Consider the following 56,200-nt stretch of genomic DNA (forward strand, 5'->3'; position numbering starts at 1 on the left):
TGATCGCCGTCGGTGCCGTCTGGCCGAGGCGTTCCTCGTAGAGGAAGGCCTTCTCGCCGGCGACGGGCTTGCTCATGTCGACCGGCGGCGGCGTGGTCGCCGCACCGGCGGCGGTGCCGCCGGCCGTCGCCCCTGCCTGACCGGAGGGCTGACTGCCGCCTACGTTCTGTTCGGAGATCGAGCGTCCTTCGGTGCCGGCGTTTGCGGCGGCCGTGCCGGCGCCTTCATCGACTTCGCTTCCGTCCGCCAGCAGGCGCTGGGTGAATTTCTGCCCCTTGACCGCGCCCTCTTCGGCAGGCGCCGGTGCCTTGGCGTCGGGAGCCTTTGTCTCGGCCCCCGCCTCGGGCGGAGTTACCGCCGCATCCGGCGTCTCCGTCTTGGCGGTCTCTGCGGGCGGCGGTGTCGTTTCCGTCCCCTCGCCCGCGACCATCGCCGTCAGCGAATTGACGGAATCGTCGACGAACGTCGTCACCGCGTCACGGTTTGCCCAGAGCCCGTAGCCGCCGCCGGCAAGTGCGGCCACGACGAGCACGCCGACCGCGATCGGTACATAGTTGCGCCGCTTGGTCTGTTCGATACGGTATGGCTTTCCCGGAACTTTCTCCGCCGGAGGAACCGTCCCGCCGGCCTTCGTCTCGGAAGCCGCGCCAGCCGCCTTCTGGCCCTCCGCGGCACCGCCCGCTTCGAGCGCTGCACCCGCGGCCGGTGTCGCCACCGCCGCATACCAGTCGGCGAAATCGTCGAAGTTCTGCGCCTCGCCGCCCTTGCTACCGTCGACGCCGGCTGGCGGCTGGTAAGCCGTGGTGTCCCAGTCGAGCAGATCGATGTCGCGCGCGGCTGCCTTGCCGGTGGGCGCGGCGGCAGCCGGCGTCTCCTGCGGCTGCGGCTCCTCCGTCGTCTCCCAAGGCTCGAACGCCGCCTCGGGCATGGCCCGAGCCGGCGCAGCAGCCGTTTCCGGCGCTTCGGCTTCGTGAGGCTTTTCTTCCTCGCGCGCGGTCTCCGCCCAGTCGCTGTAGGTACGGCCGTAGTCCGGAACGCTCTCCGGCCAGGCCGTGGGTGCGGCGGCTGCCGGCTCTTCGGCTACGGCTTCCTCGACCTCGGGCTCCGCAGAAACGACAGGCAACTCGCTTTCCGGCTCGACGGCCCGCTCTTCCTCTGCCGCCTCTGCCGGCTGTTCCTCGGCCGCATGCGGCCAGGGCTCGCCGGGATAAGCTTCCTCGGCCGGCGCCTCGGCGGCGGCGTATTCGCCCTCCGCGCCCCAGGCGACATGCTCGGGTTCGGCTTCCTCGTAGTGGTAGGCGGGCTCGGCACGTTCCTCTGCCGGAGGCTCTGCGTGCTCTTCCTCTGCGGGCTCCGGCGCATACGCCGGAGAGACCGGCGCGGCAGGCTCTTCATGAAGCGGGGTCTCTGCTTCGGCTTCTTCCTCTGGCTGTTCCTCCGCCGGCTCTGCGTAGGCCTCGTGAGGTGCGTGGTCCTCTTCGGCGACAGGCTCCTGATAGGCTTCCGGTTCAGGCTCCGGCTCCGCATGGGCGGCGGCGGCCGGGGCTATCCCCAGCTCTTCCTCCAGCAGGGCGGCTTCCGGTTCTTCAGGCAGTGCTTCGATATGCTCGGCTTCGACCTCCTGGATGGCAGCTTCGAGCTTGTCCATCTGGCGGCGCAGCATCTCCTCCGGCGGACGCGGCGACATGTTCTCCAGCTGCCGCGCCACCGCGCTCCGGGCCTTTTCGTAGACCTTCGCACGCATCTCCGGTGTGTTGTTCGACAGCCCGTCGACGGCACGCCGGATAACCGAAATGAAATCAGCCATGAGCACTTTCTCTTGATCGCCGGCCGGCGGACAATTCGTTAAAGAATTCCGACATTAATCCTCAAACGGGTCGGTCACAAGTATGGTGTCGTCACGTTCGGGACTAGTCGAAAGCAGCGCCACCGGCGCTCCAATGAGTTCCTCGACCTGGCGCACGTACTTGATCGCCTGCGCCGGCAGATCGGCCCATCTGCGGGCACCGACGGTGGAATCCTTCCAGCCTTCGAGCGTGATGTAGACCGGTTCCACACGGGCCTGGTCACCCTGGCTTGCCGGCAGGTGATCGATTTCCTTGCCGTCGAGCATGTAGCCGACGCAGATCTTGATCTCGTCGAGACCGTCGAGGACGTCGAGCTTCGTCAGCGCGATGCCGGAAATGCCGTTGGTGGCGACCGACTGGCGCACGAGCGCCGCATCGAACCAGCCGCAGCGACGCTTGCGGCCCGTCACGGTGCCGAATTCATGGCCGCGCTCTCCGAGGAACTGGCCGATCTCGTCGGTGAGCTCGGTCGGGAACGGACCCTCGCCGACGCGGGTCGTGTAGGCCTTGGTGATGCCGAGAATGTAGCCGAGCGCCCCCGGTCCCATGCCGGACCCTGCGGCTGCCTGGCCGGCGACGGTGTTCGACGAGGTCACGAAGGGATAGGTGCCGTGGTCGATGTCGAGCAGCGAACCCTGCGCACCTTCGAAGAGGATGCGCGAACCCTTGCGGCGTTCCTTGTCGAGATAGCTCCAGACGGTGTCCATGAAGGGCAGGATGCGGTCGGCCACATCCGTCAGCTCCTTCATGATCGCTTCGTGGCTGACTTCCGGAACACCGAAGCCGCGGCGCAGCGCATTGTGGTGGGTCAGGATACGGTCGACCTTGCCCGCCAGCGCCTCGGTGTTGGCGAGGTCCATGACGCGAATCGCACGACGGCCGACCTTGTCTTCGTAGGCCGGGCCGATGCCGCGTCGGGTCGTGCCGATCTTGGTGCCGGAATTGGAGGCCGCGTCCTCGCGCATGCCGTCCAGCTCCCGGTGCAGCGAGAGAATCAGCGTCGCGTTGTCGGCGAGCTTCAGGTTTTCCGGCGTGACCTTGACGCCCTGCGCCGCGAGCCGGCCGATTTCGGCGACGAGCGCATGCGGGTCGACGACGACGCCGTTGCCGATGACGGCCATCTTGCCCGGCCGCACGACACCGGAGGGAAGAAGCGAAAGCTTGTAGCTGACGCCGTCGATCACCAGCGTATGGCCGGCATTGTGTCCGCCCTGGTAACGTACCACGACATCGGCGCGCTCGGAGAGCCAGTCGACAATCTTGCCCTTGCCCTCGTCACCCCATTGCGACCCGACCACCACGACGTTCGTCATCTCGAAATCCTGCCTATCTGCGCTGGCTGCGCCCTATTCAAACCCGCGCATCTATACTGTGTTGCTTTTTTAAAATCGACCTGTTTGTGAAAGGCGATTTGGCTTTTTGCGTGACAACGCTCCCTCCCTCGCCTATCCCGAAGGCCAAATCGACGTATAGCACCATCCATCCCCGTCCAAAGCTGAAGGTAAGCCGCTTGCCTTTTCGATCCTATATTCTGCTCACCGTCTGCACGCTTTTCTGGGGCGGCAACACCATCGTCGGCAAGCTGGCGATCGGCCATATAAGCCCGATGGCGCTCAACCTGTCCCGCTGGGCGATCGCCACGATCCTGATCTCGGCCATTTCAGTACCGCAGCTCAAGGCCGACTGGCCGGTGCTCCGGCGCAACTGGCTGCTGCTGCTTGCCTACGGCGCCATCGGCTACACGGCCTTCAACGGCTTTCTCTACACCGCCCTGCAATATACCAGTGCGGTCAACGGCGCGATCGAACAGGGCGGCATCCCGGTCCTGATCTTCGTCCTGAACTTCGCCTTCTTCCGCATCCCCGTGTCCCTCGTCCAGATCGTCGGCTTCCTCATCAGCTTCGTCGGCGTCGCGCTGACGGCCGGCCACGGCGATCTCGCGGCCCTGCTCGCGCTCACCCTCAACTACGGTGACGCCCTGTTGCTGCTGGCGGTGGTCGCCTATGCGATCTACACGGTCGGCCTTCGCTGGAAGCCGCCCGTGCACTGGAAGAGCCTTATGGCCGGCGCCTCCCTCGGCGCGACCCTGACCGCCCTGCCGCTCGTCTTCTGGGAAGCATCCACCGGAAACCTGGTCGTGCCGGACCTCACCGGCTGGGTGCTCATCGCCTATGCGGCGCTCTTCCCGTCGCTCATCTCGCAGATCTTCTACATCAAGGGTGTCGAGGGCATCGGTGCCAACCGCGCCGGCCTCTTCATCAACCTCGTGCCGGTTTTCGGCACGCTGCTCTCCGTCACCCTCATTTCCGAACCGGTGCAGCTCTTCCACGTCATCGCACTCGTTCTCGTGCTCGGAGGGATCGCGATCGCCGAGTGGGGCAAGCCGGCAACGACGGGCAAATAAGGCACAAAAGACGAAGAAGGGAGCCCTCACGGCTCCCTTCGACAAGATCGGATCTTGCTGGATCGGGTCTTACTGGACCACGCTCACGACCACATGGGTCTGCGGGTCCACGATCACCCGTTGCTGGTTGACCACCGCATAGGCATAGGTCGGGTTGTCCGGGACGGGAACCAGGACCACCTCCTGCGGCAGCGTCGTGCCGACGGCGATCGGCTGGTCGACGACCACGGCCGCGGCCGGCGCCGGCTGCTTCTCGACATAGGTGACGACTTCAGGTGGTGGCGGAGCGACGGCCGTCCCGGCGATTGCGCCGACGACACCACCGACTGCGGCACCGACCGGACCACCGACGATGGCGCCCGTCACGGCACCCCCCGCAGCACCGGTCACGGTGCCTTCCTGCGCCGCACCGGTCCCGGCGAGTGCACCGAAAACAAGGGCGGAAATAGCTAGCAGTTTCGTCTTCATGGCTTCATCCTTTCTGGGCTGTTTGCCATGGCCGGGAAACCGTAGATCTTGATTTTTTGTTCCGGGAAATACCCGCGAGACGCGGTCCGGACGAGCCCTCCGCAGGCCGGCGAAAGGCAAAAATCCCTTTAAAATCCGGGAGAAGAAAGAAGCAGAATCGAAGACCGGAGACCGCATATTTTTTTCACCGCCCCCGCCCTCCGGCCGAACAATTCAGGCGACCGAACGGCGAAAAGACGGCGATCTCCGGACGGATACGCCAACACTCATTCGCCGTAGCCGATGACCGCCTTGACCTCGAGGAAGTCGTGCAGGCCCCACTCGCCGTATTCGCGGCCGTTGCCGGACTGCTTGTAGCCGCCGAACGGCGCATAAGGGTCCCACGCCGGATAGTTGATATGGACGCACCCGGCCCGGAGCCGTGCCGCCACCTTGCGGGCATGGCCGATATCTCCCGACTGGACATAGGCGGCAAGCCCGTAGACCGTGTCGTTGGCGATCGCGATTGCCTCTTCCTCGTCCCGGTAGGGCATGATCGAGAGGACCGGCCCGAAGATTTCCTCCCGCGCGATGGTCATGTCGTTGGTGACGTTGCCGAAGACCGTCGGGCGCACATAATAGCCGCGGTTGAGATGCTCCGGCCGTCCCGGCCCGCCGGCGACCAGCGTCGCCCCCTCGCGGATGCCGGCCTCGATCAGCGTCTGGATCTTGTCGAACTGCGTGCGGCTGACCACGGGACCGAGCCGGGTATCCGGCGATCGGGGATCGCCGACGACGCAGGTTTCGGCGACGGTCTTCGCGATCGCCAGCGCCTCGTCGTGCCGGTCGGCCGGCACCAGCATCCGAGTCGGGGCATTGCAGGACTGCCCGGAATTGTCGAAGCAGTCGGCCACCCCTTCGCTCACCGCGGCCCTGAGATCGGCATCCGGCAGGATGATGTTGGCGGACTTGCCCCCGAGTTCCTGCGCCACCCGCTTCACCGTATCCGCCGCAGCCTTGGCGACGGCCACACCGGCGCGGGTCGATCCGGTGAAGGAGACCATGTCGACGTCCGGATGGCTCGCCATCGGCTGGCCGACCTCGGGCCCGGTTCCGTGCACGAGGTTGAAGACGCCCTTCGGCGTGCCCGCCGCCTCCATGATCTCGGCGAAGATGACGCCGGTGATCGGTGCGATCTCGGAAGGCTTCAGCACCATGGTGCAGCCGGCGGCGATCGCCGGCGCCACCTTGCAGGCGATCTGGTTGAGCGGCCAGTTCCACGGCGTTATCAGCGCGCAGACACCGATCGGCTCGCGCACGATCATCGTCGTGCCGCGCTTCTCGCTGAAGGCGAAGGTCTTCAGCGCCTTGATGGTCGTTTCGAGATGCGCCGAGCCGGACGTCGCCTGCGAATCGCGGGCGAAAGGAAGCGACGCTCCCATCTCGCGGCTCACCGCGTCGGCGATGTCGTCGATACGCTCGTTGTAGGCGGCGAGAATGCGCTCGAGAAGCGAAAGCCTTTCCTCCCGCGACGTCACGGAAAAGGCCGGGAATGCCGCCTTTGCCGCGGCCACCGCCCGGTCGACGTCGGCGGCCGACCCGACGGCAATTTGCGTGAACGCCTCTTCCGTCGAAGGATCGACGACGTCGAGCAATGCCGGACGGACGGGATCGACCCACTGGCCATCGATGAAGAATTTGAGGCGATTGCTCATGCACGGGCTCCCGATCTTGACGACAGGGCGGCACTATCCGACAGGCGGGCGGCAGCCGCAAGCGCCGCGAAGGACAACCGGCAGCAGTTTATTGCGAAAGCACGGGATCGGCCGGCAGCTGCCAGTCGATCGGCTCCAGCCCGCGCGAGCGCAGGAACTCGTTTGCCTTGGAGAAATGCCGGCAGCCGAAGAAGCCGTTATGCGCCGAGAGCGGCGAGGGATGTGGCGCCCTCAGCACCAGGTGGCGCTCGCGGTCGACGAAGGCCGCCTTCTTCTGCGCATAGGAGCCCCAGAGCATGAAGACGACCGAGGAACACTCGTCGTTGACGGCGCGGATCACCGCATCGGTGAAGCGCTCCCAGCCGCGGCCCTGATGTGAGGCGGCGCGAGCTTCCTCGACGGTGAGCACGCTGTTCAGGAGCAGCACGCCCTGTTTCGCCCAGTTCTCCAGGAAGCCATGGCGGACCGGCCGTATGCCGAGGTCGGTTTCCAGTTCCTTGTAGATGTTGACGAGCGACGGCGGGATGCGCACGCCCGGCTGCACGCTGAAGCAGAGCCCGTGCGCCTGGCCGGCGCCGTGATAGGGGTCCTGCCCCAGGATCACCACCCGCACCTTGCCGAGCGGCGTCAGGTCGAGCGCCCGGAAATATTCGGCGCCCTTCGGGAAGATGCGCTTGCCGTTCGCCTTCTCGGCGACGAGGAATTCCCGCAATTGCTGCATGTAGGGACTGGAAAACTCGGGCCCGAGGACCCGCTTCCAGCTCTCCTCCAGTCTGACGTCTGTTGCGCTCATTGTCGGCCGTCGCCTTTTGCGGTTAACTCGCCCTTGAATGAAAGAGGACGGCGGACCGAGTCAAGTCCGGCGGACCCTTCGCCGACGGACGAGGCATCAACCGACATGAAGAGAGTGGCAACCCTCTGGCGCGAGCATCGCTTGCTGCTTCTCGCCTTCCTCGCCGCCGCCGCATTGACGCTCTTCTTCGCCGCCCGCTTCGCCTTCTACGTCGTCTACTGGAGCGCGCCGGAGCACCGCAACCAGCCGATCGAGGACTGGATGACGATCGGCTATATCGCCCGCTCCTACGATTTGCCGCGCGAGGCCCTGGCGGATGCGCTGGGGGTTGGGCCGCTCGGCACCGGCCGGCGCCCGACGGTGGAACAGCTCGCCCGCGACCGCGGCGTGACCCCGGAGGAATTCCGCGCCGAGATCGAACGGGCCATCGCGAGGCTCCGGGAAGGCAGCCCCGGCCGATGAGCGAGGCCCTGCTTGCGCTCGTCCCGGTGTACGGACTGCCGCTGCTTGCGGCAGTGGCGGGTCTGAGCTGCCTCGGATTGCCGCTTCCCGCCTCGCTGGTGATGATGCTGATGGGCTCCTTCGCCGCCGCCGGCGATTTCGGCCTGCCTTCCGTCTTCGTCACCGCCTTTGCCGCGGCCGTCGGCGGCGACCAGATCGGCTATCTCGTCGGGCGCTTCGCCGGCCGGGCGGTGACCGCCCGCATCGCGAGGAAACCGGCCGGCAAGGCCGCACTCGACCGCGCGACGCAGGAAATCGCCCGCCATGCGACGATCGGCATTTTTCTCACCCGGTGGCTTTTCAGTCCGCTCGGCCCCTACATGAACCTGGTGACCGGCGCGACGGGCTTTTCGTGGGCACATTTCACTGCGGCCGGCGTCGCCGGCGAGGCGGTGTGGGTCACCCTGCATGTCGGGCTCGGAATCCTCTTCAGCGACAATATCCTCGCCATCGCCGAGATCGTCGGCGACGCGAGCGGCTTCCTTGCCGCCGGGATCGTGGCGCTTCTCCTCGGCTGGCGCCTCGTCACCGTTCTCCGCCGCGGCAAATCCGGCCACATCTGACCGGTAGCGGACGCGAATCCGCCTTCATCGCCCGCGTCCCCATCTTTCGTCGCGGGAGGGCAATTCCCTTTTGCAGAATTGTCATGAGGCGATAGTATCAGGCAGCGGATGGTACAAGGATCGTGACCATGCTGATCATGACGTTCTGCGCGACTGCCCTGCTTATCCACCTCGTCAGCCTCGGCTGGATCTACCGGCGAAAGACAAGAACCCGCAAGGCGACCCACCCGGCGCAGACCGCCCGGCCCGCGGTCAGCATCCTGCGGCCGTTCTGCGGCATCGAGAACAATCTCGAAACGACGCTGCGATCGACCTTCCTTCTCGACTGGCCTGCCTATGAAGTCGTCTTCTGCGTCGAGGACGCCGACGACCCGGCCGTTCCACTGGTGAAACAGCTGATGGCGGAGTACCCGGACGTTGCCTCCTCGCTCCTCGTCGGAAACAGCCAGGTCGGCATCAATCCGAAGCTGAACAATCTGGTGAAGGGCTGGGATGCGGCGCGCTACCCGTGGATCGTGATCGCCGACAGCAACGTACTCGCGCCGAAGGACTATCTCACGCAGCTCTTCGCCCGCTGGGAGCCCGGCACCGGCATGGTCTGCTCGCCGCCGGCCGGAACGGAACCCGTCGGTTTTGCAGCCGAAGTCGAAGCCGCCTGGCTCGACAGCTTCCAGGCGCGCTGGCAGATGCTCGCCGACGAAATCGGCGTCGGCTTCGCACAGGGCAAGACCATGCTCCTCCACCGCGGCCTGATCGACCGCGCCGGCGGGTTTATCCGTCTCGCCGACGAGGTCGCGGAAGATGCCGCCTCCACCAAGATCGTGCGCGAGGCCGGGCTTTCGGTCCGCCTCGTCGACATTCCCTTCCCGCAGCCGCTCGGGCGCCGCACGTGGAAGGGCATCTGGCGGCGCCAGCTTCGCTGGGCACGCCTGCGGCGGGTGTCTTTCCCGCTGTTCTTCCTGCCGGAAATCCTGGTCGGCAGCGCCTTCCCGCTCACCGCCGCGATTGCCGGCGGTTTCGCCGGTCTCTGGTCGCCCGCGGCGGTGCTCGCCTATGCCGCCGTCTGGTACGGCTGCGAGCTTCTCGTCATCCGTGCCTTCGGCTGGCCGCTCGGCCGCAAGACGCCGTTCGCCCTCGTGCTGCGCGATCTTGCACTGCCGGTCCTCTGGCTGTCCGCGTGGTTCGGAAACGGCTTCGTCTGGCGCGGCCACCCGATGGCCGTTCAGCAGCAACTCGCCCCGCGCAATGCCTACCGCCTGCGCCACGCGATCGACCGGACAAAGGCGAAGGCGCGGGCATTCCGGTCGGCCTGGCACTGAGGCGAGGGAACAAAGACCGGGACGCATTGCCCCGGTCTCGTTTGCCGCATCTTACTTGAAACGCCCATGACGCTGCAGGACCTCGATCTTGTAGCCGTCCGGATCGGTCACGAAGAAGAACCGGGCGAAGAGAACCCCGTCGCGGTTGAACTCGACGAGTTTGCCGGGGTTCAGCCCGAGTTCGGTGAAGCGTGCGTGCTCCACATCGAGATCGTCGACCGACACGGCGAGGTGACCGTAACCATCCCCGAGGGCATAGCCCTCCTCGCGCCCCTTGTTGACCGTCAATTCGAGCTCGAATTCGCTCTCCGGATTGCTGAGGTAGATGAGCGTGAAGCTGTCGAAATCGAGCCTTTCGGCGACTTCGAGCCCGAACGCCTTGCGATAGAAATCCGTCGCGCGCGCCTCGTCGAGCACGCGGACCATCGAATGTATCATCTTTGCCAAGACCAACTCCTGTGCGGCTGAAAATTGTCGTGCGGGGCCCCTGGGCATGAGCAGACGGCACCGCTCACGTCTCTTCGCCCTCGCCGCTCTTCTCGTCCGGAATTCCGCGAGCATCAAGACCGTTCGCCACCGCCTCCAAATCCTCGAGCAGTCTTTGCAACTCGCGCGTCCGCTCGGTACCGAAGGCACGGGTGATCTCGCCGTATATCTCTTCGGATTGCGGCGCGACCTTTTCGATGAGCGCCAGACCAGCCTGGCTGATCGCGATGCGGGAGCGCCGGAGATCGTTCTCGTCCTGGTGACGCTCGATGAGCTGTCGCGTTTCGAGGTCCTTGAGGATACGCGAGAGGCTCGGTCCGAGCAGGAACGTCGCGCGCGCAAGTTCCGTCACCTCGATTTCCGGCACAGTCATCAGCGCGCGAAGGATGCGCCACTGCTGTTCGGTGATGTCGTGCACGCGCAGCGAATTGCGGAAATGCCGCATTATCGCTTCCCGGGCTCTGAGCAGCAGCATCGGCAGCGAGCGGGAGAAATGCCGCAGGCGGACGCGCGGCTGCCCGCCCTCCTTCGCCCTCTCCTGCTCGACCGTTTCGTCCGCCATTCCGTTACCGTCCCGAACCTTTCGAATCCGCCGCACCGCGTCACTTCAGGCTGCGGGCAACCCCGATGATCGTCGCGAAAGCCACGTCCATGTCGTCGCGCGCCCGCCGTTCAGCCCCAGAGCGCCGGATCGGGCGCCTGCATCAGCGAGCCCTCGTAGCGGATCGGGTCGTCGCGGTCGGCGGCGAGCAGCAGCGGCCCGTCGAGGTCGACGTAAGGCGCGCCCTGTGCCACGAGGAAGGCCGGCGCCATGGCGAGCGAAGTGCCGAGCATGCAGCCGACCATGATGTCGAACCCCTGCCGGATCGCTTCGTCGCGGAGCATCAGCGCCTCGGTGAGCCCGCCGGTCTTGTCGAGCTTGATGTTCACCGCGTCGTACTTGCCGGCAAGATGCGCAAGCGAGGCCCGGTCGTGGCAGCTCTCGTCGGCGCAGACCGGCAGCACGCGTTCGATCTCCGCAAGCGCACCGTCGTTTCCGGCGGCAAGCGGCTGCTCGACCAGCGCGACGCCGAGCCGCACGAGCGTCGGCGCGAGTGCCAGATACTGCTCGACCGTCCAGCCCTCATTGGCGTCGACGATGATCTTCGACCGCGGCGCACCCTGCCGGACCGCCTCGATGCGTTCGAGATCGCCCTCGCCCCCGAGCTTTACTTTCAGCAGCGGCCGGCCGGCATTGCGGGCGGCGGCCTCGGCCATCTTCTCCGGCGTGTCGAGCGAGAGCGTATAGGCCGTCTCGACGGGCAGAGGTGCTGGAAGCCCCGCGCACTGCCAGGCCGCCCGGCCCGCGCGCTTGGCTTCGAGATCCCAGAAGGCGCAGTCGAGCCCGTTTCGCGCCGCACCCGCCGGCAGTCGCGATTGCAGGTCGGCGCGGTCGAGACCCCGGCGGAGATCGGCCTCGAGCGACCGGATCGTCTCGATGACGCCTTCCACCGTCTCGCCGTAGCGCGCATAGGGCACGCATTCGCCGCGTCCGCGAAACGTCCCGTCAGAAACTTCGACGGTGACGACGCGGATCTCGGTGCGCGAGCCGCGCGAAATGGTGAAGGCGCCGGCGACAGGGAAACGCTCCTCCGTCACGGCGAGGGAAAGGGCCGGGTTCATCGCGTCGCGGGTCTCCGAACAGCTGTCGCGGAAAGCCCGCGAATCACCGCCCCCTTGCGTGCGGGGGCATTCCTTTCTATATCCCTCGGACGATCGGGGTAAGATCCCGGACTTGCCGAACGAGCGCGATTGCGCGCCCCGGCAGCAGGCGACAAGCGCCTGCCATAGACACCCGTTACCGATTTCAAGACTGGCGGAACGCCGTGAACACACTGGATTTTGACAAGAGGCCCGAAGATACGCGCGTCGTCGTCGCCATGTCGGGCGGGGTCGACAGCTCCGTCGTCGCCGGTATCCTGAAGCGCGAGGGTTACGACGTCCTCGGCATCACGCTGCAGCTCTACGACCACGGCGCCGCCGTCCACCGCGCCGGCTCATGCTGCGCCGGACAGGATATCGACGATGCGCGCCGCGTCTGCGAAACGCTCGGCATCCCGCATTACGTGCTCGACTACGAACAGCGCTTCCGCGACACGGTGATCAACCCCTTCATGGAAAGCTATGTCGCCGGCGAGACGCCTATCCCCTGTGTCGCCTGCAACCAGACGGTCAAGTTCGCCGATCTGCTCGCGACCGCCAAGGAACTCGGCGCCGATGCGCTGGCGACCGGCCACTACATCCGCTCGCGGGCGATGCCGTTGGCGAACGATCCCGGCCACCGCGCACTCTTCCGCCCGGTCGACAGCGAGCGCGACCAGAGCTATTTCCTGTTCGCGACGACGCAGGAACAGATCGACTACCTGCGCTTTCCGCTCGGCGGCCTCTCAAAGGCCGAAACCCGCGCGCTCGCCGAGGAAATGGGGCTCGTCGTTGCACAGAAGGCCGACAGCCAGGACATCTGCTTCGTGCCGCAGGGCAAGTATGCCGACATCATCACCAAGCTCCGGCCGGATTCGGCGCTCGGCGGCGACATCGTGCACATGGATGGCCGCGTGCTCGGCCATCACGAGGGCATCCTCCACTACACGATCGGCCAGCGGAAGGGTCTGGGCGTCGCGACCGGCGAGCCGCTTTACGTCGTCTATCTCGACGCCCGCTCGCGGCGCGTGATCGTCGGCCCGAAGGAGGCGCTCGACACCCGCCGGGTGTATCTGCGCGACATCAACTGGCTCGGTGACCGCACGCTTCGCGAAGAAGCCGCCGACGGCTTCGCCTGCTTCGCCAAGGTCCGCTCGACCCGCCCGCCAGCACCGGCGGTCCTGCATGCCGATGACAAGGGCGTCTATGTCGACCTCGAAATCGGCGAGGCTGGCGTCGCCCCGGGACAGGCCTGCGTGCTCTATTCGGCCCCCGGCCCCGATGCCCGCGTCTATGGCGGCGGCTTCATCGAACGCTCCGAACGCTCGGCCCCGGCCGAGGCTTCGCTGAAGGCGCTGCTCTCGGCGCCTGCCGCCGCCTGAGCGCGGAAGCGCCGAAAAAAGCCGCGCCGGACGGCCGCAAAAGGGCGCCGGCGGACGAGATTACAAAAGCGCCTCAAAAAGATGATCGGGCGCTTGACACCAACGGGAGCGGCACCTTATAAGCCGCTCATCCTGACGCCGGGGTGGTCAAAACGACCTCTTCACGGTGCCTGTGGCGGGGTAGCTCAGGTGGTTAGAGCAGCGGAATCATAATCCGCGTGTCGGGGGTTCAAGTCCCTCTCCCGCTACCATCATTACAGTTGTCCAGTCCGGATACATAGGCAACAATTTGCCCCCTGAGACATGGGTGACAACCTCGTGCCGAACGGTTGTCGATGGCTTGCACGGTTCTCTGTTCCAGGTCGATATATCAGAAATCATAGTGCATGAGGCTGACGAGCCAAATGCCGTCGTCGACTTGCCTGTACTTCGAAATCAATGCCTTCAGCATCCCGACCCGAAGCCATAGCCGCCTCGGCGGCCAATCTCGTGCGCACACCGGGTGTCGCGCGGATGGTTTCCGTCGGCGCGACACCCCTGTGCTGGAAGATTTGTGCTGGAAGACACCGCGCTGCGATGTCTTCTCGTTGGTCAAACGAGGGCTGCGGAGGCTGCCGCAATCCGCGAGAGTGCCTCGGTCAGTTCCGCCTCCGAAGTCGCATAGGAAATGCGGAAATACGGAGAAAGACCGAAAGCGGAACCCGGAACGACAGCGACGTCCACCGTTTCGAGAAGGTAGTCGGTGAAGTCGGTATCGCTCTCGATCCGCTTCCCGTCGGGCGTCGTGCGGCCGATCATGCCCTTACAGCTCGCAAACGTGTAGAACGCGCCTTCGGGCACACGGCACTCGATGCCGTCGATCTTGTTGAGGGCGGACACGACGAGATCGCGCCGCCGCCTGAAGCTCGCCTTACGGTCCGCGAGGAAGTCCTGAGGCCCGTTCAGCGCTTCGATCGCCGCCGCCTGGCTGACGGAACTCGGGCATGAGGTCGCCTGGCTCTGGATGACGGCCATCGCCTTGATCAGCGCCTTCGGACCACCCGCATAACCGATGCGCCACCCCGTCATGGCATAGGCCTTGGAGACGCCGTTGATGGTCAGCGCGCGGGACTTCAACGCGGGCTCCAGCGCGACCGGGGTCACGAAGTCGAAGTCGTCGTAGACGATGTGCTCGTACATGTCGTCGACCATGAGCCAGACATGCGGATGGCGCAGGAGCACGTCGAGCAGCGGACGATAATCCGCCTCGCCATAGGCCGCTCCGGAGGGATTGGAAGGCGAGTTCAGCAGGACCCACTTCGTCTTCGGGGTGATCGCCTTTTCGAGGCGGTCAGCCGTCAGCCGGAACCCGGATGCCGCATCACAGGGAATGAGCACCGGCACGCCGCCGCAAATCTCGATGATGTCCGAATAGGAGGTCCAGTAGGGCGTCGGAATGATCACCTCGTCGCCGGGGTCGATACTGGCCATGAAGGCGTTGAACAGGATCTGCTTGGCGCCCGTGGCGACCGTGATCTCGTCGACGGCGTAGTCCACGCCGTTTTCGCGGCGGAATTTCTCCGCCACGGCCTTCTTGAGCTCGGGCGACCCGTCAAGCGCGGTATATTTCGTCTCACCGCGGTCGATCGCCGCCTTCGCGGCTTCCTTGATGTTCTCGGGCGTGTCGAAATCCGGCTCACCCGCCCCGAGGACGATGACGGGCCGTCCTTCGCGCTTGCGGGCGACGGCCCGCGCGCCGATCATGAGGATCTTCGAGACGCCGATCGAGGCGATGCGCGACGCCGACCGGAACTCGGCTACAGGGGGTACTGCGATATCGGCCATGGCGCTCACTCGATCTCGAACGACACGCCCTGGGCGAGCGGAAGAGCCTTGGAATAGTTCACCGTGTTGGTCGCCCTGCGCATGTAGGCTTTCCAGGCATCCGATCCGGACTCGCGACCGCCGCCGGTCTCCTTCTCGCCGCCGAACGCGCCGCCGATCTCGGCACCGGACGTGCCGATGTTGACGTTGGCGATGCCGCAATCGGAGCCGTCGGCAGACAGGAAGCGCTCGGCCGCCCGCATGTCGAGCGTGAAGATCGAGGAGGAAAGGCCCGCAGACACCGCGTTGTGCTCCCGAAGGACCTCGTCGAAGTCCGAATACTTCATCACGTAGAGGATCGGGGCGAAGGTTTCTTCGAGCACCGGTCCGGCCTGCCGCGGCATCTCCACGAGCGCGGGCTTGACATAATAGGCGGTATCCTTGCCGGCCTCCGCGACGCGTTCGCCGCCGGTGATCGAGCCGCCTTCGGCGCTCGCCGCCGCGAGCGCCTTCTGCATGCCGTCGAATGCCGGCTTGTCGATGAGCGGACCGACAAGCGCCGAGGTCTCCAGCGGGTTTCCGACGGAGACGCTCTGATAGGCCTTCTTCAGGCGCGGCACGAGCTGGTCGTAGACGCTCTCGTGGACGAAGAGCCGGCGCAAGGTCGTGCAACGTTGGCCGGCGGTGCCCATGGCGCCGAACGCGATCGCCCGGAGCGCCATGTCGAGATCGGCCGAGGGGCAGACGATGCCGGCATTGTTGCCGCCGAGTTCGAGGACCGAGCGGGCAAAGCGCCGGGCGAGGCGTGGACCGACCTCCCGGCCCATGCGGGTCGAGCCCGTCGCGGAGACGAGCGCCACCCTGGGATGATCGACGAGGACCTCGCCGATCGCGCGGTCACCGACGAGAACCTGGGAGAGGTTTGCCGGAGCATCGCCGAAACGCTTGATCGCCCGTTGCAGGATGGCATCGGCGGCAAGGGCGGTCAGCGTCGTCTTTTCGGACGGCTTCCAGACCACGGGATTGCCGCAGACCAGAGCAAGCGCGGCATTCCACGCCCAGACGGCGACCGGGAAGTTGAACGCGGAAATGATGCCGACCACGCCGAGCGGATGCCAGGTCTCCATCATGCGGTGTCCGGGGCGCTCCGTCGCGATCGTGAGACCGTAGAGCTGGCGCGACAGGCCGACCGCGAAGTCGCAGATGTCGATCATCTCCTGGACCTCGCCGAGGCCCTCCGACGTGATCTTGCCTGCTTCGATCGAGACGAGCCGGCCGAGATCCGCCTTGGAGGCGCGCAGCTCCTCGCCGAGCAGGCGGACGAGCTCGCCGCGCTTCGGCGCCGGAACGAGCCGCCACTGCCGGAACGCCTCATGGGCGTCGTCGATCATCTTGCCGGCATCCGCGGCGGAGACGGTCCTCAGACGGCCGATCTCCTCACCGGATACGGGACTGTAGGCCGGCATGTCGCCCCCGGTCCACGCGTCGCGGCTCACGCCCAGTTTGTCGAGCAGGCTTGCGGCTTCTTTTTTTACATCGACGGCATTTGTCATTGGCATTCCTCGTTGATTCCCTGTTTTGCGGCTGACGCCGACCATTTTTCAAAAGCGCGCGGCGCCGATCCGGCCGGGCGACAGGACCGCCTTCAGTCCGGTCGCCAGCCTGCGTATTTCCGCGGGTGTGTATCGATCGTAATAGGCCTGGTTCTTTCTGCCGATCGCGTGCTCGGCGCTGAAACTCCCGCCGAAATCCCGAACGACGATGCCGAACACCCAGGTCCTCAGGGCGTCTTCGAAGCCGTCGTCCTGCAGCCGGGCATCGTCCCTTGCGACGACGAGGTTGAAATGCACGCCCCCGTCACCGACGTGGCCGAAGTCGCAGATGGCGACATCGGGGAAGCTCGACGGCAGCTCCCTCCTCATCCGGGCGAGGAAGGCCATGACGTCGCCGCGGCGAAACGAAAGGTCGAACGCGATCAGCCGGCCACGATGCTTGACGCCTTCGGACAGCGCGTGACGCATGGCCCAGATTTCCTGCGGCGGACCGACGAGCGCATCCGCGAGCAGGCCTTCGTGCGTCTCCCAGACCTCTTCCAGCACGGTCTCCAGCACCTCGTCGAGGCTCTGTTCACCCTTCCGCGGAGCATTCGATCTCGAAATCTCCGCAAGGATCACGAATTCGGGGACGATGCCGCCCTGGAACGGGTTGCGGAGCGAGGGGACGTGGTCGAGCGCGGCGCTGATCGCATTGCCCGACATGCCCTCAAAGGCCGAGAGATAGCCGCCGAGCGCAGCTTCCATATGGGAGAGAAGCTCAGGCACGCGATCGATCGAGGCCGGCATCAGCAAGGCGGTCGCGACCTGACGCGGCAGAGCCTCGAGGTTCAGCACGCATTCGGTGATCACGCCGTAGGCGCCGGACGTTCCGATGAATATCTGCTTGAAGTCGACACCGGTATTGTTCTTCCGCAACTCCGCCGAAAGATCGAGCACCGTCCCCTCTTCATCGGCGAGGACGACTTTCAGTCCGAGCGTGTTGCGACGCACGTCCCCGTATCGCAGGAACCTGGACCCGCCGGTGTTCGTGGCGAGCATCCCGCCCAGACGCGGGTCGGCGCCGAGATCGATCGGGAAGAACAGGCCTGCGTCTTCGAGCCGCGCGTTGAGGTCCGAGAGGCGAAGTCCTGCGCCCGCCCGCACCGAGCGGTTGGCGACGTCGAGATCGAAAACGCCGGTGAGGCGATCGAGGCTCAGCACGCCCTGTGTTCCGGTCGCATCGGGCGTGGAGCCGGAAACGAGACCCGTGTTCCCCGACTGGGGCACGAGGGGGATATCGTTGCGGACGCAGTAGGAGACGACGGCGGATACCTGTTCGGTCGACGAGGGTCGCGCGACGAAGGCCGCGCGACCCTCGTCGTAGCGCGCACCCGTCGCATAGGCCGCCATGTCAGCCTGATCGTCGAGCACGGCGGCTTCCCCGATCAGGCTGCGGAGCGCCGCGATATGCGCGGACAGATCCATCGAAGCCGTCACTCTGCAGCCGCCGCCAGCCGGCCGTCGCCGAGACAACGATCGATGGACGCCTGCATGATCGCGGCATAGTGGGCGAATTCGTCCAGTACGCTCGCGCCGAGATCCCGCTCGAACATCCGCTGATTGGGGCTGGCAACGAATTCCTGCGTGGCATCGTCGCCGAGGTTGGACTGGAATATGCCGGCGGCGCTGACGGGCAGGAAGTCCTCATAGGTGATCGGGTCGAACTGCACGAGGCCGTTCGCGATCGCGGTTTCGAGGTCCATGCCGGTCCTGTCGGCCTTTTCGCCGGCCGGGGTGAACGAATAGCTGAAGTAGCCGAGCCCGGCCTTGCGGATCGCGTTCCAGTCGTCGGGAAACGCCTTGAAGACGTCGGCGAGAGCCGCCTCGTATTCGGCGGCGTTGGAACCGTCCGCCGCCGGCCGGCAGCGCTCGCGCGTCTCGTTCAGCAGACGATCGTAGAGCGCCCTGCCCTTGGGCGTCAGCGCCACACCCCGCTGCTCGATCTCGCCGAAACGGGCCGTATGCGAACCGGAGCGCCAGCCACCCTTACCGTCCTCGAACGCCACCGCTTCCTCGAGCGCCTTGAAGGACGTCTGGCGCAGCAGGATGGGGCATTGACGGGTCGGCGGCCCCTCCACGATCGCCTTGGGGGAAATCCCCTCGCCCGGCATCCGGCGCTGGACCTCGTCGATGTCGAGCGTGCGGGGCGTCAGGTGATTGATGTGAGGACCCCTGAAGGACACGACATCCGCAACGAGACGGTGCGCATCGTGGAGGCGACGGTACATTTCGGCGCTGACGATCGCCTTGTCGTGCCAGCGGAAGGTCTGCAGGACCTCCTCGACGAACCGCGAGGCGTCGTCCCGGTCGAGCCCGCCCTGCTCCTCGGCCTTATCGAGGAGTTCGAGTGCCCCGTCGGTGAAGATCTTCCGCTTCGACAGGACCTCCGCCGCATCGGCGCGCAGCTGCTCGTCCCGGACGAGGTCCAGCCGGAGCAACGAGGTGAAGATGCGGAACGGGTTGAGCTTCAGGGCCGCGTCGCCGACGGGGCGGAAAGCCGTCGAATGGACGGGGACGCCGGCCGTGGAAAGGTCGTAATAGCTGACCGGATGCATTCCCATCACCGCGAACACGCGCCGTATCGTGGACAGCTCCTGCGCCGTGCCGAGCCGGATCGCACCGTGGCGCTCCTCGGAGATGCGATCGAGCGTATCGGTCTCGGCGAGACGTTGCCTCATCCCCGGGTTTTCGGCAAGCACCTCCTCGTTCACCTTGGCGACCAGCGACATCAGGGTTCCGTAAGCGGGAACCTCGTTGCGGTACATTGCCGACATCGCCGCCGAAAACGCGGCGCGGATGCTGTCGGAGGAAACGAATTCAGTTTTTGTCATGGGGCCCAACTCGCGGTTGACTACAGGCGGTTCATTCATATTCTGCACTATACCGATGCGAATTCGGGCTGTAATGCGACGCTTTCTGATAGCTTGATGCGAGAACGGAATGAAACTCAACCGCGCGATGATCCCGGACATAACCGTCCTCCAGGCCTTTGAATGCTGCGCCCGGCACGGAAATTTCACGCTGGCCGCCGCCGAACTCAACCTGACCCAGAGCGCCGTCAGCCGGCAGATCAGGGCGCTTGAAGAGCAGCTCGGCATCACCCTGTTCGAGCGCATCCGGCAAAGAGTGGTGCTCTCCGCCACCGGGCAGGTCCTCCTGCCGGAAGTGCGCCAGCTGCTCGAGAGGACCGAGGACATGGTGCTGCGCGCCAAGGCCTCGTCGGACGGCAAGAAGGTGCTTTCCGTGGCGACGCTGCCGACCTTCGGAAGCCGCTGGCTGGTGCGTCGGCTGCCCGAATTCCTCGACCTGCACCCGGGCACGGCCGTCGATGTCGCATCGCGGTCGGAACCGTTCGATTTCAAGGTCGATCGCTTCGATGTCGCCATCCATTACGGGCAGCCGATCTGGGCGCATGCCGTGTGCACCTATCTCTGCGGCGAGACGATCGTACCGGTCGCGAGCCCCGCGCTGATCGCGCGGTTTCCGGCGGAGGTCCCCTCCGACCTCTCCAGGGCGCCGCTTCTCCATCTCACCACGAGGCCGAGGCTGTGGGGAGAATGGTTTTCGATGAACGGCCTCGAAGCCCTGGACGCTTTCCATGGAAACCGGTTCGACCAGTTCAACATGGTCATCGAGGCGGCCGTCGCCGGGATGGGATTCGCCCTCGTCCCGCGCTACCTGATCGAGGGCGAACTCGAGTCCGGCGGCCTCGTGACCGTCATGGACCGGCCGATCACGACCGACAACAGCTATTACATCGTCACGCCGGAGGACATGAAGGGAAGTTCGCTCGCAACGGACTTCCAGAACTGGCTTTTGTCGCAGGTCCAGACCGGACAGGGTGCCTGACCCCTTCCACGCAGGACAACCATGCACGCGTTCACTGCTGCCCCCGCTACCGCCAGCTTGTCAAAAACCACTCAGGCTCCGCCGCCGGTCGGGATGTCTCCCTCCGGGTCGGTTACCTCAGTCTCGGACGCAGCGCCGCGAGGGGCCTGTCAGAGTATGAATATGTGGCTCCTTGCGGCGCCCCGTTCGGCGTTCTTTCCCGCTGCATGCGTCTCTCTGGCAGGCGGCGCCTTTGCCGGAACTTCAAGTTCCGACATCGGCCGGGCGCGGATCGGATCGAAGCGCGCATCCTGTGACGGACCTTCGCTCGAGCCTGGCCGGTGACCCGGGAGGTTCCCGCCGGATGGTACCGTCCGGCCTGACCCCGCCCGGCAGATGGAGGAGCGGCATTTGCGCCGGCTCGTTCCACCCCGCCGTCTTTTCGCCGGGGGGCTTTTTCAAGCTCCCGGGCGCCTGTCTGTGTGCCTCTGAGGCACGCCCGCATTCACGGCGGTGGGGGGCGAGCCGGTCCGGGCCTTCCCGCCTTCCGCCTCCCGCGGGGGGAGACCGTTGCAGCGGCCGGGGCTTTCGACCTGCGACAGTCGTCGACCCCGGCGCCGGTCCCGCCTCGCCGGACTTCGCATGGTCCGGTGTATCTGATGGCGGAACGAGGTGATTCTACGACAGGTCGGAAGGGGGTGAATGAAAATGGGTATCGGTGATTGATTTTACTGGGGAATTTCGAGCGACGGCCGGAAGAGGGGGGCTTGGACGCTCTCCGACCTCCGCCGGCCTGTACGTGGATCCTCGGGTCAAGCCCGAGGATGACGGGAGTGCGGGGTGGCGTGGTGCCCAAAGAAGCCTTGCTGTGCGTAGACGTGATCGGGAAGCCTGAGGCAGCGCTCAAGACCGATGCTGGGACTTGTGTAGACCTGTCGGTAGTGCACCCCAGCGACACATGAAAGGTCGTCATCCTCGGGCTTGACCCGAGGATCCACGCCGTGTTGCCGGCCGCGGGAGGGGGAGGGTCGGACCGCAGGTCCGGGGTGGGGTGATCCATGATGTCGTCACCCCCACCCGCGCGTTCCGCGCGACCTCCCCCCTCAAGGGGGAGGTGGGAGGGCCTCGTCGCCGCAATCGATTCACTGGATCGATTGCCCGGCTGTCCCGGTCGCTTCTCACCCCCACAAGGCGAGATAGGTGGCGGAGCGTTGCAGTCAGCCGTGAGTGCGAAGGTAAGGGACGCAACGAGCGTCTGTGGATCCTCGGGTCAAGCCCGAGAATGACGGGAGTGTGCGGGAATCGTGGTGCCCAAAGAAGCGTTGCGGTGCCCTGACGCGATCGGGAAGGCTGAGGTGGTACCCGAGATTGATGCCAAGAACTTGCGCAGATCTCTCGGTAGTGCACCTCAGCGACACATGAAAGGTCGTCATCCTCGTCCTCGGGTTAAACCCGAGGATGACCCGAGGATGACCCGAGGATCCACGCCGTCCTGCCACTCGCGCGACGGTGTCCTTGCAGCAGGGGAGCTCGGCCAATGTGCGGGGATAGCCACCCTCCCCCATATCCCGCGCCTTGACACATCCAATCCATCCATTATTCTGGATATATGGATGAAAAGAATGTCATCGCGGCGCTGGCCGCGCTTGCGCAGCCGACGCGGCTGCAGACCTTTCGCCTGCTGGTGGCGCGGGAACCGGACGGTGTGCCGGCGGGAGAGCTGGCGCGGCTTGCCGGCGTGCCGCAGAACACCATGTCGGCGCATCTCTCGACGCTAGCCCAGGCCGGGCTGGTCACGGGCGAGCGGCAGGGCCGGTCGATCCTCTACCGCGCCGATCTCGCCTGCTTCCGGGCGATGACGCTCTATCTTCTCAAGGACTGCTGCGGCGGCAATGCCGAACTCTGCGCGCCGCTGATCGCCGACCTCGCGCCCTGCTGCCCGCCGGCCGCCTGCACACAATGACCGCCCTCACGCCGCACACAACCGACGGACGACGACCATGACCGACAGGATCTACAACGTGCTCTTCCTCTGCACGGGCAATCCCGCCCTCTCCATTCTCGCAGAAGCGCACCGGCTGAAGCAGATCGGCGCCATGGAAGGCGCAAGCCATGCGGCCGCCGATACGGCCGGCGGAAAGGTCGCCTGATGTCCACCTTCGAACGCTACCTGACGGTCTGGGTCGGTCTCTGCATCGTCGCCGGCATCGTGCTCGGCCATCTCTTCCCGGCGCTCTTCCACGCGATCGGCGCGCTGGAAATCGCCAAGGTCAACCTGCCGGTCGCCGTGTTGATCTGGCTGATGATCGTGCCGATGCTCTTGAAGATCGACTTCGCAGCGCTGGCCGAGGTCGGCCGCCACTGGCGCGGCATCGGCGTCACCCTGCTGGTCAACTGGGCGGTCAAGCCCTTCTCGATGGCGCTGCTCGGCTGGCTGTTCGTCGGCTGGCTCTTCCGGCCCTACCTTCCGGCGGGCCAGATCGATTCCTACATCGCCGGCCTCATCATTCTCGCCGCCGCCCCGTGCACGGCGATGGTCTTCGTCTGGTCGAACCTGACGAAGGGCGAACCGCATTTCACCCTGACGCAGGTGGCGCTTAACGACGCGATCATGGTGGTCGCCTTCGCGCCGATCGTCGCCCTGCTGCTCGGGCTTTCGGCGATCACCGTCCCGTGGGACACGCTCGTGCTCTCGGTGGTGTTCTACATCGTCATCCCGGTCGTGGTGGCGCAGCTCCTGCGACGCCGGCTGCTTGCCGCCGGCACGCCGGGAAGGCTCGAACGCCTGCTCGCCCGGCTGCAACCGCTGTCGCTCGTCTCGCTGCTCGCCACCCTCGTCCTGCTCTTCGGCTTCCAGGGCGAACAGATCATCGCGCAGCCGGCGGTCATCGGCCTGCTTGCCGTGCCGATCCTGATCCAGGTCTATTTCAACTCGGGGCTCGCCTATCTCCTCAACCGCTGGTCCGGCGAAGAGCACTGCGTCGCCGGGCCCTCGGCCCTCATCGGCGCCTCGAACTTCTTCGAGCTCGCCGTCGCCGCGGCAATCAGCCTCTTCGGCTTCCAGTCGGGGGCCGCACTCGCGACCGTCGTCGGCGTGCTGATCGAGGTGCCGGTCATGCTGTCGGTCGTCTGGATCGTCAACCGCAGCAAGGGATGGTACGAACGCGGCGCCGCCGTCTCCCGCGGCACCTTGACCGAAAAGGCCTGAACATGGACGTCGTCATCTACCACAACCCCGCCTGCGGCACCTCGCGCAACACGCTAGCGCTGATCCGCCACGCCGGCATCGAGCCGACGGTCGTCGAATACCTGAAGACGCCGCCGGGCCGGGAAGAGCTCGCAGCGATAATCCGCGATGCCGGGCTCTCCGTGCGCGAGGCGATCCGCGAGAAGGGCACGCCCTATGCCGAGCTCGGCCTCGACGACCCGGCGCTGACCGACGAGCAACTGCTCGACGCCATGCTCGCCCACCCGATCCTGATCAACCGGCCCTTCGTGGTGACGCCGCTCGGCACGCGGCTCTGCCGGCCCTCGGAGGCCGTGCTCGACATCCTGCCGGCTGATGCCTTCAACGACGCCTTCGCCAAGGAGGACGGCGAACAGGTTCTCGGCGAGAGAGGCGAACGCCTCTAGGGCGCACGGTCGAAGCCGTCGGCAAAGCGGTCGTCGTCGAAGGGATAGAGGAACCGCCCGAGCCTTCGGAAGCCGGGATCGGAAAGCTCCCGGAAGAAGCCGATCGGATCGCGGCGGTAGCTCGCCGCATCTTCGGCCGAGCCAAGCCGGGCGACGAGCGGCGCGACGACCGGCGGCAGGAGATGCCGCCAGCCGAGGAGGCCGTAAGGACCGGAAGGCCGCCAGGGCGCGGCGCGGCGGCGCGTTCCGACGAGCCGGCGGCTTTCCGCCGGCACCCCCTCCTCGCGCCAGGCGACCATCTGCGAAAGGCACGCCTCGAAGCTGCTCGCGGCCCCGGTCAGCGGATCGAAATAGCGCGGATAGAGGAGATAGACGCCGGCAAACAGCGCCTCGAGGCTGAGCTTGCGACCGCGCCGCGGATTGGCCTGCCGGTCGTCGGTGAGGCCCCAGCCGGCATAGAAGGGCGAGCCGATCACCGTCACCGGCTTGCGGCGCAAGAGCGCCTCGAAGCCGGCGAGCGAGGTGATCGTGTAGACATGGTCGGCGGCCTCCAGCACGTCCGGAAGCGGCACCGGGTCGGTCAGGATATCGCAGAGATGCGCGACCTCCTTAGGATCGGACTGCGCCTTGCGCACGCCCTTCAGCACGTCGGGATGCGGCTTGTAGACGATGCGGGCGCCGGGATTTTCTTCAGCCGCGAGCCGCACGAGATCGTTGTTGCGGAAGAGCCGGTCGCAGCCGAAGCGGATCGACGCATCGTCCTCCACCTGCCCGACCACCAGCACGCTGCGGCGTCCGTCCCCCCTTGCCGGTGCGGTCCGCGCGGCCTGCGGCGCGTTGTATTTGCTGACACGGCTCTCGAGGAGAGCCGCGATGCCGGCGCTTGCCCGCGCCAGAAGCGCGGGATCACCCTCGAAATCGTGGGTTTTCAACAGGTCCTCGAGGTCGGACGGGCCGCGGGCGTCGAAATAGGGGCGCTTGCCGTCGACCGTCAGCGAGAAGGGCGCGCTCTGCCCGGCGCTCGACTGCAGCGAGCGCAGGAAGCCGTCCTCGAGAAAGTGGACGGGAATGCCGTGCGCCGCGGCATGAGCGCGCGCAGCCTCCGGCAGGTTCGGCCCCCAGACCACGAAGGCGGTCTTTCCGAGCGCGGCGATCCGCGGCGCCCAGACAGTGCGGAACTCCTCGTCGCCGAGATGAAAGGGGATGTAGTGGAAGCGCCATTCCGGAAAATAGGCCTCCAGCAGCCGCCTTTTCCACTGGTGGATATGGAAGGCGACGACCGGCAAGGGCGTCGGCCGGATGCTCATTGAATGTTCCTTGCTCGCTGGCCACGGACAACCTGAGACTGCCTTTACCCTGTCTTCGCGCGATCCGCCAGTTCCGGCGGCGAAGCGCTACGGCGACGCAAAACGGCGATCGGAAAACCTTTCGTTAAATTTTAGCTAATAGGATCGCCAGCCGAAGTGAGGATTAGCGATGCGTGGCGTAATTGTCGTTGGCCTTCTGCTGGCATTGACCGCTTGTGCGAAACCGCCGAGCCAGACCCGAAATGCCTGCGCGATATTCGAACAGCGTGACGGGCTGTTCAACAACTGGCGGCGGGCGGCAAAGGGTGCCGAACGGGAATACGGCGTGCCCGTGCCGATCCTGATGGCGACGATCTACACGGAATCGAATTTCAAGCACAATGCGCGCCCGCCGCGCACCAAGCTCCTCGGTTTCATTCCGTGGAAGCGCAAGTCGACGGCCTACGGCTATTCGCAGGCGCTCGACGGCACCTGGGAACGCTACCAGCGCGAGACCGGCCGCTGGTCGGCACGGCGCACCGATTTCTCAGACGCGATGTCCTTCATCGCCTGGTATCACCGCGAAAGCGCGGTGAAGAACGGCATCCCGCTCAACGACCCCTACCAGCTCTACCTCGCCTACCATTCCGGCCATGCCGGCTATGCCAAGGGCAGCTGGAGAAATAACAGTGAAGCGCTCTCCGGCGCCAAGCGCTTCACCGAGATCACGTATACCTACGCCCGCCAGTTGCAGAGCTGCCCGGATTGAGAAAGCCGGCGCGGGGGCCTGAAGCGCTCGTCCCCCACCGGCCATGCCTTTGCGCTGTACGGCGTGGATCCTCGGGTCAAGCCCGAGGATGACGGGGTATCCGCCGACCCGCGCCCAAAGACAGCTTGGGGAACGGGATGACGTTCCACGGGGGGACTTGATGCCCGAACTCGCGCAGACGGCGCGGTGAGATACCGCTTTGCGAGACATGGAAGATCGTCATCCTCGGGCTTGACCCGAGGATCCACGACCGCACGCGACGTCCTTACGTCCCCGTCATCGCCTCGCATACGCCCGGCTCTTCTCCCCAGCGGGGAGAAGAGGGAAGTCCAAATATTCCGGAAGGGCGCCCTACTCGGCGTCGCCCGCAGCCTGGATGGCGGAAATCTGCCAGTCGGTTCCGGACCGGCGGACGAAGGTCCAGATCTCGGTCGATTCGGCGAGATTGTCCGGGTCGCCGCTCACCACCTTGCCGGTCGCGCGGTCGCGCAGCACGTCGATGCTCTCGTAGCGCATGGCGACGGTCGCATAGTCGACACTGCCCTCGCGCCAGGCTTCGGCGACATCACCCTGCAGCAGGCGGACGTCGCGCACCTCGTTCTTCACGCCCTTCGTGGCGTTCTCGCTCAATTCCTCGGCGAGGTAGGACATCGCCTCCGGCGTGGTGATGCGGCGGAGTGCCGAATAATCCTCGGCCATGTAGGCGGTCTGCATTTCCTTGAGCAGGCCGTCGAAGCGGTCGAGGTCGGCCTGGCTGATGCCGATCTCGTCGGCGGAAGCAGACGGTGTGCGCGGCGCGGCGGACGCGGACGAGCCACCGAAATCGACACCGCCCATGCGCGGGATATGGAAGCCGGGACCGGTCGCCACATTGCTGCGGGCCGAAGCGCCGGCGCCCGAATAGGCGGTCTGGCGATTGCCGAACATGCGCATGGCGAAGCGGATCGCGAAGAAGATCAGCGCGCCCTGCAGCAGAAGGCCGAGGAAGCCGAAACCACCGCCGAAGCCCGAGCCCATCAGCATGCCGAAAAGGCCGCCCATCAGGAGGCCGCCCATCAGGCCGCCGGCGAGACCGCCGAACAGGCCACCGGTGCGTCCCGTCTGGTTCGGGGCGGTTGCCGGGCGGGTGGTCTGGCCCTGCGGCGTCATGCTGCGTTCGATCGGGGATGCCGGCGCGGGGGCCGTGCGGGTAACGGGCGGAGCGCTGTAGGTGCGGGTGCCGCGGCTGCCGAACCCGCCGAAGCTTCCGGCGCGTCGCGCCTCCGCGAGGTCTGCCACGCTGACGACGACCGCAAGCGCGATCGCCAGTATCCCGAAGAATTTTCCGTATTGCCGCATCATGCCTTCCTGCATTTCCTCCGTCGCCGGAATGGCGACCGATACGCCCACCATATGGAGAGCGTGGCAGGCGAGTTGAAGGGCAAAGCGTCAAAATCAACCGGAAAGTCTCGTCGCGGCGAGATGGGCTCATGGTCAGGGCCGGAACAGCACCGGCACCATGGAGGCGACCAGCAGCACGGCCATCGCGCCATTGAACCAGACGATGCGCCTGCCGTCCCCGATGGCACGCCGCAGCGCCTGCCCGAAGAGCGACCAGACGCCGATCGAGGGCACGTTGACCACCGCGAAGACGGCGATCAGCAGCATCAGGCTGGCGAGATAGCGGGACGGATCGGTGTAGGAAACCGTGACGATCAGCGCCACCGTCCAGGCCTTCGGATTGACGAGCTGGAAGAGCGCCGCCTCGATGAAGCCGATCGGCCGCGCCATCGAGGGGTCGCCGGCGGTACCGGCCGCGCCGCTCCGGGCGATCTTCACGGCGAGCCAGAGGACATAGACCGCGCAGAGGATCTTGAGCGCGAGGTAGACGGCCGGCGACATCGCGAGCACCTCGCCGAGCCCGAGGCCGACGAGCAGGACCATGGACAGGAAACCGCAGGTCACGCCGAAGAGGAGCGGCAGCGAACGGACGAAGCCGAAGTTCATGCCGGAAGCGAGCAGCATGACGTTCGACGGGCCCGGGGAGATCGACATGACGAGGGCGAAGCCGGCAAGGGCGAAGAGATTTCCGGAGAACATGGGGACCTCTCGCGTGGTCTGTTTGAGGGCACAATGCGATCGGCGACCCGATCACGCCCGGATGTTGACATGCGAGAAGCGCGGGCGCAGCCTCGGATAATCCCATGTTTTTATCCAAACGTCCCGAGATCGATGGCTATGAATAAGAATGACATCCTGACCGGCATATTTTCGGCGCTGCGCCTCGAAACCCGGCTCTACTTCGAGGCGGCGTTTCCGAAGGCGTTTTCGGTCGGCCTGCCGACGGAGCGGCAGCATATCCGCTTTCACGTGGTGCTCGACGGCGAAGCCTGGATCCGCGTCGGAGACGAGGAACCGCAGAGGCTCGTCGAAGGCGATCTCGCGATCGTGCCGCACGGCAGCGTGCAGATCGTCTCCGATCAGCCGATGCGGCCGCCCGTCGATCTTGCGGAGGTGCTGGCGCAGCATCCGCCGCAAGACGGCGTGGTGAACACAGGCGGCAATCCGGCGACGCGCCTGCTCTGCGGCTTCTGCGCCTTCGACGAGGCGATCACCCATCCGCTGATTGCCGGGCTGCCGGCGCTTCTGGTCGTGCGCCCGGGCGAACTGCGGGACGAGGCGGCCGCCGCCGCGGCACTCCGGCTGCTGACGATGGAGGCGACCGGCCGGAAACAGGGGATGCCGGCGATCGTCACGCGGCTCGTCGAAATCATCCTGATCCAGACGATCCGCCGGCTTTCCATGGACGAGGAGGCCCGCACCGGCTTTGTCGCCGCGCTCGCCGACCGGCGGCTCTTGCGCGCCTTGCACGCCATGCACGATGCACCGGAACACGACTGGACGGTCGATCGGCTGTCGAAGGTCGCCGGCATGTCGCGCAGCCGGTTCGCCGCGGAGTTCGCCGCCGATGTCGGCCTGCCGCCCATCGAGTATCTCACCGCCTGGCGGCTGGCAAAGGCAAGGGCGCTGCTCGCCCGCTCCGGGCTGGACGTCACCGATATCGCCGAGCGCTGCGGCTACCGCTCCCTGCCCTCCTTCTCCCAGCGCTTCAAGGCGGCCTTCGGCGTCTCGCCGGCGCGCTTCCGCCGGGAGAGCCGCGGTCAGGCATGAAAAAGCCCGGCGCGGAAATTCCGCACCGGGCTTCGGTTGTTTCCTTGGGAGGAGGAAATCAGTCGACGTTGAAGACGAGCGGCTTCGCCTGCTTGATCGCCGGGTTGGCGGTCAGCTTGTCGAGCACGGCCTGATCGACGGCGCCGTCGACATAGAGAAGGGCGATCGCGTCGCCGCCTTCCTTCTCGCGGCCGAGCTGGAAGTTGGCGATGTTGACGCGCGCCTCGCCGAGGGTGGTGCCCATGAAACCGATCATGCCGGGGACGTCGGTATTGGAGATGTAGATCATGTTCTGACCGACATCGGCGTCCATGTTGATGCCCTTGATCTGGATGAAGCGCGGCTTGCCGTCGGAGAAGACGGTGCCGGCGATCGAGCGGGTCTGGTTGTCGGTCGTGACCGACAGCTTGATGTAGCCGTCATAGACGCCCGTCTTGTCGCGCTTCACCTCGGAGAGGATGATACCCTTTTCCTTGATCATCACCGGCGCCGAAACCATGTTGACGTCCGCCACCTGGTTGCGGATGAGGCCGGCGAGCAGCGCGCTCGTCAGCGCCTTGGTGTTCATCGTCGCGGTGACACCGTCGTAGAGGATCTCGATTTCCTTGATCGGACTTTCGGTGACCTGGCCGGCAAAGGCGCCGAGCACGTCCGCGAGCCGGATGAAGGGCTTCAGGATCGGGGCTTCTTCCGCCGAGATCGACGGCATGTTGATGGCGTTGGAAACGGCGCCGTTGATGAGGTAGTCCGACATCTGTTCGGCGACCTGCAGGGCGACGTTCTCCTGGGCTTCCGTCGTCGAGGCGCCGAGATGCGGCGTGCAGACGACGTTCGGCAGACCGAAGAGCGGGCTTTCCGTTGCGGGCTCGACCTCGAAGACGTCGAAGCCGGCGCCGGCGACGTGGCCGGACTTGATCGCTTCGGCGAGCGCTGCCTCATCGACCAGGCCGCCGCGGGCGCAGTTGATGATGCGCACGCCGGGCTTCGTCTTGGCAATCGCTTCCTTGCCCAGGATGCCGCGGGTCTTGTCGGTCATCGGCACGTGCAGGGTGATGAAGTCTGCCTTGGCGAGCAGTTCATCGAGCTCGACCTTGGTGACGCCCATCTCCTCGGCGCGCTCCTTCGACAGGAAGGGGTCGTAGGCGAGCACGTGCATCTTGAGTCCAAGAGCACGCGAGCAGACGATCGAGCCGATATTGCCGGCACCGATAACGCCGAGCGTCTTGCCGGTAATCTCGACACCCATGAACTTCGACTTTTCCCACTTGCCGGCCTGGGTCGAGGCGTCGGCGGCAGGCAACTGCCGGGCGACGGCGAACATCAGCGCGATGGCATGTTCGGCGGTGGTGATCGAGTTGCCGAACGGGGTGTTCATGACGATGATACCGCGGCGCGAGGCGGCCGGGATGTCGACATTGTCGACGCCGATGCCGGCGCGGCCGATGACCTTGAGATTGGTCGCAGCCGCAATCAGCTTTTCCGTCGCCTTGGTGGCGGAGCGGATGGCGAGACCATCGTAATTGCCGATGATTTCGGCGAGCTTTTCCTTGTCCTTGCCGAGCTTCGGCTGGAAATCGACTTCGACGCCGCGATCGCGGAAGATCTGGACGGCGGTTTCCGACAGTTCGTCGGATACGAGAACGCGAGGTGCCATGACGAGGCCTCCTTCAAAGAGTTCGTGTGTCAGAATTCGGGAAAGAGGGCTTCGCCCGCAGGCGAAGCCGGATCGGCGTCAGGCCGCAGCCTTGGAAAGCGTCGCCTTCTGGGTGCGGTAGGCCCAGGCGAGCCACGGCATCAGTGCTTCCATGTCGGCCTTCTCGATGGTCGCACCGGCCCAGATGCGAAGTCCGGACGGCGCGTCGCGATAGGCGCCGATGTCGTAGGCGACGCCTTGCTTGTCGAGCAGGTTGACGATGCCCTTGGCGAAGGCGGCCTGTGCGTCGGCGTCGAGCGCCAGAACGTCCTTGTCGACGATCGTCAGGCAGACGGAGGTGTTGGAGGCCGTCGCCGGGTCCTTGGCGAGGTTGGCGATCCAGTCGTTCGCCGCGACGAAGTCGGCGATCACCTTGGCATTGGCGTCGGCGCGGGCCATCAGGCCCTCGAGGCCGCCGATCGACTTCGCCCAGAGGAGCGCATCGATATAGTCCTCGACGCAGAGCATCGACGGCGTGTTGATGGTCTCGCCGGTGAAGATGCCCTCGATCAGCTTGCCGCCCTTGGTCATGCGGAAGATCTTCGGGAGCGGCCAGGCCGGGGTGTAGCTTTCGAGCCGTGCGACGGCGCGCGGCGACAGGATGAGCATGCCGTGGCCGCCCTCCCCGCCCAGCACCTTCTGCCAGGAGAAGGTGACGACGTCGAGCTTGGCAAAGTCGAGGTTCTGCGCGAACGCCGCCGAGGTGGCGTCGCAGATCGTCAGGCCCTTGCGGTCCGCCGGGATGAAATCGGCATTCGGGACGCGAACACCCGAGGTGGTGCCGTTCCAGGTGAAGACCACGTCGCGGTCGAAATCGACGGCGGAAAGATCGGGAAGCTCGCCGTAAGTCGCTTCGAACTTGCGGACGTCCTGAAGCTTCAGCTGCTTGACGACGTCGGTGACCCAGCCGGCGCCGAAGCTTTCCCAGGCGAGCATGTCGACGCCCCGCTCACCGAGCAGCGACCAGAGCGCCATTTCGACGGCGCCGGTGTCGGAGGCGGGCACGATGCCGATGCGGTAGTCCGCCGGCACGTTCAGGATTTCGCGGGTGAGGTCGATGGCCTGCTTCAGCTTGGTCTTGCCGACCTTGGCGCGGTGCGAACGACCGAGCGGAGCATCAGCGAGCGCTTCGAGCGACCAACCGGGGCGCTTCGAGCAGGGGCCAGAAGAAAAGTGAGTGTTCGCCGGACGCGCGGCGGGGGCGACGATATCAGCCATATAGATACCCTTCCAGGTAATTAGCCTCTCGTTGGGGAGAGGTGTCCCGCCGTCGTCGTTAGTCCTCCGCCCTTTTCCAGTCAAGCGCTTTGTGTCGCGATCCGGAGGATTTTTGCCGCAACCGTTGTAGTCAAAACGTCGCACGTCGCCGGCACGCGGTCCGGCAAACTCTCGCGATGCAATGAAAAAAGCTTTGTTTACCAGAGGCTCACGCGCACGCCGGCGCGGAATTCGTGGCGCCGGAGGCCGGCGTCCTCGCCCGAGCTGCCGCCGGAGAACATCGCTCCGCCGGCGATGTCGGAAAAGCGATAGCCGATATCGAGCTTCACGCGGTCGCTGACGCTGTAGCTGACGCCCGCCATCAGGGCATAGGTGAAGCGCCAGCCGTCCTCGCCGGCGTAGCGTTCGTCGGCAAAGGTCGCGCCGCCGCAGGCGCCGCTGCCGTCGACGCAGCTCGCGCTTGCGGTGAAGGTTCCCCAGGCGACGTGGGTGGCGCCGATGCCGGCGCCGACATACGGGGTGAAGCCGGAGACGTTCAGGAGATCGACATAGCCGTTGGCCATGAGGCCGTAGGCGCGGAAATCCGCCTTCCCGTCATAGGCGCAGCCGGTGCCGGCGGGCGCCGCACCCGAACAGGGCTGTGCGCTGCGCCCCGAGCCTTCGAAGGTTCCCTCGAAGAATTCCCCCGTCAGGTCGGCGCGGAAGAGGTCGTTGAACTGGTAACCGATGCCGGCGCCGCCGGAGAGCGGCTTGCCGAATCGCGAATCATCGAAGTCGCCCGAGTTGACGCCGTCGTTGAAGCGATAGGAGGCATCGTCGTCGCCGGTCCAGGGGGCATAGCCGAGATCGGCGCGCAGATAGAGCCCGGCCTTGGGCTCGCCGGCGGTGATGTCGACTTCCGGTGCGTCGATGAGATCCTTGTCCTCGGCGCGCGCCGAACCGGCGACGGCTGCGAAGGCAAGAACGGTGGCGGCGAAGAGGCGGGCCGGCTTCATGGCATTTTTCCTGTTCGGGCAAGCGCGCGCCGCCCGGACCAACGATCATCAGACCGCACTATGCCGGCGACTGGTTAACCCGCCGTTAAGCATGTCCGTTAAGCATCTTCGTCAAGAAATGCGCCTCACCCGAACGCGAAAAGGCCGCCCGAAGGCGGCCCCATCCCGTCGACGCTCCCCGCTTCGAAGCGAGGAGGCTATGCCGGCAGCGTTCCGGACAGACGATCAATCGTCGTTGTCGTTTCCGCCGTCGTGATCGTTGCCGCCGTCATGGCCGGCGCCATGATCGCTGTCGTTGCCGTTGTCATGGCCGGCACCGTGGTCGTTCTCGCCACGGCCGTTGTCATCGTTGCCGGTGCCGTTGTCGTCATTGCCGTTGCGGTCGGTGTCGCCCATGCCGTTGTCGTCGCTCGAACGGTTGCTGCCGGCCGAAGCAGTCTCGTGGCCGAGGCACTGGGCGACGGTGGAGCATTTCTCGGTGGCCATGGCGGGGGCGGAAAGCAACGAGGAAGTGGAAGCGGCGAGAAGGGCGGCGAATACTGCGGTGTAGATCTTCATTGGTCTGTCCTCCGTGTTGAAGATGGGATTATGAATACTCAACACTGGCTGACGGTTGGCTGACCGCTATCTGACGAGAAGCTGACAGGAACGAGAAAAACTTCCCCGCAACGAAAAAGCCGCCGGATCGCTCCGGCGGCTTTTAGCATGCGTTCACCCGACGCGCGGCTATTGCAGCGAATAGCGGAAGCCGAGCTTGATGTCGTGGGAGGTGATGTCCTTGAAATGCATCGGCTCGTTGGTGACCGAACCGTCATAGGCCTTGAGATCGCCGGTCTTGGCATCGCCGAGGTTCATGTAGGAATAACCGAGGTCGAGGGTCATGCGGTCGGTGACCTGATAGGCAAGGCCCGCGTGCAGCGCCCAGGCGAAGTTCCAGGTCGAGGCCGTGTCGCCATAGGAGACGCCCGCCGTCGGAACATTGACGTCCTGGAAGTGGGAGATCGTGTTCCGCGATGCGCCGAGACCCGCGCCGACATAAGGCGTGATGCCGTACCAGTGGCCGACGTCGACATAGGCGTTCGCCATCAGCAGCCATTCCGACTTGGTGCCCGAATAGTCGTTTGTGCCGTCCCATACGGTACCCGCCGCGCCGGTGTGGCCGTAGCGATCGAGCGCAGAGAAGCTCGCGTCGCCGCGATATTCGACGAAGGCATCTGCACGCAGCCAGTCGTTGAACTGGTAGCCGACACCGATGCCGGCGAGCGGCGCGCTGTCGAAGCCGCCCTCGTCGAGGAATTCGTGGATCTCGACGGCGTCGAAGAGCGGGTGTTCGAGGCTGCCGAGCTGCTGGTTGCTCATGCCGAGGTGACCGCGCAGGTAGAAGCCGCCGAAGGACGGCGCCACCGGCTGCGGATCGGGCTCGACGTACAGGTCGGCGGCAAGCGCCGACGTACTTGCGAGAAGCATTGCTGCAAATGCGATGGGCAATCTGGTCATCTGTCGTTACTCCGCGCACCGTTTTTCGGCCATGGGGTTGGCGCCGCGTGCTTGTTCGACAGAAAGATCGCAAATCGGAGTTAACACGGCATTAAGCTTACCCGTTAACTTTAGTACTTAACCATATTTTCTGGGGTTTTTACTGTAACCGGTACTTCAGGTGTAGGGGTCGCCACTATCGGCAAAGAAAATGCCGGCCCGAAGGCCGGCACTATAGTGCGCTTCAGCGAGGTCGCGTGCGGTCAGCCGGCGCGACGCATCGCGTCGTGGCCGTACCGGTCGCCGCCCGCACGCCCGGACTGGGCGAGCTGGAACTGACCGAGCCGCTGGTCCATCTCGACCGCCTCGGAAGCGAGACGGTGGATGGCAGCGGTCGTTTCCTCGACCATGGCCGCATTCTGCTGAGTCATGATGTCGATCTGGCTGACGGAGCTGTTGATCTCGACCAGCGTCTGCGCTTCCTCGCGGGTCGATTCCATGATCTCGCCGATCTGGCCGTTGATCGCAACGACGTGCGCGCCGATGCCCTCCAGCGCCGAGCCGGCCTTCTCCACCAGCGAGACGCCGTTTGCCACCTCGCCCGTCGATTTGGCGAGCAGGCTCGCAATCTCCTTGGCGGCGGCGGCCGAACGCTGGGCGAGCTCGCGCACTTCCTGGGCGACGACGGCAAAGCCCTTGCCGCTTTCGCCGGCACGCGCCGCCTCGACGCCCGCGTTGAGCGCCAGCAGGTTCGTCTGGAAGGCGATCTCGTCGATCACGCCGATGATCTGGTTGATCTGCTGCGACGACGACTGGATCGCCTCCATCGCTGCGATCGTGTCACGCATGATGTGCCCGGAATGCTCGGTGTCGTTCTTGGCGTTGCGGGCAAGGCGCTCGGCATCCTCGGCACGGGCGATCTGCGTCTTCACGGCATCGGTGATCGCCTTGATCGCGCTTGCGGTCTCGGTGATCGCAGCCGCCTGGCGCTCGGTGCGGGCGGCGAGCTGGTCGGCGCCGGCACGCATTTCCTCCGAACCCTCGCGGACGGCGATGGAGTTTCCGCCGATGCCCGAGAGCGTCTGGCTGAGCGTGGAGAGCGCCTTGTTGAAGTTGTGCCGCAGGCCTTCGAGGTCCTGCGGGAAGACCTGGGTGATCTGGAAGGCGAGATCGCCGCCGGCGAGCCGGTCAAGGCCTTCGTCGAGCGCCTCGACGACCGCCTGCAGCGTGCGTGCCTCGGCTTCGCGCTCGGCAAAGCGCTGGCGGCGCTCGGCTTCCGACTTTTCGCGATTTTCCTCGTTTGCAGCTTCGAGGCGATGCTGTTCGATCAGCGCTGCGCGGAAGCGTTCGAGCGCACGCGCCATGGTGCCGATCTCGTCCTTGCGCTCTTGGTTTCCGACCACGTCGTCGAGCTTGCCGTTCGCAACTTCGCCGGTGACGGTCGCAAGCTTTGCGAGCGGCGCGAAGAGGCGGCGGGTGAGAACGCCTGTGGCGACCGCCATGACGGCGAGTGCGGCGACCCCGATCGCCGTCAGGATGCCGGCAATTTCGAGCGAACCGGCGTTGAGTTCGGAAAGCCCGATGCTCTCGACGACGAGGAAGCTGTGGTCGCCGAAGGAAATCGGACGGGCATAGGCACGGGCGGCATCGCCGTCACGGTCGAAATCGGCGATCACCGTATCGGTGGCAGCCATCGCATCGGCGGTGAAGCCGAAGGGAGCAGCCGAGATATCGGCAAGGTGGCCGTCCGGCGAAAGCGCGATGCCGGTTCCGTCGGCGGAAAGGATCGCCGAGCGCTCGCCGCTCTCGGTGCTGATCCCCTTGGAGAGAATGCCGGCGACGGCGCCTTCCTTGAGTTGGAAGAGGATCGTGCCCTTGAAGGCGCCGAACTTCACGACCGGTACCGCGAAATAGATGTCGGGCGCGGACGGATCGCTGCCGATGACGAGTCCGGAGAAGCGCGTCGGCGCTGCATCGTCCGTCACGCCGTTGGCGGCTTCCGCCCCGGCCGCGAAGGCACGGCCAATGCCCGACGACTGGAGTTCACCCGCCGCGACGTTCTCGGCGAAGGTCGGGCCCTTCTTGTAGGAATAAACGATGTTGCCGGTCTGGTCGGCGATCAGCAGGTCACGGAACTGCGTGTCGGCGAGGAAGCCGGCGACCTCGGCCTGGGTCTTCTCATGCACCCCGTAGTAAAAACCGCTTGGACCCTCGGGCTTCACGAGCTTCTCGCGCTCGTTGGCCGGATTGGGATTATTGTCGACGAAGACCGAGCGCAGTTCCGCACGGGCATCGCCCGAGTTCTTCACAATCGTGTTCCAGCCGCTCTTCAGCGAGGTCACCGCTTGCTGCAGGCTCTCGATCTTGGCGATCGAAGTCGCCTGGTTCTCCATCTGTGCGAGCTGTTCCTTCAGCATGTCGCCGCGGAAGGTGAGCGTGCTCTCCATCGCGTGGTAGGTCTGGCGACCGAAAATGCTGCTCGACGTGTAGTAGGCGAGAACGTTCAGTACGCCGACCGACGCCGCCGTGAGCAAAAGAAAAATACCTATAACTTTTGACGAGAGTGAATTGAACCGGTGCATTACTCTATCCAGCCTTCCCGCATTGCGCCTTTGCAGCGCCATTCCCCTTGTTACGGTCGCAGGCTCGCGGGCGAGCGCGGCGCCAGACGGACCGTGATGCTCTACCCTTGGGAAGCTTTGTTTAAATGCCGGTTAATTTGGGGGGCAATATCTCGCAGAAGCGCCGAAAAGGCGATGAAATACCCTCCGTGACGAGAAATCTTGCGCCAGGGCCTGCCTCAATGTGCAGGTTTCATGACCCCCGAGAAGGTGCTGAAAATCTCGATCGACCGCAGCCGGGCGTCGACGTCGTGGACGGGCGTCGAAATGATGAGCTCGTCGGCACCGGTCTCTTCGAGGAAACGGGAGAGTTTCTCTTCCGCGGTCGAGGCCGCGCCGACCACCGCGTAGCGCAGCGTATGCTCGACGCCCATCCGCTCCGCATCCGACCAGAGCCCGTCCATCGTTTCGACCGGACGCGGGAACTGCCGGCGGACGGTGCGCCTCAGGTTGATGAACTGCTGCTGCGCGGAGGTGAAGAGGCGTTGCGCCTCGGCATCGGTCTCGGCGGCGACCGCCATGACGCCGACCATCACATAGGGCTTCTGCAACTGTTCCGACGGTTCGAAGCGTTCACGGTAGATCGCGATCGCCTCCATCAGCTGGTCCGGCGCGAAATGCGAGGCGAAGGCGTAAGGCAGGCCGAGTGCCGCAGCGAGATGGGCGCTGTAGAGGCTCGACCCGAGAAGCCAGAGCGGCACGTTGCTGTTGCTGCCCGGAACGGCGATCACCGCCTGCTCCTCCTGCCGCGACCCGAGGAGGCGCTGCAATTCGATGATGTCGTGCGGAAAACTTTCGGCGGAGGCTTCGAGATTGCGGCGAAGGGCGCGCGCCGTGCGCATGTCGGTGCCGGGCGCCCGCCCGAGGCCGAGATCGACGCGACCGGGGAAGAGCGCCTCCAGCGTGCCGAACTGCTCGGCGATCACAAGCGGCGAGTGATTGGGCAGCATGACGCCGCCGGAGCCGATGCGGATGCGCGAGGTGGCCGCCCCGACATGGGCGATCACGATCGACGTGGCGGCGCTGGCAATCCCCGGCATTCCGTGGTGCTCGGCGAGCCAGAAGCGGTTGTAGCCGCAGGCCTCGGCCGTCTGCGCCATCCGCCGCGACGCTTCCAGCGCCTCGCCGACGGTGTGTCCCTCGGCGACTGGTGAAAGGTCGAGGATCGAAAACGGTATCATCGGCAGCCCCTGCGTCATGTGGTCTCGTGGTCGGAGAACTCTATTTAGAAAGACGGATCGCGATTGCCACCCCGAGGCCGGTGCGGCGTCGATCACGATCCCTTGTTGTTGAATGTTTTTGTTTTGTTCACATTTTGCTGGCAAACCCTCCGGGAGACGGAATAGGGTGAGCCATGCAAAGTGCGATTCGCATTATCGGTATCGATCCGGGCCTCAGGCGCACCGGCTGGGGCGTCATCGAGACGCTCGGCAACAGCCTGCGGTTCGTCGCTTCCGGCACCGTGACCTCGGACGGAGACATGGACCTCGCCTCGCGCCTCTGCCAACTGCATGACGGGCTTGCCGAAATCGTCCACGCCTACCGGCCCGACGAGGCCGCCGTAGAGCAGACCTTCGTCAACAAGGACGCGGTCGCGACACTGAAACTCGGTCAGGCGCGCGGCGTCGCCATGCTGGTTCCGGCCCGCGCCGGCCTGCCGGTCTCCGAATACGCCCCGAACGCGGTGAAAAAGTCGGTGATCGGCGTCGGCCATGGCGAGAAGCAGCAGATCCACATGATGCTGAAGATCCTGATGCCGAAGGCCGAGTTCAAGGGCAACGACGCCGCCGACGCGCTGGCGATCGCCATCTGCCACGCCCACAATCGCGGCGGCGAGCGGATGCGCAGGGTTCTCGCCACCGGCTGACAATTCGCACCCACCACCCGACGGAACACTTCATGATCGGCAAGCTCAAAGGCACCATCGAGGAAATCGGCAGCGACTACGCGCTGATCGACGTCCACGGCGTCTGCTACATCGCCCACTGCTCCTCGCGCACGCTGTCGAAGCTCGGTTCCGCCGGCGAGGCCGCCGTGCTCTTCATCGAGACCTATGTCCGGGAGGACCAGCTGAAGCTCTTCGGCTTCCTGACGGCGCTCGAGCGGGAATGGTTCAACCTGTTGCAGAGCGTGCAGGGCGTCGGTACGAAGGTCGCGCTCGCGGTGCTTTCGACGCTCACCCCGTCCGAACTCGCCAACGCGATCGCGCTGCAGGACAAGACGTCGATCTCGCGGGCGCCGGGCGTCGGACCGAAGGTCGCGGTGCGCATCGTCACCGAACTGAAGAACAAGGCGCCGGCCTTCGCCGGCGAGGCGGCGGGCACGATCGGCTTGAAACAGGAGCTCGGCGAAGGCGTGGCCCCTGCCCCGGTCTCCGACGCCGTCTCGGCGCTCACCAATCTCGGCTATTCGCGCGAACAGGCGGCAAACGCGGTGGCGGCAGCGCTCAAGACGGCCGGCGACGGCGCCGACAGCGCCAAGCTCATCCGGCTGGGGCTGAAGGAGCTGTCGCGGTGAGACGTGACAGAGTAAAGGCGAGCCGTGGCTTTACCGAGAACGGCAAATCTGGTCAAAGACCCCGATCCGGTCAAAGACCATTGAGCGGCCCCGGCCCTGCTGTCATTATCGCCGTCGAAACGGATGAAGCCCCATGAGTGAAGCCGATCGCCTTATTACGCCCGACAAGCGCGGCGAGGACATCGACGCCACCCTGCGCCCGCAATCGCTCGACGAGTTCACCGGCCAGGCCGAGGCGCGGGCGAACCTGAAGATCTTCATCGAGGCGGCGAAGGGGCGCGGCGAGGCGCTCGACCACGTGCTGTTCGTCGGTCCGCCCGGTCTCGGCAAGACGACGCTCGCCCAGATCATGGCGAAGGAGCTCGGCGTCAATTTTCGCTCGACCTCCGGCCCGGTCATCGCCAAGGCCGGCGATCTCGCCGCCCTCCTGACCAATCTCGAAGAGCGCGACGTTCTCTTCATCGACGAAATCCACCGGCTGAACCCGGCGGTCGAGGAAATCCTCTATCCGGCGATGGAGGATTTCCAGCTCGACCTCATCATCGGCGAGGGACCGGCCGCCCGTTCGGTCAAGATCGACCTCTCGAAATTCACGCTCGTCGCCGCGACCACCCGTCTCGGGCTGCTGACGACGCCGCTGCGCGACCGCTTCGGCATTCCGGTGCGGCTCTCCTTCTACACCGTCGAGGAACTCGAAAGCATTGTCCGGCGCGGCGCGCGGCTGATGGGGCTCGGCATGACCGACGAGGGCGCGCGCGAGATCGCAAGACGCGCCCGCGGCACGCCGCGCATCGCCGGCCGTCTTCTGCGCCGCGTGCGCGACTTTGCCGAAGTCGCCCGCGCCGAGGCCGTGACGCGGGAGATCGCCGACGAGGCGCTGACGCGTCTCCTGGTCGACAACATGGGTCTCGACCAGCTCGACAAACGCTATCTCAACATGATCGCGGTGAATTTCGGTGGCGGTCCGGTCGGCATCGAGACGATCGCCGCGGGCTTGTCCGAACCGCGCGACGCGATCGAGGACATCATCGAGCCCTACATGATCCAGCAGGGCTTCATCCAGCGCACGCCGCGCGGCCGCGTGCTGACGGCAACCGCCTGGAAACACCTCGGCATGCAGCCGCCGAAGGATCTCGAAGCCGCGCAGTTCCGCCTGACGCTGGAGGATGAATAGCGGCCGGTCGTCCGCGACGGTGCACCGGCCGGTTACGAAGGGAGTGCAGCCATGGACGACCTGACCGATCCCACCCGCGTCTTCCGCAAGCTCGCGCGCAACAATGCACTTGCCAACTGGCGGCTACATCAGGCCTGTGCGCGGCTTCGGCCGGGCGAGCTGGAGGCGGCGCGCACCAGCTTCTTCCCCTCTATCCTCAAGACCCTCAACCACATCCTCGTCGTCGACTGGTTCTATGTCGATGCGCTGGAAGGCGGGACGCTGGGGCCGAAGGCCTGGGAGGACGAGGAGCCGTTCCGCGACCTGCCGGCGCTGGCAGAGGCGCAGGCGGCGGTCGACCGGCGGCTTCTCGACTTCTGCGACCGGCTGGAGGCCGGCGATCTCGCGCGCATCGTCACGGTCCATCGCGGTGACCGCATGCAGCACGACCGCTGCGACGACATCCTGAGCCACCTCTTCCAGCACCAGACCCATCATCGCGGGCAGAACCATGCGATGCTCGCCGGCACCAGCGTGAAGCCGCCGCAGCTCGACGAGTTCATCGTCGGCGACGATGCGGAGGCACGGCGGGAGGCGATGGCGGCCTTCGGATGGACCGAGAACGACCTGATGCGCTGACGGCGAAGACCGATCCGGACCTCAGCCTGCATCCTGCCCGGCAAGGCTGCCGATCGTCGCCTCGAACAGCGCCCGCCCGCCCGGCTGCCAGCCGAGCGCCCGGATGCGGTCCGTCGCCATCTCCCCGATCCCGGCATGATCGGCGGCAGCCGGCAGAGCATGAGGACAGCCGACGAGCGCACCATAGAGCGAAAGCAGGTCACGGCGGTCGACGACGATGTCGGAGACGTTGAAGGCCTGCGCCGCGACCTTCGCTGTGTCCGCCTGCAGCACGAGCGCCACCGCCCGTCCGACATCGCGCCCGTGCACCTCGGTGCCGGCGCGGGCAGCGACCGGCCGGCCGGCGCGATAGTCTGCAAAGAGACTGTCCCACTTATTCGGCCGGAGATCGCCGTAAACGCCGGTGAGCCTGAGACTCGTGCCCGCAAAGCCCGGCGCGGAAAGATCGGACAAGGCGCGTTCGGCGGTCAGTTTGACGTCGCCGTAGAGGCTCTCCGGCGAAAGCACCATGTCCTCCCGGAACGGCGCCGGCTCCCGACAGCCGTCATAGACCGCGCGGCTCGAAAGAAAGACGCAGCGCCGCAGACCGGCCGTCTTCGCCGCCTCGAAGAGCGCCACCGTGCCGTCGAGATTGCGCCGCCGGAATCCGTCCGGATCATCCCCCTCCCCGCCGCGATACTTTCCCGGAAGATGGTCGAAGGCCGCGTGGACGAAGTGGTAGACGTCGTCGAAGGCGGCAGCGTGGTCCGCCTCCGGATCGAGGACAAGCGGCCGGAAGCCGACCGGACGGGAGAAGTGGCCCGGCGGCGGCGCTTGCCGGCCTGCGACGGAGACCGAATATCCGGCGGCGAGCAGTTCCTCGACGACGTAGCGCCCGACAAGGCCGGTTCCGCCGGACACCAGAACCTTCATGCGGCCACCGCCGGCGACGGATTGGGAAGGGCCGCAAGGTTGGGTATGCCCTCACCGGTGTGATAGGCGTGCCAGAGATCGATCAGCGGCCGCAGCGCGGCGCTCTTCGGGTGATCGGCCTCCCACGGCTTCTCATACTGGTAGTGGAGCACGGAGATCGCCTTCCAGTCCCAGAGCTCCGGCAGGTTGAACCAGACATATTGCAGCATGTTCATGAAGACCGGCAGGCCGTGCCAGTCCGGAAAGAACGCTTCGAGGAAGGTCTGGTCGGTCCGCCGCCAGAAGACGTCCGGCTGGTCGAGCCGGCGCAGCATGGCCTCGAAGGTGAGCAGCGACGGCTTCGCGACGAAGACGCCGGAATTCAGCCGGTGGAAATCCGCAAGGCTCTCGTAGACGTTCGGCGCGGCGGAGAATTCGGGGTATTCGAACAGCCGGTCAATGTTTTTCAGCACGACGGCGTCCGCGTCGACGAAGATGCAGGCGCGGTAGTCGATGAACTGCCAGAGCCTGAGCTTGCAGAAATTGTCGAGCGGCGTGTGGAAGGAGGGCTTCCTTCCCTTGGTGAAGGGAGCGTCGGCATGCAGCCGCCCGCGAGCGTGCCGCTCGTTGAAGGCGTCCGAGAGCGGCAGGTGCTCGACCTCGACCAGCCGGCAGTCGAGCGCTGCCAGCGGCGCGAGATCGGCCGCCCCGACGCCGCCGGTGTGAAGAACGACGATGTCGGCGCGGCTGCCCGTGAGACGGATCGAGCGGGCGAGCGCCACAGCCCCCATGGCGTAGTCGGCATTGGTCACGAGCGTGACATAGGCTTCCCGCGAGCGGGCCGCCGTTGCGGAGCGGATGCCCCGCACGGTTTCGCTGCCCATCATCATGAGACGGACTTCAGCTTCTTGCCTTCGGGATCGCGGTTGATCGTCTTCGCGATGTCCTTCGTCCAGGCCGAGACGGCCGGCACGCGCGAACGGTCGACGCGGTAGGCGAACTTCTTCGCCACCTCGACGATCTCGTCGAGCAGCCCGCCCTGAAGCGTCGTCGGTTCGAGCCCGAGGCCGAGGAACTTGTCGTTCTTGACGACGAGGTCGTTCTCCGGTGCCTCCTTGCGCGGATTGGGGAGCCACGCGATCTCCGAGCCGGTCATGCCGGCGATCATCTCGGCGAGGTCGCGCACGCGGTGCGTCTCGGTCATCTGGTTGAAGATCTCGACCCGCGATCCGCGCGCCGGCGGATTACTGAGGGCGATCTCGATGCAGCGGACCGAATCCTGGATGTGGATGAAGGCGCGCGTCTGCCCGCCGGTGCCGTGCACCGTCAGCGGATAGCCGATCGCCGCCTGGATCAGGAAGCGGTTGAGCACAGTGCCGTAGTCGCCGTCGTAGTCGAAGCGATTGACGAGCTGCGGATGGCGGCGGGTCTGCTCGGTATGCGTACCCCAGACGATGCCCTGGTGGAGATCGGTGATCCTGAGGCCGTCATTCTTGGCATAGAACTGGAAGAGAAGCTGATCCAGGCACTTGGTCATGTGGTAGATCGAGCCGGGATTGGCGGGGTATAGGATTTCCTGCGCAACCGTCTCGCCGGAGGTCGTCTCGACCCCGACCGGCAGATAGCCCTCGGGGATCGCGGCACCGACCGTCGAATAGCCGTAGACACCCATGGTGCCGAGATGCACGAGATGGGCGTCGAGGTTGAGCTCGACCAGCGCATTCAGCAGATTGTGAGTCGCGTTGATGTTGTTGTTGACGGTGTAGTTCTTGTGGCGGTCGCTCTTCATGGAGTAAGGCGCCGCCCGCTGCTCGGCGAAATGGATGATCGCGTCCGGCCGGTATTCGGCGAGCCAGTTCTTCAGGAGCTCGTAGTCACGGGCGAGATCGATGAGGTGGAAATGAATGCGGCGCCCGGTTTCCGCATGCCAGACGCGGGTGCGCTCCTGGATGGAATCCATCGGCGTCAGCGACTGCACGCCGAGTTCGGTGTCGATCCAGCGGCGGGAGAGATTGTCGAGGATGTGGACATCATGGCCGGCATCGGAAAGATGCAAGGACGTCGGCCAGCCGACAAAACCATCACCGCCCATCACTGCTATTCGCATGGTATCGACTCCTGTGCCGGTTGAGCTCGATTTCTGATAATGCCCATTTGTGACAGAACTACAATGCCGCCGGTCCGGCTCCGCAAAACCCCGAACTATTGAGAGTGTAAAAGGATAAACACTTGACGAACAAAGCAATTTCCATATGCGGCGAGCTCGTCGAAACCGGCCACCGCCTGCTCCAGCGGGTCTATTATGAAGACACCGACTTCTCCGGCCTCGTCTATCACGCCCGCTACCTGCACTTCCTGGAACGCGGCCGTACCGACTATCTGCGCTGCCTCGGCGTGGAACAGAGCGCGCTGCTCGGCGTCGACGACGAGGGCCTCGTTTTCGTGGTCCACCGGATGGAGATCGACTTCAAGAGCCCGGCGCGCATGGACGACGTGCTGGAGATTTCGACGACGACGACGAAGGCGGGCGGTGCCAAGATGGTGCTGGAGCAGGAGATCCGCCGCGGCGAGCAACTGTTGATCGCGGCCAAGGTGACGATCGCCGTCGTCAACCGGCTCGGGCGCCCGCGCCGCCTGCCGGAGACGCTCGCGGCACAGTTCCTCACGTCGAGCGCACAAGGGCCGCGCTAACGATATCTTAACCATATCGGAGCTTACTGGCGACACGCAGATTTGTGCGATGCACGCCTTCGTTTGACCAAAATTGAACGCAACAAGGCGTTCTGGGAGCTTGAAGCGGATGGCGACCGGACTCCTTATAGGCAAGCAATCTTGAACCGCCCGGTCTCGTGCCGGGCGTTTGGATTTCGGGGATTACAAAGCGATGGAAGCAGTTGATTTGGCGGCAGCGACGCAGGACGTGAGCCTCTGGAGTCTGTTCATACAGGCGGGCTTCGTGGTGAAACTGGTCATGCTGGGGCTGCTCTCCGCCTCGGTGTGGACCTGGGCGATCGTCATCGACAAGACGATGAGCTACACGAGGGCGCGGCGGCAGTTCGACCAGTTCGAACAGGTTTTCTGGTCGGGCCAGTCGCTCGAGGAACTCTACCGGACCCTTGCCGAGCGCAGCAATACCGGCCTCGGCGCGATCTTCGTCGCCGCCATGCGGGAATGGAAGAAGAGCTTCGAGCGCGGCGCGCGTTCGCCGATCGGCCTGCAGATGCGTATCGACCGCGCCATGGACGTGACGCTCGCGCGCGAATCGGAACAGCTGGAAGCCCGGCTCGGCTCGCTCGCCACCATCGGCTCGGCAGCACCCTTCGTCGGCCTCTTCGGCACCGTCGTCGGTATCATGACCTCCTTCCAGGCGATCGCCGGATCGAAGTCGACCAACCTCGCCGTCGTCGCCCCGGGTATCGCAGAAGCGCTGCTCGCGACCGCGATCGGCCTCGTCGCCGCTATTCCCGCGGTTATCGCCTACAACCGCTTCTCCGGCGATGCCGGCAAGCTGACGGCCCGCATGGAAGGTTTCGCCGACGAATTCTCGGCCATCCTCTCGCGCCAGATCGACGAGAAGCTGCAACCGCGTCAGGCCGCCCAGTAAGGGCGGCCGGTTACGGAGACTGACCGATGGCAATGTCTGTTGGATCGAATGGCGGTGGCGGCGGTCGCCGCGGCTCGCGTCGTGGCGGCGGCAAGAAGAAGCCGATGAGCGACATCAACGTGACGCCGCTCGTCGACGTCATGCTCGTGCTGCTGATCATCTTCATGGTGGCCGCGCCAATGATGACGGTCGGCGTGCCGATCGACCTGCCGGAAACGCAGGCGAAGGCGATGAACGCCGACACCCAGCCGATCACCATCTCGGTCAATCCGGCCGGAGAGGTCTACCTGCAGGAAACCCCGATCGCCATCGACGAGGTCGTGGGCAAGCTGCAGGCGATCGCCACCACCGGCTACAACGAGCGCATCTACGTGCGCGGCGACACTGCCGCCGCCTACGGCACCGTGATGAAGGTGATGGCCCGCATTTCCGCGGCCGGTTACAAGAACATCGGCCTCGTGACGCTGCAAGAACAGGAAAAGTGATCGGACGCTATGAAAGGCAGTCTCATCACATCGGCCGTCCTGCATGTGCTGGCGCTCGTTATGGCGCTGGTCACCATCAGCGCGCCTCAGTCCTTTGACGTCGCCGACGTCGAGGCGCTGCCGGTCGATATCGTGCCGATCGAGGAGATCACCCAGATCCAGCAGGGCGACAAGAAGGCGCCCGTCGCCGAGAAGTCCGCTCCCGTGCCGACGCAGAAGCCGACCTCGGTCGAGAACGCCGAGAACCTCGGCGACAACAAGGTCGACCTGAAATCGGTACCGACCCCGAATGCCAAGCCGAGCAACGCCGAATCCTCCGCCGCGCCGGAAAAGGTCGAGAAGGTCCAGCCGAAGCAGGACAACGTGACCAACGACGTCGAGGACATCATCAAGGAAGACACGGCGACCAACCCGTCGACGGAAGTCGCCAAGGCCGAGCCGCCGAGCGAGGCAAAGCCCGATCCGGCAGCAGAGGCGAAACCGGAAGCCAAGCCCGAGGAAACGGCGGCCGAGGAAATCCCGCTACCCGAAAGCGTGCCCCTGCCGGCCGCCAAGCCGAAACCGGAAAAGCCGAAGCCCGCCGAAAAGCCGGCCGAGAAGAAGCCGGCGGAGACCCAGACGGCGAAGAGCCCGGACAAGAAGAAGGCCGACAAGAACCAGGAGTCGGCCAAGTCCAAGTCGTCGAAGGAAAGCGATTTCAACGCCGACGAGATCGCAGCCCTCTTGAACAAGAACGATCCGACGGCCGGCGGCGCCAAGGCCTCCCAAGACAAGGCGGCATTTGGCGGCAAGAAGACCACCGGCGGCTCGAAGCTCAGCCAGAGCGAGATGGATGCGCTGAAAGGCGTGATCCAGAACAACTGGTCGTTCATTCCCGGTCTCGCCGGAATGGATGGCATGGTCATCCAGGTCCGCTTCCGGCTCGATGAATCCGGCAACCTGATCGGAGACCCGGAGGTCACCGCCAGCGGCGGCGAAGCCTCCACCCAGCAGGTCATGATGGCGAGCGCGCGGCGTGCGGTCCTGCGCTCGGCACCCTTCACAAATCTTCCACCCGACAAATATGACGCCTGGTCAGAGGTCGTTGTGAACTTCGACCCCAGCGAAATGATGTAAAAAGCTAAAGGCCTGAAAAGAATGATGAAGCTCAATCTTCTTCGATATCTGGCGGTGATCGTCGGCCTTGCCGGCGCTTTCGCGACGCCGGCGAACGCGCTCGTCGAGATCAACATCAACAAGGGCAATGTCGAACCCCTGCCGATCGCCGTCACCGACTTCGTGTCGGGCGATGACATCGGCGCCCGGATATCCCAGGTGATCGAGGCGGACCTGAAACGCTCGGGGCTGTTCGCCCCGGTCAACCGCCAGGCCTTCATCGAGAAGGTCTCCAACCCCGACCAGGCCCCGCGCTTCGAGGACTGGAAGGTCGTCAACGCCCAGGCGCTCGTCGTCGGCCGGATCAGCAAGGAAGGCGACGGTCGTCTCCGCGCCGAGTTCCGCCTGTGGGACACCTTCGCCGGCCAGCAGATGACCGGCCAGCAGTTCTACACCCAGCCGGAGAACTGGCGCCGTGTCGCCCACATCATCGCCGACGCGATCTATGAGCGTATCACCGGCGAGAAGGGCTATTTCGACACCCGCGTCGTCTTCGTCTCCGAAAGCGGCACCAAGGCCGACCGCAAGCGCCAGCTCGCGATCATGGACCAGGACGGCGCCAATGTCCGCATGCTGACCAACACCAAGGACATCGTGCTGACGCCGCGCTTCTCGCCGAGCCGCCAGGAAGTGACCTACATGTCCTTCGAAGGCCAGCAGCCGCGCGTCTATCTCCTGCAGCTCGAAACCGGGCAGCGCGAGGTCGTCGGCAACTTCCCGGGCATGACCTTCAGCCCGCGCTTCTCCCCCGACGGCCAGCGGGTGATCATGAGCCTGCAGCAGGACGGCAACGCCAACATCTACACGATGGACCTGCGCTCGCGCACCACGACGCGGCTGACCAACACCGCGGCGATCGACACCTCGCCCTCCTATGCCCCGGACGGTGGGCGGATCGTCTTCGAAAGCGACCGCGGCGGCCGCCAGCAGCTCTACGTCATGAATGCCGACGGCTCCGGCCAGCAGCGCATTTCCTTCGGCGAGGGTTCCTATTCCACGCCGGTCTGGTCGCCGCGCGGTGACCTGATCGCCTTCACCAAGCAGTCGGGCGGCAAGTTCTCGATCGGCGTGATGAAGCCGGACGGTTCCGGCGAACGCATCCTGACGACCGGCTTCCACAACGAGGGCCCGACCTGGGCGCCGAACGGCCGCGTCATCATGTTCTTCCGCCAGGCCGCCGGCGCCGGCGGGCCGCAGCTCTACTCGATCGACCTCACCGGCTACAACGAGCAGGTGATCCAGACGCCGTCCTACGCCTCGGACCCGGCCTGGTCGCCTCTCCTCGAATGAGGCGCAATTGCGCCTCTTTCTTGCCGCAAAGTGCTGCAAATCAGCGGCTTTCAGCGGTGTTTTAGGACCCTGTTAACCATGTTCGTTCGATGCCGGTTAACCTAGAACGGTTAGAGTCCGGCAACCCTAACCGAAGACATTCAAGGAGAGACCGGCGATGAGCCGCACCTACGTTCCGGCCACGAGCCGCATGCAGAAACTCGCGAGCAACCCCGCCATCGTCGCGCTGGCCCTCACGCTTGCCCTCGCCGGCTGTGCCTCGAAGAAGAACCTTCCGAACAGCGCCTCCGAGCTCGGCCTCGGCGCCGGTGGTGCAGGCACCCCGGGTTCGCAGCAGGACTTCACCGTGAACGTCGGCGACCGCATCTTCTTCGATACCGACTCGACCTCGATCCGTGCCGACGCCCAGCAGACGCTCGACCGCCAGGCCCAGTGGCTGATGAAGTATCCGCAGTACGCGATCACCATCGAAGGCCATGCCGACGAACGCGGCACCCGCGAATACAACCTCGCTCTCGGCGCCCGCCGCGCCGCCACGACCCGCGACTACCTCGCTTCGCGCGGCGTTCCGGCGAACCGCATGAAGACCATCTCCTACGGCAAGGAACGTCCGGTCGCCGTTTGCGACGACATCTCCTGCTGGTCGCAGAACCGCCGCGCGGTCACCGTGCTCGGCGGCGGCGCCGGCCTCTGAGAACAGGCGTTCCGACCGATTGCCGAAGGCGGCTCCCGCAAGGGGGCCGCCTTCCGTCTTTTCTCCATACTTTGGCCGAACTTCAGTTGCTTTTTACCCGCGATTGGAAAGAATCGGCTGTCCGCGCCGGCGTGCGCGAGGATCAGATCGAAACAGGAAACTTGACATGAAACGACTTGCCATGGCCGCGATGCTCGCGACGGTCTCGCTGGGGGGACTGTACGGCACCGCGAGCTCCATGCAGCTTATGCCGGGTATCGGCCCGTCGGCGGCACAGGCCCCGGCGAGCACCAACGCGCGGCAGCCGGTCGTGCTCGCCCAGAGCAACGACGCCGCCGTCCGCGTACTCCAGCTCGAAGAAGAGATCCGCACCCTGAACGGCCGGGTCGAGGAAATGAGCTACCAGCTCCTGCAGATGCAGGAGCAGATCCGCAAGTTCCAGGAAGACAACGAATTCCGCTTCCAGGACCTGGAAAAGTCGAAGTCGACCAAGAGCGGGGCACTCCAGACCCCGGTCACGGGCGGCACGCAGCAGGACGAGGTTGCCAACGTCATCACCACCGAGCCCCCGGCATCCGCCGGGGACCCCTCGGACGGACAGCTCGGGACGCCTGAACAGACCCTTGGCTCGATCGAGCTCGATCCGAGCGGCATGCCCGTCTCCGCGACGATCAACGCCAGCGCGAAGAGCGGCAACAACCTGCCCGGCGTCGAGGCCCCGGCCACCGCGGGCGGTGCCGAAGTCGCCTCGCTCGGCAGCGAATCCGACGTCTACCAGGTCGCCTACGGCCACGTCCTTTCCGGCGATTACGGCCTTGCCGAGAACGAGTTCAACGACTTCCTGAGCCGCTATCCGCAGAGCCGCAAGGCGGCCGATGCGCATTTCTGGCTGGGCGAGGCGCAGTATTCCCAGGGCAAGTTCAACGAGGCGGCGAAGACCTTCCTCAACGCCCACCAGGCCTACAGCTCCTCGCAAAAGGCTCCGGAAATGCTGCTGAAGCTCGGCATGTCGCTCGCAGCCCTCGACAATACCGAGACCGCCTGCGCCACGCTCAAGGAAGTGACGCGCCGCTATCCCAAGGCCTCGCGCGCTGTCGTCAACAAGGTTGCGACCGAACAGAAGCGCCTGAGCTGCTGACGCGGCCGTCGCGATGGACGCGCCCGCAGACATCCTGCCCGAGCGGGACACCTCGCCCGAAGACGCCGTCTCGCAGTTTCTCGGTTCGCTCGCAAAGCCCTCGCGCATCCTCGTCGCGATCTCCGGCGGCAGCGATTCAACCGGCCTTCTCCTCGCCCTGCATCGGCGCATTGCCGCAGGCGACCAGCCCCACACTCTTTTCGCCGCCACGATCGACCACGCCCTGAGGCCGGACTCCGCCCTCGAAGCCGCGCGCGTCGCCGCCTTCTGCCGCGACCTCGGCATCCCGCATGAAACCCGCCGCTGGCTCGGCGAAAAGCCCACGACCGGCATTTCCGTCGCCGCACGGGAGGCACGCTACCGTCTCCTCGCCGACATTGCCGCCGAGTTTCGCGCCGATCTTCTCGTGACCGGCCACACCGCCGACGACCAGGCGGAGACGGTCGCCATGCGGACGGCCCGCGCGCCTTCTCCCCATGGTCTTGCCGGCATGGCACCGGCCACGCTCTACGACCGCAGGCTCTGGATCGTGCGTCCTTTCCTTTCCGCCCGGCGGGCGGCGATCCGCGCCTTCCTGACCCGCAACGGCCTCGGCTGGATCGATGATCCGAGCAACGTGAACCCTGCCTATGAGCGCGTTCGCACCCGCATGGCGCTGTCGCAGGCGATCCCGGACGCCGGCCGGACCGCCGCCACCCGCCGCACCCGCCTTTCCGGCGAGGCGGCGAACCTTCTGCGCTCCACGGCGACGGTCCGGCACGGGACCATCGTCCGGCTCGCGCCCGAAGCATTCGACGCGGAACCGGAGGTACTGCGCCACGCGCTGGCCTTCCTGCTCGCCGTCCTCGGCGGCCGGTCCTATCTGCCGGCGAGCGAGCAGATGGATCGCGTCACCGCCCTCGCGCTCGCACCCGGACATGGCCGGGCGACGGCGGCGCGCACGCTTTGCTGGAAGCGCGCCGACGGGTTCTATCTGATGCGGGAAGACCGCAATCTTCCGCAGTTCACGGTCGCACCGGGACGAACCGCGCTCTGGGACGACCGTTTTCTCGTCACGAACGGCGGCGAGGACGAAATCCGGGTCGGACCCGGCCCGGAGCTGCCCGCCGGCGAGGACGACCGGTCCGCCCCCCGTCTCCTTGCGCGACACCGGGCGCGGGTTCTGCCGCATGTCATCTCCCCGGAAGGCGGTGCGCCCCTGGCGGCTGCCAAGATGGAGACCCTGTCGGTGGAACCGGTGCTCGCCCCCTTCGACCACTTTCTGCCGGTTTTCGATCTCGCCGTCGCCGACGTTCTGGCCACGCTCTTCGGCAGGTTCCCCTATCCCGTTGCGCCAATTTAGGTCTTGTTGACGGAAAACGCATTCGCGAGGTCGGTTTTCCTTGGCAAGGCGGCACCGCAATCCTATGTTAACGGATAATCGTACCGGCCGCAGACAATGTAGGCTGTTTCTGTTCGGGGAGTTCAATGAACCCAAATTTTCGTAATTTCGCGCTATGGGCCATCATCGCCTTGCTGTTGATCGCTCTCTTCAGCATGTTCCAGACGTCGCCGTCTCAGACCAGCTCGCGCGAAATCCCGTATTCGCAGTTCCTGCGCGAGGTCGACTCCGGCCGCGTTCGTGACGTCACCGTCACCGGCAATCGCGTCGCCGGCACCTATGTCGAGAACGGAACAGCCTTCCAGACCTATGCACCGGTCATCGACGACATGCTGCTCGAGAAGCTGCAGTCGAAGAACGTCATGATCGTCGCCCGCCCCGAGACCGACGGTTCCTCCGGCTTCCTGAGCTATCTCGGCACGCTTCTGCCGATGCTCCTGATCCTCGGCGTCTGGCTGTTCTTCATGCGGCAGATGCAAGGCGGATCGCGCGGCGCCATGGGGTTCGGCAAGTCCAAGGCGAAGCTTTTGACCGAGGCCCACGGCCGCGTCACCTTCGACGACGTCGCCGGTGTCGACGAGGCCAAGCAGGACCTCGAGGAAATCGTCGAATTCCTCCGCGACCCGCAGAAGTTCCAGCGCCTCGGCGGACGTATTCCCCGCGGTGTGCTTTTGGTCGGCCCTCCCGGTACCGGTAAGACGCTTCTCGCCCGCGCCATCGCCGGCGAGGCCAACGTGCCCTTCTTCACCATTTCGGGTTCGGACTTCGTCGAAATGTTCGTCGGCGTCGGCGCCAGCCGCGTCCGTGACATGTTCGAGCAGGCGAAGAAGAACGCGCCCTGCATCATCTTCATCGACGAAATCGACGCCGTCGGCCGCCATCGTGGCGCCGGCCTCGGCGGCGGCAACGACGAGCGTGAACAGACGCTCAACCAACTGCTCGTCGAGATGGACGGTTTCGAGGCCAATGAAGGCATCATCCTGATCGCCGCGACCAACCGTCCCGACGTTCTCGATCCCGCACTCCTGCGTCCGGGCCGCTTCGACCGCCAGGTCGTCGTCCCGAACCCGGACATCGTCGGCCGCGAACGCATCCTCAAGGTCCATGCCCGCAATGTTCCGCTGGCGCCCAACGTCGACCTCAAGGTTCTCGCCCGCGGCACGCCGGGCTTCTCCGGCGCCGACCTGATGAACCTCGTCAACGAGGCCGCCCTGATGGCGGCGCGGCGCAACAAGCGCGTCGTCACCATGCAGGAATTCGAGGACGCCAAGGACAAGATCATGATGGGCGCGGAACGCCGCTCGTCCGCCATGACCGAGGCCGAGAAGAAGCTGACCGCCTATCACGAGGCGGGTCACGCGATCCTCGCCCTCAACGTGCCGGTCGCCGACCCTCTGCACAAGGCAACGATCATTCCGCGCGGCCGTGCCCTCGGCATGGTCATGCAGCTCCCCGAAGGCGACCGCTATTCGATGAGCTACAAGTGGATGGTCTCGCGGCTCGCGATCATGATGGGCGGCCGCGTCGCCGAGGAGATCACCTTCGGCAAGGAGAACATCACCTCCGGCGCTGCCTCCGACATCGAGCAGGCGACCAAACTCGCCCGCGCCATGGTCACCCAGTGGGGCTTCTCCGACGAACTCGGCCAGGTCGCCTACGGCGAAAACCAGCAGGAAGTCTTCCTCGGTCATTCCGTCTCGCAGAGCCGCAACGTCTCGGAATCGACCGCGCAGAAGATCGACAACGAAGTGCGCCGCCTGATCAACGAGGCCTATGCGGAAGCCCACCGCATCCTCACCGATCAGCACGACGAGTTCGTCGCGCTGGCCGAGGGCCTGCTGGAATACGAGACGCTGACCGGCGACGAGATCAAGGCGCTGCTGAAGGGCGAGAAACCCGCCCGCGACCTCGGCGACGACACGCCGCCGAGCCGGGGTTCGGCCGTTCCGACGACCGGCGTCAAGAAGGACACCGGTGCCAAGGGCGGGGAGCCCGAGGGCGGGCTGGAACCCCAGCCGCACTGACCCCTCTCCGCAGGCATACCTGCAAGAACACGGGACCGCCGCTCGAAAGACCGGCGGTCCTTTTCGTTTCGGTAACAGGATATATTGGGCATTGACGCGAATTTACGTGCCGTTTCGCACGTTTTATGGCATGAGCAGCCCGAGAGGGTGCCGCGCCCTCGGCTCCGTCTGCGCGCAGCCGCGAGGCGGAGCCTGAAACCGTCCGCGGCGCCGCCAATGCACTTTCGGGAGTACACATGTCACGTCGCTATTTCGGTACGGACGGTATCCGTGGACAGTCCAACGTCTTTCCGATGACGCCGGATCTCGCCATGCGGGTGGGCATCGCCGTCGGCACCATCTTTCGCCGCGGCCATCACCGGCACCGCGTGGTGATCGGCAAGGATACCCGTCTTTCCGGCTACATGCTCGAGAACGCCCTCGTCGCGGGCTTTACCGCCGCCGGCCTCGACGTCTTCCTGCTCGGGCCGATCCCGACCCCTGCAGTCGCCATGCTGACCCGCTCGCTGCGTGCCGATATCGGCGTGATGATTTCCGCCTCGCACAATCCCTTCGCCGACAACGGCATCAAGCTCTTCGGGCCCGACGGCTACAAGCTTTCCGACGAGATCGAGCAGCAGATCGAAGACCTGCTGGACAACGACATCTACGCGCAGCTCGCGCCGGCGAACGAAATAGGCCGCGCCAAGCGCGTCGACGGCGACATCTACCGCTATATCGAGTTCGTCAAGCGCACCCTGCCCCGCGACGTCACCCTGCATGGCCTCAGGATCGCCATCGACTGCGCCAACGGCGCAGCCTACAAGGTGGCGCCCGCCGCGCTCTGGGAACTCGGCGCCGAGGTGATCACCATCGGCAACGAGCCGAACGGCACCAACATCAATCTCGATTGCGGCTCGACCCATCCTTCCGCCCTGCAGAAGAAGGTCCATGAAGTGCGCGCCGACATCGGCATCGCGCTCGACGGCGACGCCGACCGCGTCATCATCATCGACGAGAACGGTGCCATCGTCGACGGCGACCAGCTGATGGCGGTGATTGCCGAAACCTGGGCGAATGACCAGAACCTCAAGGGCGACGGCATCGTGGCGACGGTGATGTCCAACCTCGGGCTGGAACGCTTCCTCAACGGCAAGGGCCTCAACCTCGCCCGCACCAAGGTGGGTGACCGCTACGTCGTCGAATACATGCGCCAGCACCACTACAATGTCGGCGGCGAGCAGTCGGGCCACATCGTGCTTTCCGACTTCGGCACCACCGGCGACGGCATCATTGCTGCGCTGCAGATTCTGGCCTGCGTCAAGCGCACCGGCAAGACGGTGAGCGAGATCTGCCACCGCTTCGATCCCGTGCCGCAGCTTCTGCGCAACGTCCGCATCTCCGGCGGCAAGCCGCTCGAGGACAAGACGGTCAAGCAGGCGATCGCCGATGCCGAGAGCGAGCTCGCCAAGAGCGGCCGCCTGGTGATCCGCCCCTCCGGCACCGAACCGCTGATCCGCGTCATGGCGGAAGGCGACGACCGTGGTCAGATCGAGCGCATCGTCAACGACCTCGTCGGCGTGATCGGCAGCGCGCGCGGCGCGGCGGCGTAAGACGTCGCCGCGGCAAGGTCTCGGCCCGGAAACGTTCGGTAGGGGAGTCATCCTCGGGCTTGACCCGAGGATCCAAAGCGAAGCAGCATTTCCCGCATGGCGGGATTTGTCTACATCATGACCAACCACAAGCATGGTACGCTCTATATCGGCGTCACGTCCGATCTGGAGCGCCGGATCTATGAGCATCGCGAAGAGCTTGTGAAAGGCTTCACGTCCACCTACGGCCTGAAGCGCCTTGTGTGGTACGAAGAGCACCAGAGCATCGGTACCGCCATCCAGAGAGAAAAGTCTCTGAAGCGCTGGTACCGCCGATGGAAGATCGAGCTGATCGAGTCCCTGAACCCGGACTGGCGCGATCTGTATCGCGAGCTGTGGTAGACCTTGCGAAGGTGTCGTGGATGCTCGGGTCAAGCCCGAGCATGACCGAGTG

General features: G+C 65.4%; 51 protein-coding genes, 1 tRNA gene and 1 pseudogene (1 of these 53 only partly in view). 28 read left to right on the plus strand and 25 right to left on the minus strand.

What is annotated here, in order from left to right:
- Together ACM6UT_RS01690 and ACM6UT_RS01695 are read right to left on the minus strand one after the other, a co-directional pair.
- A protein-coding gene (locus ACM6UT_RS01690) for a hypothetical protein (protein ID WP_416795638.1) crosses the window boundary here: on the minus strand, positions 1–1,807 show its 5' portion. Its footprint begins 500 nt before the window's first position; 1,807 of the gene's 2,307 nt are visible here — the first part of the coding sequence; the start codon lies at positions 1,805–1,807; its stop codon lies off the left edge, out of view.
- A gap of 54 nt (positions 1,808–1,861) precedes the next feature.
- On the minus strand, positions 1,862–3,160 hold the full coding sequence (locus ACM6UT_RS01695) for an adenylosuccinate synthase (protein WP_416795639.1): 1,299 nt from the start codon (positions 3,158–3,160) through the stop codon (positions 1,862–1,864).
- 197 nt (positions 3,161–3,357) lie between these two features.
- On the opposite strand from ACM6UT_RS01695, the gene ACM6UT_RS01700 reads away from it, so the two are divergent.
- Positions 3,358–4,251: a DMT family transporter gene (locus tag ACM6UT_RS01700; RefSeq protein WP_416795640.1), complete on the plus strand. Its 894-nt coding sequence runs from the start codon at positions 3,358–3,360 to the stop codon at positions 4,249–4,251.
- Between the two features lie 69 nt (positions 4,252–4,320).
- On the opposite strand, the gene ACM6UT_RS01705 is transcribed toward ACM6UT_RS01700, so the two are convergent.
- From ACM6UT_RS01705 to ung, 3 genes are all read right to left on the minus strand, one after another.
- Positions 4,321–4,719 (minus strand): DUF1236 domain-containing protein, encoded by a 399-nt coding sequence (locus ACM6UT_RS01705; protein WP_416795641.1) that lies wholly within the window; start codon positions 4,717–4,719, stop codon positions 4,321–4,323.
- A 266-nt stretch (positions 4,720–4,985) separates the two neighbouring features.
- Positions 4,986–6,413, minus strand: coding sequence for an aldehyde dehydrogenase family protein (locus tag ACM6UT_RS01710; protein ID WP_416795642.1), 1,428 nt, complete (start codon positions 6,411–6,413; stop codon positions 4,986–4,988).
- 88 nt (positions 6,414–6,501) lie between these two features.
- The gene (gene ung / locus ACM6UT_RS01715) at positions 6,502–7,206 is read right to left on the minus strand and encodes a uracil-DNA glycosylase (RefSeq protein WP_416795643.1); all 705 of its coding nucleotides are present in this window, start codon (positions 7,204–7,206) and stop codon (positions 6,502–6,504) included.
- Between the two features lie 105 nt (positions 7,207–7,311).
- Between ung and ACM6UT_RS01720 the strand changes: the two genes are divergently transcribed.
- The 3 genes from ACM6UT_RS01720 to ACM6UT_RS01730 all read left to right on the plus strand — a co-directional run bounded on the left by ACM6UT_RS01720 (position 7,312) and on the right by ACM6UT_RS01730 (position 9,589).
- Positions 7,312–7,668: a hypothetical protein gene (locus ACM6UT_RS01720; protein ID WP_416795644.1), complete on the plus strand. Its 357-nt coding sequence runs from the start codon at positions 7,312–7,314 to the stop codon at positions 7,666–7,668.
- A complete protein-coding gene (locus tag ACM6UT_RS01725; protein WP_416795645.1) occupies positions 7,665–8,270 on the plus strand; it encodes a DedA family protein in 606 nt (201 codons plus the stop codon). The genes ACM6UT_RS01720 and ACM6UT_RS01725 overlap by 4 nt, the downstream gene beginning before the upstream one ends.
- 128 nt (positions 8,271–8,398) lie before the next feature.
- Positions 8,399–9,589: a ceramide glucosyltransferase gene (locus ACM6UT_RS01730; RefSeq protein ID WP_416795646.1), complete on the plus strand. Its 1,191-nt coding sequence runs from the start codon at positions 8,399–8,401 to the stop codon at positions 9,587–9,589.
- Positions 9,590–9,640: 51 nt separating this feature from the next.
- On the opposite strand, the gene ACM6UT_RS01735 is transcribed toward ACM6UT_RS01730, so the two are convergent.
- From ACM6UT_RS01735 to dgcA, 3 genes are all read right to left on the minus strand, one after another.
- A complete protein-coding gene (locus ACM6UT_RS01735; protein ID WP_416795647.1) occupies positions 9,641–10,036 on the minus strand; it encodes a VOC family protein in 396 nt (131 codons plus the stop codon).
- Between the two features lie 64 nt (positions 10,037–10,100).
- Complete coding sequence (gene hpaR / locus ACM6UT_RS01740; protein WP_416795648.1) at positions 10,101–10,637, minus strand: homoprotocatechuate degradation operon regulator HpaR; 537 nt, start codon at positions 10,635–10,637, stop codon at positions 10,101–10,103.
- Between the two features lie 110 nt (positions 10,638–10,747).
- Positions 10,748–11,737: an N-acetyl-D-Glu racemase DgcA gene (gene dgcA, locus ACM6UT_RS01745; RefSeq protein WP_416795649.1), complete on the minus strand. Its 990-nt coding sequence runs from the start codon at positions 11,735–11,737 to the stop codon at positions 10,748–10,750.
- Positions 11,738–11,940: 203 nt separating this feature from the next.
- Here dgcA and mnmA point away from each other — a divergent pair, with 203 nt between their 5' ends.
- Entirely contained in the window at positions 11,941–13,137 is a 1,197-nt protein-coding gene (gene mnmA, locus ACM6UT_RS01750) for a tRNA 2-thiouridine(34) synthase MnmA (protein WP_416795650.1), read from the plus strand.
- 174 nt (positions 13,138–13,311) lie between these two features.
- Positions 13,312–13,388, plus strand: a tRNA-Met gene (locus ACM6UT_RS01755).
- A gap of 340 nt (positions 13,389–13,728) precedes the next feature.
- On the opposite strand, the gene ACM6UT_RS01760 is transcribed toward ACM6UT_RS01755, so the two are convergent.
- From ACM6UT_RS01760 to hglS, 4 genes are read right to left on the minus strand one after another with little or no spacing between them, the layout of a single operon-like run.
- Positions 13,729–14,961 carry a pyridoxal phosphate-dependent aminotransferase gene (locus ACM6UT_RS01760; RefSeq protein ID WP_416795651.1) on the minus strand — a complete coding sequence of 411 codons (1,233 nt, stop codon included), beginning with the start codon at positions 14,959–14,961 and terminating at the stop codon, positions 13,729–13,731.
- A gap of 5 nt (positions 14,962–14,966) precedes the next feature.
- On the minus strand, positions 14,967–16,493 hold the full coding sequence (amaB, locus tag ACM6UT_RS01765) for an L-piperidine-6-carboxylate dehydrogenase (protein WP_416795652.1): 1,527 nt from the start codon (positions 16,491–16,493) through the stop codon (positions 14,967–14,969).
- Between the two features lie 48 nt (positions 16,494–16,541).
- Positions 16,542–17,960, minus strand: a complete 1,419-nt coding sequence (locus ACM6UT_RS01770) for an FAD-binding oxidoreductase (protein WP_416795653.1) — start codon at positions 17,958–17,960, stop codon at positions 16,542–16,544.
- Between the two features lie 8 nt (positions 17,961–17,968).
- Positions 17,969–19,366, minus strand: a complete 1,398-nt coding sequence (hglS, locus tag ACM6UT_RS01775; protein ID WP_416795654.1) for a 2-oxoadipate dioxygenase/decarboxylase HglS — start codon at positions 19,364–19,366, stop codon at positions 17,969–17,971.
- Positions 19,367–19,475: 109 nt separating this feature from the next.
- On the opposite strand from hglS, the gene ACM6UT_RS01780 reads away from it, so the two are divergent.
- From ACM6UT_RS01780 to arsC, 5 genes and pseudogenes are all read left to right on the plus strand, one after another.
- Entirely contained in the window at positions 19,476–20,384 is a 909-nt protein-coding gene (locus ACM6UT_RS01780; protein WP_416795655.1) for a LysR family transcriptional regulator, read from the plus strand.
- Between the two features lie 1,588 nt (positions 20,385–21,972).
- Entirely contained in the window at positions 21,973–22,326 is a 354-nt protein-coding gene (locus ACM6UT_RS01785; protein ID WP_416795656.1) for an ArsR/SmtB family transcription factor, read from the plus strand.
- A gap of 37 nt (positions 22,327–22,363) precedes the next feature.
- Positions 22,364–22,504 (plus strand): annotated as a pseudogene (locus ACM6UT_RS01790) (arsenate reductase ArsC); the annotation flags it as partial.
- Positions 22,505–22,512: 8 nt separating this feature from the next.
- Entirely contained in the window at positions 22,513–23,571 is a 1,059-nt protein-coding gene (arsB, locus tag ACM6UT_RS01795; protein WP_416795657.1) for an ACR3 family arsenite efflux transporter, read from the plus strand.
- A gap of 2 nt (positions 23,572–23,573) precedes the next feature.
- Positions 23,574–23,996 carry an arsenate reductase (glutaredoxin) gene (gene arsC, locus ACM6UT_RS01800; protein WP_416795658.1) on the plus strand — a complete coding sequence of 141 codons (423 nt, stop codon included), beginning with the start codon at positions 23,574–23,576 and terminating at the stop codon, positions 23,994–23,996.
- Here arsC and ACM6UT_RS01805 read toward each other — a convergent pair.
- Positions 23,993–25,303: a capsular polysaccharide export protein, LipB/KpsS family gene (locus ACM6UT_RS01805; protein ID WP_416795659.1), complete on the minus strand. Its 1,311-nt coding sequence runs from the start codon at positions 25,301–25,303 to the stop codon at positions 23,993–23,995. The genes arsC and ACM6UT_RS01805 overlap by 4 nt on opposite strands.
- Before the next feature lie 169 nt (positions 25,304–25,472).
- Between ACM6UT_RS01805 and ACM6UT_RS01810 the strand changes: the two genes are divergently transcribed.
- The gene (locus ACM6UT_RS01810) at positions 25,473–26,051 is read left to right on the plus strand and encodes a transglycosylase SLT domain-containing protein (RefSeq protein WP_148161015.1); all 579 of its coding nucleotides are present in this window, start codon (positions 25,473–25,475) and stop codon (positions 26,049–26,051) included.
- A 351-nt stretch (positions 26,052–26,402) separates the two neighbouring features.
- Here the strand turns inward: ACM6UT_RS01810 and ACM6UT_RS01815 are convergent, their stop codons facing one another.
- Complete coding sequence (locus ACM6UT_RS01815) at positions 26,403–27,389, minus strand: Tim44 domain-containing protein (protein WP_416795867.1); 987 nt, start codon at positions 27,387–27,389, stop codon at positions 26,403–26,405.
- A 135-nt stretch (positions 27,390–27,524) separates the two neighbouring features.
- On the minus strand, positions 27,525–28,130 hold the full coding sequence (locus ACM6UT_RS01820) for a LysE family translocator (protein ID WP_416795660.1): 606 nt from the start codon (positions 28,128–28,130) through the stop codon (positions 27,525–27,527).
- A 138-nt stretch (positions 28,131–28,268) separates the two neighbouring features.
- Here ACM6UT_RS01820 and ACM6UT_RS01825 point away from each other — a divergent pair, with 138 nt between their 5' ends.
- Positions 28,269–29,201 (plus strand): AraC family transcriptional regulator, encoded by a 933-nt coding sequence (locus ACM6UT_RS01825; RefSeq protein WP_416795661.1) that lies wholly within the window; start codon positions 28,269–28,271, stop codon positions 29,199–29,201.
- 58 nt (positions 29,202–29,259) lie between these two features.
- Here ACM6UT_RS01825 and serA read toward each other — a convergent pair whose 3' ends face one another.
- From serA to ACM6UT_RS01860, 7 genes are all read right to left on the minus strand, one after another.
- A complete protein-coding gene (serA, locus tag ACM6UT_RS01830) occupies positions 29,260–30,855 on the minus strand; it encodes a phosphoglycerate dehydrogenase (RefSeq protein ID WP_416795662.1) in 1,596 nt (531 codons plus the stop codon).
- A gap of 78 nt (positions 30,856–30,933) precedes the next feature.
- Positions 30,934–32,112, minus strand: coding sequence for a phosphoserine transaminase (locus ACM6UT_RS01835; RefSeq protein ID WP_416795663.1), 1,179 nt, complete (start codon positions 32,110–32,112; stop codon positions 30,934–30,936).
- Between the two features lie 197 nt (positions 32,113–32,309).
- Positions 32,310–33,107 (minus strand): outer membrane protein, encoded by a 798-nt coding sequence (locus tag ACM6UT_RS01840; RefSeq protein ID WP_416795664.1) that lies wholly within the window; start codon positions 33,105–33,107, stop codon positions 32,310–32,312.
- A gap of 225 nt (positions 33,108–33,332) precedes the next feature.
- Complete coding sequence (locus ACM6UT_RS01845) at positions 33,333–33,665, minus strand: hypothetical protein (protein WP_416795665.1); 333 nt, start codon at positions 33,663–33,665, stop codon at positions 33,333–33,335.
- A gap of 168 nt (positions 33,666–33,833) precedes the next feature.
- Complete coding sequence (locus ACM6UT_RS01850) at positions 33,834–34,604, minus strand: outer membrane protein (protein WP_416795666.1); 771 nt, start codon at positions 34,602–34,604, stop codon at positions 33,834–33,836.
- Between the two features lie 242 nt (positions 34,605–34,846).
- Positions 34,847–37,165 carry a methyl-accepting chemotaxis protein gene (locus ACM6UT_RS01855; RefSeq protein WP_416795667.1) on the minus strand — a complete coding sequence of 773 codons (2,319 nt, stop codon included), beginning with the start codon at positions 37,163–37,165 and terminating at the stop codon, positions 34,847–34,849.
- A 218-nt stretch (positions 37,166–37,383) separates the two neighbouring features.
- Positions 37,384–38,385, minus strand: coding sequence for an LLM class flavin-dependent oxidoreductase (locus ACM6UT_RS01860; protein ID WP_416795868.1), 1,002 nt, complete (start codon positions 38,383–38,385; stop codon positions 37,384–37,386).
- Positions 38,386–38,558: 173 nt separating this feature from the next.
- Here ACM6UT_RS01860 and ruvC point away from each other — a divergent pair, with 173 nt between their 5' ends.
- From ruvC to ACM6UT_RS01880, 4 genes are all read left to right on the plus strand, one after another.
- Positions 38,559–39,071, plus strand: coding sequence for a crossover junction endodeoxyribonuclease RuvC (gene ruvC, locus ACM6UT_RS01865; protein WP_416795668.1), 513 nt, complete (start codon positions 38,559–38,561; stop codon positions 39,069–39,071).
- Between the two features lie 32 nt (positions 39,072–39,103).
- A complete protein-coding gene (ruvA, locus tag ACM6UT_RS01870; RefSeq protein ID WP_416795669.1) occupies positions 39,104–39,721 on the plus strand; it encodes a Holliday junction branch migration protein RuvA in 618 nt (205 codons plus the stop codon).
- Between the two features lie 133 nt (positions 39,722–39,854).
- Positions 39,855–40,895 (plus strand): Holliday junction branch migration DNA helicase RuvB, encoded by a 1,041-nt coding sequence (gene ruvB, locus ACM6UT_RS01875; protein WP_416795670.1) that lies wholly within the window; start codon positions 39,855–39,857, stop codon positions 40,893–40,895.
- 51 nt (positions 40,896–40,946) lie between these two features.
- Complete coding sequence (locus tag ACM6UT_RS01880) at positions 40,947–41,513, plus strand: DinB family protein (RefSeq protein WP_416795671.1); 567 nt, start codon at positions 40,947–40,949, stop codon at positions 41,511–41,513.
- 21 nt (positions 41,514–41,534) lie between these two features.
- Here ACM6UT_RS01880 and ACM6UT_RS01885 read toward each other — a convergent pair whose 3' ends face one another.
- From ACM6UT_RS01885 to ACM6UT_RS01895, 3 genes are read right to left on the minus strand one after another with little or no spacing between them, the layout of a single operon-like run.
- Complete coding sequence (locus tag ACM6UT_RS01885) at positions 41,535–42,425, minus strand: NAD-dependent epimerase/dehydratase family protein (protein WP_416795672.1); 891 nt, start codon at positions 42,423–42,425, stop codon at positions 41,535–41,537.
- A complete protein-coding gene (locus ACM6UT_RS01890; RefSeq protein ID WP_416795673.1) occupies positions 42,422–43,294 on the minus strand; it encodes a glycosyltransferase in 873 nt (290 codons plus the stop codon). The genes ACM6UT_RS01885 and ACM6UT_RS01890 overlap by 4 nt, the downstream gene beginning before the upstream one ends.
- Positions 43,291–44,511, minus strand: a complete 1,221-nt coding sequence (locus ACM6UT_RS01895) for an NAD-dependent epimerase/dehydratase family protein (protein ID WP_416795674.1) — start codon at positions 44,509–44,511, stop codon at positions 43,291–43,293. Before ACM6UT_RS01895 ends, ACM6UT_RS01890 begins: the two co-directional genes overlap by 4 nt.
- Positions 44,512–44,633: 122 nt before the next feature.
- Here ACM6UT_RS01895 and ybgC point away from each other — a divergent pair, with 122 nt between their 5' ends.
- The 11 genes from ybgC to ACM6UT_RS01950 all read left to right on the plus strand — a co-directional run bounded on the left by ybgC (position 44,634) and on the right by ACM6UT_RS01950 (position 56,148).
- Complete coding sequence (gene ybgC / locus ACM6UT_RS01900; RefSeq protein WP_416795675.1) at positions 44,634–45,095, plus strand: tol-pal system-associated acyl-CoA thioesterase; 462 nt, start codon at positions 44,634–44,636, stop codon at positions 45,093–45,095.
- 193 nt (positions 45,096–45,288) lie between these two features.
- The gene (tolQ, locus tag ACM6UT_RS01905) at positions 45,289–46,008 is read left to right on the plus strand and encodes a protein TolQ (protein WP_416795676.1); all 720 of its coding nucleotides are present in this window, start codon (positions 45,289–45,291) and stop codon (positions 46,006–46,008) included.
- 26 nt (positions 46,009–46,034) lie between these two features.
- The gene (gene tolR, locus ACM6UT_RS01910) at positions 46,035–46,493 is read left to right on the plus strand and encodes a protein TolR (protein WP_416795677.1); all 459 of its coding nucleotides are present in this window, start codon (positions 46,035–46,037) and stop codon (positions 46,491–46,493) included.
- 9 nt (positions 46,494–46,502) lie between these two features.
- Positions 46,503–47,609, plus strand: a complete 1,107-nt coding sequence (tolA, locus tag ACM6UT_RS01915; RefSeq protein WP_416795678.1) for a cell envelope integrity protein TolA — start codon at positions 46,503–46,505, stop codon at positions 47,607–47,609.
- A 21-nt stretch (positions 47,610–47,630) separates the two neighbouring features.
- Positions 47,631–48,938, plus strand: a complete 1,308-nt coding sequence (gene tolB, locus ACM6UT_RS01920; RefSeq protein ID WP_416795679.1) for a Tol-Pal system beta propeller repeat protein TolB — start codon at positions 47,631–47,633, stop codon at positions 48,936–48,938.
- Between the two features lie 157 nt (positions 48,939–49,095).
- Positions 49,096–49,632, plus strand: coding sequence for a peptidoglycan-associated lipoprotein Pal (pal, locus tag ACM6UT_RS01925; RefSeq protein WP_416795680.1), 537 nt, complete (start codon positions 49,096–49,098; stop codon positions 49,630–49,632).
- A gap of 166 nt (positions 49,633–49,798) precedes the next feature.
- Complete coding sequence (ybgF, locus tag ACM6UT_RS01930; RefSeq protein WP_416795681.1) at positions 49,799–50,770, plus strand: tol-pal system protein YbgF; 972 nt, start codon at positions 49,799–49,801, stop codon at positions 50,768–50,770.
- A gap of 13 nt (positions 50,771–50,783) precedes the next feature.
- A complete protein-coding gene (gene tilS, locus ACM6UT_RS01935) occupies positions 50,784–52,112 on the plus strand; it encodes a tRNA lysidine(34) synthetase TilS (protein WP_416795682.1) in 1,329 nt (442 codons plus the stop codon).
- A gap of 125 nt (positions 52,113–52,237) precedes the next feature.
- Positions 52,238–54,175, plus strand: a complete 1,938-nt coding sequence (gene ftsH, locus ACM6UT_RS01940) for an ATP-dependent zinc metalloprotease FtsH (RefSeq protein ID WP_416795683.1) — start codon at positions 52,238–52,240, stop codon at positions 54,173–54,175.
- A gap of 236 nt (positions 54,176–54,411) precedes the next feature.
- Positions 54,412–55,767, plus strand: a complete 1,356-nt coding sequence (gene glmM / locus ACM6UT_RS01945) for a phosphoglucosamine mutase (protein WP_416795684.1) — start codon at positions 54,412–54,414, stop codon at positions 55,765–55,767.
- Positions 55,768–55,863: 96 nt separating this feature from the next.
- Positions 55,864–56,148, plus strand: coding sequence for a GIY-YIG nuclease family protein (locus ACM6UT_RS01950; protein WP_416795685.1), 285 nt, complete (start codon positions 55,864–55,866; stop codon positions 56,146–56,148).
- Positions 56,149–56,200 lie beyond the last annotated feature (52 nt).

This window comes from Ciceribacter azotifigens, assembly GCF_048159625.1.
GTDB classification, from domain to species: Bacteria; Pseudomonadota; Alphaproteobacteria; order Rhizobiales; family Rhizobiaceae; genus Allorhizobium; species Allorhizobium azotifigens.

Coding starts and splice junctions, on each gene's coding strand:
- ACM6UT_RS01730 (WP_416795646.1), top strand. CDS start 8,399: ATGCTGATCATGACGTTCTGCGCGACTGCCCTGCTTATCCACCTCGTC.
- dgcA (WP_416795649.1), bottom strand. CDS start 11,737: ATGAACCCGGCCCTTTCCCTCGCCGTGACGGAGGAGCGTTTCCCTGTC.
- ung (WP_416795643.1), bottom strand. CDS start 7,206: ATGAGCGCAACAGACGTCAGACTGGAGGAGAGCTGGAAGCGGGTCCTC.
- ACM6UT_RS01785 (WP_416795656.1), top strand. CDS start 21,973: ATGGATGAAAAGAATGTCATCGCGGCGCTGGCCGCGCTTGCGCAGCCG.
- ACM6UT_RS01885 (WP_416795672.1), bottom strand. CDS start 42,425: ATGAAGGTTCTGGTGTCCGGCGGAACCGGCCTTGTCGGGCGCTACGTC.
- hpaR (WP_416795648.1), bottom strand. CDS start 10,637: ATGGCGGACGAAACGGTCGAGCAGGAGAGGGCGAAGGAGGGCGGGCAG.
- pal (WP_416795680.1), top strand. CDS start 49,096: ATGAGCCGCACCTACGTTCCGGCCACGAGCCGCATGCAGAAACTCGCG.
- ACM6UT_RS01805 (WP_416795659.1), bottom strand. CDS start 25,303: ATGAGCATCCGGCCGACGCCCTTGCCGGTCGTCGCCTTCCATATCCAC.
- ACM6UT_RS01820 (WP_416795660.1), bottom strand. CDS start 28,130: ATGTTCTCCGGAAATCTCTTCGCCCTTGCCGGCTTCGCCCTCGTCATG.
- ACM6UT_RS01950 (WP_416795685.1), top strand. CDS start 55,864: ATGGCGGGATTTGTCTACATCATGACCAACCACAAGCATGGTACGCTC.
- ACM6UT_RS01720 (WP_416795644.1), top strand. CDS start 7,312: ATGAAGAGAGTGGCAACCCTCTGGCGCGAGCATCGCTTGCTGCTTCTC.
- ACM6UT_RS01880 (WP_416795671.1), top strand. CDS start 40,947: ATGGACGACCTGACCGATCCCACCCGCGTCTTCCGCAAGCTCGCGCGC.
- ACM6UT_RS01845 (WP_416795665.1), bottom strand. CDS start 33,665: ATGAAGATCTACACCGCAGTATTCGCCGCCCTTCTCGCCGCTTCCACT.
- ACM6UT_RS01860 (WP_416795868.1), bottom strand. CDS start 38,385: ATGATACCGTTTTCGATCCTCGACCTTTCACCAGTCGCCGAGGGACAC.
- ACM6UT_RS01840 (WP_416795664.1), bottom strand. CDS start 33,107: ATGAAGCCGGCCCGCCTCTTCGCCGCCACCGTTCTTGCCTTCGCAGCC.
- ruvC (WP_416795668.1), top strand. CDS start 38,559: ATGCAAAGTGCGATTCGCATTATCGGTATCGATCCGGGCCTCAGGCGC.
- ACM6UT_RS01850 (WP_416795666.1), bottom strand. CDS start 34,604: ATGACCAGATTGCCCATCGCATTTGCAGCAATGCTTCTCGCAAGTACG.
- ybgF (WP_416795681.1), top strand. CDS start 49,799: ATGAAACGACTTGCCATGGCCGCGATGCTCGCGACGGTCTCGCTGGGG.
- tolQ (WP_416795676.1), top strand. CDS start 45,289: ATGGAAGCAGTTGATTTGGCGGCAGCGACGCAGGACGTGAGCCTCTGG.
- ACM6UT_RS01725 (WP_416795645.1), top strand. CDS start 7,665: ATGAGCGAGGCCCTGCTTGCGCTCGTCCCGGTGTACGGACTGCCGCTG.
- ftsH (WP_416795683.1), top strand. CDS start 52,238: ATGAACCCAAATTTTCGTAATTTCGCGCTATGGGCCATCATCGCCTTG.
- ACM6UT_RS01760 (WP_416795651.1), bottom strand. CDS start 14,961: ATGGCCGATATCGCAGTACCCCCTGTAGCCGAGTTCCGGTCGGCGTCG.
- ACM6UT_RS01855 (WP_416795667.1), bottom strand. CDS start 37,165: ATGCACCGGTTCAATTCACTCTCGTCAAAAGTTATAGGTATTTTTCTT.
- ACM6UT_RS01895 (WP_416795674.1), bottom strand. CDS start 44,511: ATGCGAATAGCAGTGATGGGCGGTGATGGTTTTGTCGGCTGGCCGACG.
- ACM6UT_RS01890 (WP_416795673.1), bottom strand. CDS start 43,294: ATGATGATGGGCAGCGAAACCGTGCGGGGCATCCGCTCCGCAACGGCG.
- ACM6UT_RS01770 (WP_416795653.1), bottom strand. CDS start 17,960: ATGGATCTGTCCGCGCATATCGCGGCGCTCCGCAGCCTGATCGGGGAA.
- glmM (WP_416795684.1), top strand. CDS start 54,412: ATGTCACGTCGCTATTTCGGTACGGACGGTATCCGTGGACAGTCCAAC.
- serA (WP_416795662.1), bottom strand. CDS start 30,855: ATGGCACCTCGCGTTCTCGTATCCGACGAACTGTCGGAAACCGCCGTC.
- ACM6UT_RS01780 (WP_416795655.1), top strand. CDS start 19,476: ATGAAACTCAACCGCGCGATGATCCCGGACATAACCGTCCTCCAGGCC.
- ruvB (WP_416795670.1), top strand. CDS start 39,855: ATGAGTGAAGCCGATCGCCTTATTACGCCCGACAAGCGCGGCGAGGAC.
- amaB (WP_416795652.1), bottom strand. CDS start 16,493: ATGACAAATGCCGTCGATGTAAAAAAAGAAGCCGCAAGCCTGCTCGAC.
- tolA (WP_416795678.1), top strand. CDS start 46,503: ATGAAAGGCAGTCTCATCACATCGGCCGTCCTGCATGTGCTGGCGCTC.
- tilS (WP_416795682.1), top strand. CDS start 50,784: ATGGACGCGCCCGCAGACATCCTGCCCGAGCGGGACACCTCGCCCGAA.
- ACM6UT_RS01810 (WP_148161015.1), top strand. CDS start 25,473: ATGCGTGGCGTAATTGTCGTTGGCCTTCTGCTGGCATTGACCGCTTGT.
- ACM6UT_RS01705 (WP_416795641.1), bottom strand. CDS start 4,719: ATGAAGACGAAACTGCTAGCTATTTCCGCCCTTGTTTTCGGTGCACTC.
- ACM6UT_RS01710 (WP_416795642.1), bottom strand. CDS start 6,413: ATGAGCAATCGCCTCAAATTCTTCATCGATGGCCAGTGGGTCGATCCC.
- ACM6UT_RS01835 (WP_416795663.1), bottom strand. CDS start 32,112: ATGGCTGATATCGTCGCCCCCGCCGCGCGTCCGGCGAACACTCACTTT.
- arsC (WP_416795658.1), top strand. CDS start 23,574: ATGGACGTCGTCATCTACCACAACCCCGCCTGCGGCACCTCGCGCAAC.
- hglS (WP_416795654.1), bottom strand. CDS start 19,366: ATGACAAAAACTGAATTCGTTTCCTCCGACAGCATCCGCGCCGCGTTT.
- tolR (WP_416795677.1), top strand. CDS start 46,035: ATGGCAATGTCTGTTGGATCGAATGGCGGTGGCGGCGGTCGCCGCGGC.
- ACM6UT_RS01695 (WP_416795639.1), bottom strand. CDS start 3,160: ATGACGAACGTCGTGGTGGTCGGGTCGCAATGGGGTGACGAGGGCAAG.
- ruvA (WP_416795669.1), top strand. CDS start 39,104: ATGATCGGCAAGCTCAAAGGCACCATCGAGGAAATCGGCAGCGACTAC.
- arsB (WP_416795657.1), top strand. CDS start 22,513: ATGTCCACCTTCGAACGCTACCTGACGGTCTGGGTCGGTCTCTGCATC.
- ACM6UT_RS01825 (WP_416795661.1), top strand. CDS start 28,269: ATGAATAAGAATGACATCCTGACCGGCATATTTTCGGCGCTGCGCCTC.
- ACM6UT_RS01815 (WP_416795867.1), bottom strand. CDS start 27,389: ATGCGGCAATACGGAAAATTCTTCGGGATACTGGCGATCGCGCTTGCG.
- tolB (WP_416795679.1), top strand. CDS start 47,631: ATGATGAAGCTCAATCTTCTTCGATATCTGGCGGTGATCGTCGGCCTT.